The 46,538-nt window shown below is 70.6% G+C and carries 45 protein-coding genes (1 of these 45 running past the window's edge); 18 read left to right on the top strand and 27 right to left on the bottom strand.

From position 1 onward, the window contains the following. A protein-coding gene (locus ABD331_RS43060; RefSeq protein ID WP_344488466.1) for an AMP-binding protein crosses the window boundary here: on the bottom strand, positions 1 to 1,995 show its 5' portion. The gene continues 135 nt to the left of window position 1, outside the view; the window shows 1,995 of its 2,130 coding nt (coding positions 1–1,995); it begins with the start codon at positions 1,993 to 1,995; its stop codon lies beyond the left edge, outside the window. A 241-nt stretch (positions 1,996 to 2,236) separates the two neighbouring features. On the opposite strand from ABD331_RS43060, the gene ABD331_RS43065 reads away from it, so the two are divergent. Continuing rightward, entirely contained in the window at positions 2,237 to 2,833 is a 597-nt protein-coding gene (locus tag ABD331_RS43065; RefSeq protein ID WP_344488468.1) for a TetR family transcriptional regulator, read from the top strand. On the opposite strand, the gene ABD331_RS43070 is transcribed toward ABD331_RS43065, so the two are convergent. Genes ABD331_RS43070 through ABD331_RS43080 form a run of 3 tightly spaced genes read right to left on the bottom strand, consistent with a single transcriptional unit; the run spans position 2,830 to position 4,324 of the window. After that, positions 2,830 to 3,522, bottom strand: a complete 693-nt coding sequence (locus tag ABD331_RS43070; protein WP_344488470.1) for a dihydrofolate reductase family protein — start codon at positions 3,520 to 3,522, stop codon at positions 2,830 to 2,832. The genes ABD331_RS43065 and ABD331_RS43070 overlap by 4 nt on opposite strands. Beyond that, positions 3,519 to 3,989 carry an SRPBCC domain-containing protein gene (locus ABD331_RS43075; RefSeq protein ID WP_344488472.1) on the bottom strand — a complete coding sequence of 157 codons (471 nt, stop codon included), beginning with the start codon at positions 3,987 to 3,989 and terminating at the stop codon, positions 3,519 to 3,521. Before ABD331_RS43075 ends, ABD331_RS43070 begins: the two co-directional genes overlap by 4 nt. Beyond that, complete coding sequence (locus tag ABD331_RS43080; protein ID WP_344488474.1) at positions 3,986 to 4,324, bottom strand: ArsR/SmtB family transcription factor; 339 nt, start codon at positions 4,322 to 4,324, stop codon at positions 3,986 to 3,988. The genes ABD331_RS43075 and ABD331_RS43080 overlap by 4 nt, the downstream gene beginning before the upstream one ends. Positions 4,325 to 4,429: 105 nt before the next feature. On the opposite strand from ABD331_RS43080, the gene ABD331_RS43085 reads away from it, so the two are divergent. From ABD331_RS43085 to ABD331_RS43100, 4 genes are all read left to right on the top strand, one after another. Then, positions 4,430 to 5,419: a sigma-70 family RNA polymerase sigma factor gene (locus ABD331_RS43085; RefSeq protein WP_344488476.1), complete on the top strand. Its 990-nt coding sequence runs from the start codon at positions 4,430 to 4,432 to the stop codon at positions 5,417 to 5,419. 42 nt (positions 5,420 to 5,461) lie between these two features. Next, complete coding sequence (locus ABD331_RS43090) at positions 5,462 to 6,577, top strand: steroid 3-ketoacyl-CoA thiolase (protein ID WP_344488478.1); 1,116 nt, start codon at positions 5,462 to 5,464, stop codon at positions 6,575 to 6,577. Between the two features lie 65 nt (positions 6,578 to 6,642). After that, entirely contained in the window at positions 6,643 to 7,665 is a 1,023-nt protein-coding gene (locus tag ABD331_RS43095) for an MBL fold metallo-hydrolase (RefSeq protein WP_344488480.1), read from the top strand. A 25-nt stretch (positions 7,666 to 7,690) separates the two neighbouring features. Beyond that, complete coding sequence (locus ABD331_RS43100) at positions 7,691 to 8,371, top strand: FadR/GntR family transcriptional regulator (RefSeq protein ID WP_344488482.1); 681 nt, start codon at positions 7,691 to 7,693, stop codon at positions 8,369 to 8,371. A 4-nt stretch (positions 8,372 to 8,375) separates the two neighbouring features. Here the strand turns inward: ABD331_RS43100 and ABD331_RS43105 are convergent, their stop codons facing one another. Beyond that, positions 8,376 to 9,095 (bottom strand): SDR family oxidoreductase, encoded by a 720-nt coding sequence (locus ABD331_RS43105; protein ID WP_344488484.1) that lies wholly within the window; start codon positions 9,093 to 9,095, stop codon positions 8,376 to 8,378. Positions 9,096 to 9,213: 118 nt separating this feature from the next. Between ABD331_RS43105 and ABD331_RS43110 the strand changes: the two genes are divergently transcribed. The 3 genes from ABD331_RS43110 to ABD331_RS43120 all read left to right on the top strand — a co-directional run bounded on the left by ABD331_RS43110 (position 9,214) and on the right by ABD331_RS43120 (position 12,573). Next, entirely contained in the window at positions 9,214 to 10,062 is an 849-nt protein-coding gene (locus ABD331_RS43110) for a helix-turn-helix transcriptional regulator (protein ID WP_344488485.1), read from the top strand. Positions 10,063 to 10,139: 77 nt separating this feature from the next. Continuing rightward, positions 10,140 to 11,087 (top strand): DNA polymerase ligase N-terminal domain-containing protein, encoded by a 948-nt coding sequence (locus ABD331_RS43115; RefSeq protein WP_344488487.1) that lies wholly within the window; start codon positions 10,140 to 10,142, stop codon positions 11,085 to 11,087. 229 nt (positions 11,088 to 11,316) lie between these two features. Continuing rightward, complete coding sequence (locus ABD331_RS43120; protein ID WP_344488489.1) at positions 11,317 to 12,573, top strand: ATP-binding protein; 1,257 nt, start codon at positions 11,317 to 11,319, stop codon at positions 12,571 to 12,573. 215 nt (positions 12,574 to 12,788) lie between these two features. Here ABD331_RS43120 and ABD331_RS43125 read toward each other — a convergent pair whose 3' ends face one another. From ABD331_RS43125 to ABD331_RS43155, 7 genes are all read right to left on the bottom strand, one after another. Further along, on the bottom strand, positions 12,789 to 13,721 hold the full coding sequence (locus ABD331_RS43125) for an aldo/keto reductase (RefSeq protein WP_344488491.1): 933 nt from the start codon (positions 13,719 to 13,721) through the stop codon (positions 12,789 to 12,791). Positions 13,722 to 13,932: 211 nt separating this feature from the next. Then, complete coding sequence (locus ABD331_RS43130; RefSeq protein WP_148437004.1) at positions 13,933 to 14,913, bottom strand: ABC transporter permease; 981 nt, start codon at positions 14,911 to 14,913, stop codon at positions 13,933 to 13,935. 5 nt (positions 14,914 to 14,918) lie between these two features. Then, entirely contained in the window at positions 14,919 to 16,400 is a 1,482-nt protein-coding gene (locus ABD331_RS43135) for a sugar ABC transporter ATP-binding protein (RefSeq protein WP_344488494.1), read from the bottom strand. Next, entirely contained in the window at positions 16,401 to 17,423 is a 1,023-nt protein-coding gene (locus ABD331_RS43140; RefSeq protein ID WP_344488496.1) for a sugar ABC transporter substrate-binding protein, read from the bottom strand. 52 nt (positions 17,424 to 17,475) lie between these two features. After that, positions 17,476 to 18,210 carry an SDR family NAD(P)-dependent oxidoreductase gene (locus tag ABD331_RS43145; protein WP_344488498.1) on the bottom strand — a complete coding sequence of 245 codons (735 nt, stop codon included), beginning with the start codon at positions 18,208 to 18,210 and terminating at the stop codon, positions 17,476 to 17,478. Between the two features lie 29 nt (positions 18,211 to 18,239). Further along, entirely contained in the window at positions 18,240 to 19,844 is a 1,605-nt protein-coding gene (locus ABD331_RS43150) for an enolase C-terminal domain-like protein (RefSeq protein WP_344488500.1), read from the bottom strand. Further along, a complete protein-coding gene (locus ABD331_RS43155; protein ID WP_344488502.1) occupies positions 19,841 to 20,686 on the bottom strand; it encodes a fumarylacetoacetate hydrolase family protein in 846 nt (281 codons plus the stop codon). The genes ABD331_RS43150 and ABD331_RS43155 overlap by 4 nt, the downstream gene beginning before the upstream one ends. Positions 20,687 to 21,334: 648 nt before the next feature. Here ABD331_RS43155 and ABD331_RS43160 point away from each other — a divergent pair. After that, positions 21,335 to 22,519: a cytochrome P450 gene (locus tag ABD331_RS43160; protein WP_344488504.1), complete on the top strand. Its 1,185-nt coding sequence runs from the start codon at positions 21,335 to 21,337 to the stop codon at positions 22,517 to 22,519. A 39-nt stretch (positions 22,520 to 22,558) separates the two neighbouring features. Here the strand turns inward: ABD331_RS43160 and ABD331_RS43165 are convergent, their stop codons facing one another. After that, entirely contained in the window at positions 22,559 to 23,815 is a 1,257-nt protein-coding gene (locus ABD331_RS43165) for an endonuclease domain-containing protein (protein WP_344488506.1), read from the bottom strand. 26 nt (positions 23,816 to 23,841) lie between these two features. On the opposite strand from ABD331_RS43165, the gene ABD331_RS43170 reads away from it, so the two are divergent. Further along, positions 23,842 to 24,516: a hypothetical protein gene (locus ABD331_RS43170; protein WP_344488508.1), complete on the top strand. Its 675-nt coding sequence runs from the start codon at positions 23,842 to 23,844 to the stop codon at positions 24,514 to 24,516. On the opposite strand, the gene ABD331_RS43175 is transcribed toward ABD331_RS43170, so the two are convergent. From ABD331_RS43175 to ABD331_RS43185, 3 genes are all read right to left on the bottom strand, one after another. After that, the gene (locus ABD331_RS43175; RefSeq protein ID WP_344488510.1) at positions 24,506 to 25,345 is read right to left on the bottom strand and encodes an SRPBCC domain-containing protein; all 840 of its coding nucleotides are present in this window, start codon (positions 25,343 to 25,345) and stop codon (positions 24,506 to 24,508) included. The two genes, ABD331_RS43170 and ABD331_RS43175, sit on opposite strands and share 11 nt — an antisense overlap. Beyond that, complete coding sequence (locus ABD331_RS43180; RefSeq protein WP_344488512.1) at positions 25,342 to 25,923, bottom strand: helix-turn-helix domain-containing protein; 582 nt, start codon at positions 25,921 to 25,923, stop codon at positions 25,342 to 25,344. Before ABD331_RS43180 ends, ABD331_RS43175 begins: the two co-directional genes overlap by 4 nt. A gap of 774 nt (positions 25,924 to 26,697) precedes the next feature. Next, entirely contained in the window at positions 26,698 to 27,726 is a 1,029-nt protein-coding gene (locus ABD331_RS43185; protein ID WP_344488514.1) for a GDP-mannose 4,6-dehydratase, read from the bottom strand. A gap of 251 nt (positions 27,727 to 27,977) precedes the next feature. Here ABD331_RS43185 and ABD331_RS43190 point away from each other — a divergent pair, with 251 nt between their 5' ends. The 4 genes from ABD331_RS43190 to ABD331_RS43205 all read left to right on the top strand — a co-directional run bounded on the left by ABD331_RS43190 (position 27,978) and on the right by ABD331_RS43205 (position 32,108). After that, entirely contained in the window at positions 27,978 to 29,228 is a 1,251-nt protein-coding gene (locus tag ABD331_RS43190) for a glycosyltransferase family 4 protein (RefSeq protein ID WP_344488516.1), read from the top strand. Between the two features lie 3 nt (positions 29,229 to 29,231). Next, positions 29,232 to 29,942: a class I SAM-dependent methyltransferase gene (locus tag ABD331_RS43195; protein WP_344488517.1), complete on the top strand. Its 711-nt coding sequence runs from the start codon at positions 29,232 to 29,234 to the stop codon at positions 29,940 to 29,942. Further along, positions 29,939 to 30,982, top strand: a complete 1,044-nt coding sequence (locus ABD331_RS43200; protein WP_344488519.1) for a prenyltransferase — start codon at positions 29,939 to 29,941, stop codon at positions 30,980 to 30,982. The genes ABD331_RS43195 and ABD331_RS43200 overlap by 4 nt, the downstream gene beginning before the upstream one ends. A 118-nt stretch (positions 30,983 to 31,100) precedes the next feature. Next, positions 31,101 to 32,108, top strand: coding sequence for a DUF1702 family protein (locus tag ABD331_RS43205; RefSeq protein ID WP_344488521.1), 1,008 nt, complete (start codon positions 31,101 to 31,103; stop codon positions 32,106 to 32,108). A gap of 11 nt (positions 32,109 to 32,119) precedes the next feature. On the opposite strand, the gene ABD331_RS43210 is transcribed toward ABD331_RS43205, so the two are convergent. After that, positions 32,120 to 32,761, bottom strand: coding sequence for a class I SAM-dependent methyltransferase (locus tag ABD331_RS43210; RefSeq protein ID WP_344488523.1), 642 nt, complete (start codon positions 32,759 to 32,761; stop codon positions 32,120 to 32,122). Positions 32,762 to 32,835: 74 nt separating this feature from the next. On the opposite strand from ABD331_RS43210, the gene ABD331_RS43215 reads away from it, so the two are divergent. The 3 genes from ABD331_RS43215 to ABD331_RS43225 are packed head-to-tail and all read left to right on the top strand — an operon-like array spanning position 32,836 to position 34,588. Continuing rightward, the gene (locus ABD331_RS43215) at positions 32,836 to 33,288 is read left to right on the top strand and encodes a pyridoxamine 5'-phosphate oxidase family protein (protein WP_344488525.1); all 453 of its coding nucleotides are present in this window, start codon (positions 32,836 to 32,838) and stop codon (positions 33,286 to 33,288) included. Beyond that, a complete protein-coding gene (locus ABD331_RS43220; protein ID WP_225269183.1) occupies positions 33,285 to 33,476 on the top strand; it encodes a ferredoxin in 192 nt (63 codons plus the stop codon). Before ABD331_RS43215 ends, ABD331_RS43220 begins: the two co-directional genes overlap by 4 nt. Positions 33,477 to 33,502: 26 nt before the next feature. Next, positions 33,503 to 34,588: a zinc-binding dehydrogenase gene (locus ABD331_RS43225; RefSeq protein WP_344488531.1), complete on the top strand. Its 1,086-nt coding sequence runs from the start codon at positions 33,503 to 33,505 to the stop codon at positions 34,586 to 34,588. A 46-nt stretch (positions 34,589 to 34,634) separates the two neighbouring features. On the opposite strand, the gene ABD331_RS43230 is transcribed toward ABD331_RS43225, so the two are convergent. The 8 genes from ABD331_RS43230 to ABD331_RS43265 form a co-directional block, all read right to left on the bottom strand. Next, entirely contained in the window at positions 34,635 to 35,642 is a 1,008-nt protein-coding gene (locus ABD331_RS43230) for a sugar phosphate isomerase/epimerase family protein (protein ID WP_344488560.1), read from the bottom strand. Next, positions 35,639 to 36,790, bottom strand: coding sequence for a Gfo/Idh/MocA family protein (locus ABD331_RS43235; RefSeq protein ID WP_344488533.1), 1,152 nt, complete (start codon positions 36,788 to 36,790; stop codon positions 35,639 to 35,641). The genes ABD331_RS43230 and ABD331_RS43235 overlap by 4 nt, the downstream gene beginning before the upstream one ends. A gap of 17 nt (positions 36,791 to 36,807) precedes the next feature. Further along, positions 36,808 to 37,863, bottom strand: a complete 1,056-nt coding sequence (locus ABD331_RS43240; RefSeq protein WP_344488535.1) for an ABC transporter substrate-binding protein — start codon at positions 37,861 to 37,863, stop codon at positions 36,808 to 36,810. After that, a complete protein-coding gene (locus tag ABD331_RS43245) occupies positions 37,860 to 38,849 on the bottom strand; it encodes an ABC transporter permease (RefSeq protein WP_148442163.1) in 990 nt (329 codons plus the stop codon). Before ABD331_RS43245 ends, ABD331_RS43240 begins: the two co-directional genes overlap by 4 nt. Continuing rightward, entirely contained in the window at positions 38,849 to 40,333 is a 1,485-nt protein-coding gene (locus tag ABD331_RS43250) for a sugar ABC transporter ATP-binding protein (RefSeq protein ID WP_344488537.1), read from the bottom strand. Before ABD331_RS43250 ends, ABD331_RS43245 begins: the two co-directional genes overlap by 1 nt. Positions 40,334 to 40,346: 13 nt before the next feature. After that, a complete protein-coding gene (locus ABD331_RS43255; protein ID WP_344488540.1) occupies positions 40,347 to 41,504 on the bottom strand; it encodes an ROK family transcriptional regulator in 1,158 nt (385 codons plus the stop codon). A gap of 176 nt (positions 41,505 to 41,680) precedes the next feature. Continuing rightward, on the bottom strand, positions 41,681 to 42,553 hold the full coding sequence (locus ABD331_RS43260; protein WP_344488543.1) for an SDR family NAD(P)-dependent oxidoreductase: 873 nt from the start codon (positions 42,551 to 42,553) through the stop codon (positions 41,681 to 41,683). A 54-nt stretch (positions 42,554 to 42,607) separates the two neighbouring features. Continuing rightward, positions 42,608 to 43,666 carry an MBL fold metallo-hydrolase gene (locus ABD331_RS43265; RefSeq protein ID WP_344488546.1) on the bottom strand — a complete coding sequence of 353 codons (1,059 nt, stop codon included), beginning with the start codon at positions 43,664 to 43,666 and terminating at the stop codon, positions 42,608 to 42,610. Positions 43,667 to 43,711: 45 nt separating this feature from the next. Here ABD331_RS43265 and ABD331_RS43270 point away from each other — a divergent pair, with 45 nt between their 5' ends. After that, complete coding sequence (locus ABD331_RS43270; protein ID WP_344488549.1) at positions 43,712 to 44,557, top strand: glutathione S-transferase C-terminal domain-containing protein; 846 nt, start codon at positions 43,712 to 43,714, stop codon at positions 44,555 to 44,557. On the opposite strand, the gene ABD331_RS43275 is transcribed toward ABD331_RS43270, so the two are convergent. Then, the gene (locus ABD331_RS43275; RefSeq protein ID WP_344488552.1) at positions 44,505 to 45,788 is read right to left on the bottom strand and encodes an MFS transporter; all 1,284 of its coding nucleotides are present in this window, start codon (positions 45,786 to 45,788) and stop codon (positions 44,505 to 44,507) included. The genes ABD331_RS43270 and ABD331_RS43275 overlap by 53 nt on opposite strands. Then, a complete protein-coding gene (locus ABD331_RS43280) occupies positions 45,785 to 46,351 on the bottom strand; it encodes a helix-turn-helix domain-containing protein (protein WP_344488555.1) in 567 nt (188 codons plus the stop codon). Before ABD331_RS43280 ends, ABD331_RS43275 begins: the two co-directional genes overlap by 4 nt. Positions 46,352 to 46,538: the final 187 nt, after the last annotated feature.

Here is a 46,538-nt window from a genome sequence, read left to right on the forward strand (position 1 = left end):
GGCGAGGTGCCGCTTGATTACCTTGTGCGAGGCCGTCTGGGGTAACTCCCGGCAGATGCGGACGAAGCGGGGCAAGGACTTGACGCCGAGGTCACGCCGCCCGTCCAGAAACGCACCGAACGCCCCCGGATCGAACACGCCCGGACCGAACGCGCCCCGCTCAGAGCCGCCCCGATCGGACGCGTCCGGGCCAGAGCCACCTCGATCGGAGGCACCTGGATCGGATGTGCCCTGCTCTGAGGCGCCCCGGTCTGAGGCGCCCCGGTCTGAGGCGCCCTGGTCTGAGGCGCCCTGGTCTGTGGTGCCCTGGTCTGGGGTGCCCTGGTCTGGGGTGTCCTGGTCTGGGGTGTCCTGGTCTGGGGTGTCCTCCAACACCAGCGCCGCCATGACCTGGTCGCCGGCCGCCGGATCGGGCACCGGGTAGACCGCCGCCTCCACCACCCCGCCGAACTCCCGCAGCGCCGCCTCGATGGGCGCGACCGCCAGGTTCTCCCCGTCCACGCGCAGCCGCTCGGTCCCCCGTCCGGCGAAGAAGACGAAGCCGTCCGCGTCCATGTAGGCCAGGTCACCGGACCAGAACGCACCGTCCCTGATCCGCTCGGCGTCCGCGTCCGGGTCGTTGTAGTAGCCCTCGAACAGGCCCATCCCGGCCGTGTTGACCAGCTCGCCGATGGCCTCGTCCGGGTTGAGCAGGCGGCCGTCCTCGATGCGCGCGGTCGGGCAGGGCCGGGCGGTGAAGGGGTCGAGGATCCGCACGCCCTCGGGCAGGCGTCCGAGGCAGCCGGGCGGGCCGGACGGGTCGGGGGTGAGAGAGATGGCGGTCTCCGTGGAGCCGAACGCGTCGATGACCAGGCATCCGAACCGCTCGCCGAACCTCTTGACGGCCACCGCGCTGCCCTCGTTGCCGAACGCGATCTTGAGGGGGTTGGTGGCGTCGTCGGGGCTTTCCGGGGTGTTGAGCACGTAGGAGAGCGCCTTGCCGACGTAGTGAAGGTACGTACAGCCGTATCGCCTGATGTCGGGCAGCAGGCCCGAGGCCGAGAAGCGCCGCCGCAACACCAGCGCCGCACCTGACGCCACGGCGGGGGCGTAGGCGGCCATCAGGGCTCCGGAGTGGAACAGCGGCATCGAGCAGTAGACGGCGTCCTCGGGGGTGAGCAGCGCGGCCAGGCTCACCCCTGGGACGGCCAGCTTGCGCTGCGTGATCCGGACGGCGCGGGGGCGGCCGGACGTTCCCGAGGTGAAGATCAGCATGACGAGGTCGCCGGGACCCCGTTCGGCATCGCCCTCCGGCACGAGCGCCGCCTCCTGTGCCGGCGGCATCTCCTGCTGGAGCCACGCCTCCGGCGAAAGGCGACCCTCCGACGCGACCGGCGCCTCCGGTGACAGGTGAGCTTCTGACGCGGCCGACGCCTCCGGTGACAGGCGAGCTTCCGGCGCGGCCGACGCCCCTGATGAGAGGCGGCCATCCTGTGTGGCGGGCGCCCCCGGCGTTGCGGGCGTCCCCGGCGCGGGCGGCACCTCCAGCGTGGGCGGCGGCTCCGGTGAGAGGCGCACCTCCGGCGTGGGCGGCGGCTCCGGTGAGGGCCGCGTCTCGGGCGTGGGGCGCGTCTCGGGCGTGAGTGGCAGTGCCGGGACGTTCAGGGCCTCCGCCACCGCCCGCCCCGTCCCCTCGTAAGGGGCGTCGGCCAGCACCAGGTCCACGTCGGTGGCGCGGGCGTCGCGGATCAGCTCGTCCACCGACCGCGTCGGGTTGAGTGCCACGACCACGTGCCCGGCCAGCGCCGCGCCGCCGATGAGGAAGACCAGGTCGGGCACGTTCTCGCTGAGCACCCCGACGTGCGTCCCGGCGCCTCGGGCGGACAGCCGGGCGCCGGCGGCGAGGCAGGCGGCGACGTGCTCGCGCCACGACCACACCCCGCCCTCGAAGACGAGCCCCGGCCGGTCGTCGTCGGCCCGGGCGAGCAGCAGGGAGGCGAGCGTGTCCGCGGTCATCGCTCCTCCAGCAAGCGCTAGGTAAGCCGATTCGCAAACTAGAACAGATTCTAATAGCTGTCCAGTATCAATCTGTGGAGATAAACCCCGATATATCCGTGTAACGCCGGAGACATGGGCCGATACGCCTCGTTTGTAACTCGCGAGTAACAAGCCGCGTTATCGAGAAATCAGATAACGTGTTCTTATGCGTACGTCGCAGCCCGCAATCCCCGCACCCCCGAGCGAGACCGAGGGATCCTTGGACAGCCACCCCGCGCCGGGCGGCCACAGCGTCCGTACGCGCAGCCAGCACCAACGACGCAAGCGCATCGTCCAGGCCGCCGCCGCGCTCGCCTCGCGCGGGGGCGTCGAGGCCATGCAGATGCGCACGGTGGCCGAGCGCGCGGGCGTGGCGCTCGGCACGCTCTACCGCTACTTCCCCTCCAAGATGGACCTTGTCGTGGCCGTCGTCGGCGAGGAGATCGACCTGCTGGAGAGCAGCATCGAGCGCCGCCCGCCGGGGGCCGCCACCGCGGCGAGCCGTGCGGTCGACGTGCTGATGCGGGCCACCCGGGGGCTCATGCGCGAGCCTGAGCTGGCCGACGCGCTGATCCGGTCGCTCATCCTGGCGGAGGTGCAGACCCCGTTCGGCGACCGCATGACGGGGCTGCTGCTGCGCGTCTCGGCCAACGGGCTGACGCTGCAGGAGGCCAGCGAGGAGCAGATCGACCTGGCGGGGTCGCTGTCCAGCGTGTGGGTGCAGGAGCTGCTGGAGATGCTGCGCGGCCGCCGTACCTACGACCAGATCCAGCGCCGCATCGAGACGGCCGCCGCCAGGCTGCTGTCCGACATCTAGATCGTCTGTACAAAGGCGGCGACGCCCTCGTAGGCGCCCTGGGCGGCCTGCCCCGTGGGCTCGTACTCCAGGAGCAGCAGCCCCTTCGGCGTCGCCTCGTGACGAACCAGGCGCAGACCGGACGCGGGCGCCAGCCCGGACGCGGGCATCGGGCCGGGCTCAGAAACAGGGCCGGACGCGGGCGTCGTACCCGGCGAGAGGAGGCGGTGGCCGGTGCGGAGCACCGTCGGGGCGACCACGAGGCGCAGGACGTCGATCAGCCCCGCCGCCAGCAGCGCGTCCCCCACCCGCGCACTCCCGTGAATCTGGATCTCCCGCCCCGCCCGAGCCTTCAGCTCGTTGACCGCGAGGACGGGATCGCCGCCGAGCACGGTCGTGGGATGCCAGGCCCCCTCGGTGAGGGTGCTCGACACGACGTACTTCGGCAGCGTGTTCATCCGCTCGGCGTACGGATCGCCCGGGTCGGTGATCTTCGGCCAGTCGCGTGCGAACGCCTCGTAGGTGCGCCGCCCGAACAGCAGCCCGTCGGCGAGGCCGAGCCATTCGGAGGTGCGCCGGACGAACGTCTCGTCGAGGTGGGGCACCAGCCAGCCGCCCCGGGTGAAGCCGCCACTGGTGTCCTCGTCGGGCGAGCCCGGCCCCTGGCTGACCCCGTCGAGCGTGACGAACTCGGTGAGGGTGATCTTCACGCGGCGCCTTCCACGATGGCGGCGAGCTGGGCGGCGACCAGGCCCCAGCCCTCGGCGAAGCCGAGCTTCTCGTGGCGGGCGCGGGACTCGGGGTCGCCGTGCCGCACGATGATCCGGTAGTCGGTGCCGTCGGGGTGGTCGTTCAGGGTGACGGTGGCGGTCAGGGCGACGGGGGCGGGGTTCGCGGGCCGCCAGGCGCTGGTGACGGCGTTGGTGAAGACGAGGCGTTCGAGCTGGTCCACGACGAGGAAGCAGGCGTCCAGGTTCGGGACGAACACGGCACCGTCCTCGCTGATGTGCGTCACGAACGCGCCGCCAGGCTTCGGGTCGAGCCGGTCCACGCGGCAGCGGGACGGGGCGGGGACCCACCACCGCTCCAGCTTGGCCGGGTCGGTCCAGGCGTCCCAGACGGTGGCACGCGGGGCGCGGATGATCCGCTCCAGGACGAGGTCGAGATCGGGGTTCACGGGCTGCTCTCCTCCGGGCCGGTGACGAGTTGTTCGAGGCGGTCGGTGCGCCCCTCCCAGATCCGGCGCTGCTCCGAGAGCCAGTCGTCGACGAGGACGAGGCGCTCGCGGTTGAGCACGCAGGTGCGCACCCGGCCGGACTTGACGGTGCGGATGAGGCCGTTCGACTCGAGTGTCCGCACGTGCTTCATGAACGAGGGCAGCGTCATCGGGAACTCGCGGGCGAGGTCGCCGACGCTGGCGGGCCCGAGGCCGAGCCGCCGGACCACGGCGCGCCGGGTCGGGTCGGCCAGGGCGACGAACACGCCGTCCAGTTGGGCCGAATACTGTGCCATGCGGCTAAGTATTTCGGCGCGCGATGGTTAGCGCAAGGGCTAAGTGTTGGGCCCCTCGTCCGGGAGTCCGGCTTTCTGTCGGTGCCGCGAGCTATACAGGGGGGTATGACCGACAAGCCGACGAACGAGGATTTCCTCCGGCTGGCTGATCCGATGCGGCGCGAGCTGCTGGCGCACTGCTACCGCATGATGGGGTCGGTGCACGACGCCGAGGACCTCGTGCAGGAGACGTACCTACGCGCGTGGCGCGGCTACGAGAACTTCGAGGGGCGCTCGTCGCTGCGCACCTGGCTCTACCGCATCGCCACCACCACCTGCCTGACCGCGCTCGACAACCGCGCCAAGCGCCCGCTCCCGACCGGGCTCGGCGCGCCGAGCCTCGACGCGAGCGCGCCCCTGGTGCAGGACAACGAGGTGCCGTGGCTGGAGCCCGTGCCCGACGCGCTCGCGGGCGTGGGCGGCGACGACCCCGCCTCGATCGTGACCTCGCGCGAGAGCATCAGGCTCGCGCTGATCGCCGCGCTGCAGCATCTGCCGCCCCGCCAGCGGGCCGTGCTGATCCTGCGCGACGTGCTCAAGTGGCGGGCCGCCGAGGTGGCCGAGGCCGTCGGCACCTCCGTGGCGGCGGTCAACAGCATCCTGCAGCGGGCCAGGGCGCAGCTCAGCGAGGCGTCGCCGAGCCTCGACGACCCGGTGGAGCCGCTGACGCAGGAGCAGCGGGCCCTGCTCGACCGCTACGTGGCGGCGTTCGAGAGCTATGACGTCGACAGCCTGGTCGACCTGTTCACCAAGGACGCGGTCTGGGAGATGCCGCCGTTCGTCGGGTGGTACCAGGGGCCGGAGACGATCGCGGAGCTCACCAGGACGCAGTGCCCGGCCGAGAAGCCCGGCGACCTCAAGCTGGTGCCCATCGCGGCCAACGGCCAGCCGGCCTTCGCGCTCTACTTCCGGCGCGGCGACGTGTACGAGCAGTTCGCGATCGCGGTGCTGACGTTCTCGGGCGAGCGGATCGGCCACGTCGGCATGTTCTTCGAGGAGGGCCTGTTCGAGACGTTCGGGCTGCCGTCCAAGTGGGAGGGTTCCGAAACAAAGTAGAACGCGTTACAGTCGCGCCAGAGCGTCGTTCTGGAGGCGGCCATGAGCACACCGGTAATAGTGGAAGCCGTTCGCACGCCCATCGGCAAGCGGGCTGGATGGTTGTCGGAGCTCAAACCGCAACAGGTTCTGGCCGCGGCGATGAACGGGCTCGTCGAACGGTCAGGGCTTGATCCGTCGGCGGTGGAGCAGGTGTTCGCCGGCTGCGTGACCCAGGCCGGCGAGCAGGGCGGCCACGTCGGCCGGCACTCCTGGCTGTACGCCGGGCTGCCGTACCAGACGGGCGTCACCACAGTCGACGCCCAGTGCGGCTCCTCCCAGCAGGCGGTGCACCTGGCCGCGGCGATGATCGGCGCGGGCGTGATCGAGGTCGGCATCGGCTGCGGCGTCGAGGTCATGAGCCGCGCGCCGCTGGGCAGCAACGTGCGCCCCGCCCGGCCCAGGCCGGACGACTGGAGCATCGACCTGCCCGACCAGTTCACCGCCGCCGAGCGGATCGCGCGGCGGCGCGGGATCACCCGCGAGCGGCTCGACTGGTTCGGCGCGCGCTCGCAGCAGCGGGCCGGGAAGGCGTGGGCCGACGGGCGGTTCGAGCGCGAGATCGTGCCCATCGGCGACGTCCGCAGGGACCAGGGGTTACGCGAGACCACTGTTGAGAGCCTGACCGCGCTCAAGCCTGTGGTCGAGGGCGGGCTGCACACGGCGGGCACCTCGTCGCAGATCTCCGACGGCGCCGCCGCCGTGCTGGTGACCAGCGAGCAGGCCGCGCGGCGGCACGGGCTGCGGCCCAGGGCCAGGATCCTGGCGCAGGCGCTCGTCGGCGCGGAGCCGTACTACCACCTGGACGGGCCCGTGGACGCGACCGCGCGCGTGCTGGCCGCGTCCGGCATGACCATCGGCGACATCGACAGGTTCGAGGTGAACGAGGCGTTCGCCTCGGTGGTGCTGTCCTGGGCGAGCGTGCACGAGCCCGACCTCGACCGGGTGAACGTCAACGGCGGCGCCATCGCCCTCGGCCATCCCGTGGGCGCCACGGGAGCGCGGCTGATCACCACGGCGCTGCACGAGCTGGAGCGGTCGGACTCGGCGACCGCGCTGGTCACCATGTGCGCGGGCGGCGCGCTGGCCACGGCGACCATTCTCGAACGCATCGGCTGACCAGGTATCTGCGCGCCGTTCCAGGCGCTCGGAGAGCACATGCACTTTTCTCGATCGGGGGGCAGATGAAGTCCAGGCGCAGGCCGTACGCAGAGCAGCGCCCGCAGGAGCTCGGCGGCGGGGTGTGGAGCGTGCCGGTGCCGATACCGGGCAACCCGCTCGGGTACACGCTCGTCTACGCCATCGAGTCGCCGCGCGGCCCGGTGCTGGTCGACGCCGGCTGGAACCACCCCGACGCCTGGGCGGCGCTCAGCGGCGGGCTGGCCGCGCTCGGGCTGGACGTGAGCACGGTGAGCGGGGTGGTCGTCACCCATTTCCATCCCGACCACGCCGGGCTGGCCGGGCAGGTCAGGCAGGCGTCCGGCGCCTGGATCGCGATGCACGAGAACGACGCGGCGCTGGTCAGGCTGATGAACGAGTTCGCCGCCCGCGAGCACGCGGCGTTCCAGACCGACATGCTCAGACGTGCGGGGGCCGGCCCCGACGAGGCCGCGGAGGCCATGGGCGAGCGCCCGCCGCCGCCGGCGCTGCCCGACAGGGAGCTACGTGACGGCGACCTGGTGGACCTGCCGGGCCGCAAGCTGCGCGCCGTGCACACCCCAGGCCACACGCCGGGCCACATCTGCCTGCACCTGGAGGACGCCGACCGGCTGTTCACCGGCGACCACGTGCTCCCCGACATCACCCCCCATGTCGGCATCTACCCCTACGACCGGGAGGACGTCGATCCCCTCGGCGAATTCCTGGACTCCCTGGACCGCGTGCGCGACCTCGGCCCGCTCGACGCCCTCCCCGCTCATGAGTGGATATTTCCTGATGTGGCGGCGCGCGCCGCCGAGATCCGCCACCATCACGAGGAGAAGCTCGAACGGCTGCGCGCCCTCCTGGCCCAGCGGCCGCAACCGCTGACCATCTGGGAGGTCGCCGCGATGATGACGTGGAACAGGCCGTGGGACGAGCTGGCCCCCGCGCTGAGAGGCATGGCGGCCGGCGAGGCCGCGGCCCACCTGCGCGCCCTGGAGGCCAGGGGCCAGGTGCGCCGCGTCGCCGGGGTCGATGCCGTCCGCTTCCACGCTCTAGACTCCTAGACATCCGATGTCTAGGGAGCGAAGCGTGGCGGTCACCGATGCGGCCATCGACAAGATCAAGCAGATGATTCTCTCCGGCGAGCTGGCCCCCGGCGACCGGCTGCCGAAGGAGGCCGACCTCGCCGAACGGCTCGGCCTGTCACGCAACTCGCTGCGCGAGGCCGTGCGCGCGCTGTCGCTGATCAACGTGCTGGACGTGCGGCAGGGCGACGGCACGTACGTCACCAGCCTGGAGCCCGGGCTGCTGCTCGACACCATGTCGTTCGTGCTCGACCTGCACAGGGACGACACGGTGCTGCAGTTCTTCGAGGTGCGGCGCATCCTGGAGCCCGCGGCCACGGCGATGGCGACCGAGCAGATGACCGAGACCGACATCGCCGAGCTGCGGGTGATCCTGGAGTCGCTGCCCGCCCGGCCCACGGTGGAGGAGCTGGTGGCCAACGACCTGGAGTTCCACCTCCGGATCGCGCAGGGGTCGGGCAACAGCGTGCTGTGCTCGTTCATCGAGAGCCTGTCGGGGCCCACCACCAGGGCGCGGATCTGGCGCGGGCTCACCCAGGAGGGCGCGATGGAGAAGACCCGCGAGCAGCACACCGCGATCTACGAGGCCATCGCCGCCCGTCAGGCCGACGTCGCCCGCTCCTGGGCCACCGTGCACGTGGCGGGCGTGGAGTCGTGGCTGCGGCGGGCGCTGGAGATGGACTGAGCGCTCACCACGGGTAGGTGCCGCCCCGTTCGCTGAGGAAGGCGCCGGTCGGGAAGTCGGGCAGGGTGGCCAGGCGGGCGACGTGCGCGCCGCCCTCGTCCGCGGTCAGCACGCCGAGGTGCCCGTTCAGGTCGGTGGCGCAGAAGCCGGGCGACACGGCGCTCACCCTGATGGACGTGTCGCGCAGCTCCTCGGCGTACATGAGGGTGACGGCGTTCAGCGCGGCCTTGGAGGAGTTGTAGCCGAGCAGCGTGGCGTACCTGCGCAGCTCCGGATCCGGATCGGCGAGGAAGGCGGCGGTGCCGAGGCCGCTGGAGACGTTCGCGATGCGGCCGGCGGACGATCTGCGCAGCAGCGGCAGCATCGCGTTGGTGACGGTGACCACGCCGAGCACGTTGGTCTCGTAGACCTCGCGCAGCGCGGCGACGGGCAGCTCGCTGGGCTGATGGTGGTGGTCCAGGCTGATGGCGGCGTTGTTGATGAGCAGGTCGAGGTGACCGTGCTCGCGCTCGACCCGGGCGGCGGCGGCCTCGGCGGTGCCCGGGTCGGTGACGTCGAGGCGGACGTGGCGGGCGTCCAGGCCCTGCGCGGCCAGCTCGGCCGCCGCCTTCGTGCCCCGCTCCTCGTCGCGGGCGCCCAGGTAGACCGTGTGACCGGCCCTGCCCAGCACGCGCGCGGTGGCGTACCCGATGCCCTTGTTCGCTCCTGTGATGACTACGATCATGCGCCCAGCTTCGGCGGGGCGGAGCGGGAGCGGGAGAGACGTGCCGGTGCCCGGAGCGCGCAGCCTCGGACCAGCAGTCCCTGGATAGCACCGCCGCAGGTCAGGCATGCTGAAGAGCATGGACAGGAGGAGCAGGACAGAGCTGGCCGGCTTCCTGCGCAGCCGTCGCGAGCTGGTGCAGCCGTCCGACGTGGGCTTGGAACGCGGCGAGCGCCGGCGCACCCCGGGGCTGCGCCGCGAGGAGGTCGCCCGCCTGGCCGGGATGTCCGTTGACTACTACGCCCGCCTGGAGCAGGCGCGCGGCCCGCGCCCCTCGCGCCAGGTGCTCGGCGCGCTGTGCAGGGCGCTGCGCCTGTCCGACGACGAGCGCGCCTACCTGCACTACCTCACCGGCGAGCCGCCCGGGCCGCCGCCCGGCCCCTCACGCGAGGTCCGCCCCGGGGTGCTGCACCTGCTCGACCGCCTCGACGACACCCCCGCGTTCGTGATGGACGCCACCTACAACGTGCTCGCCTGGAACCCCCTCGCCGCCGCCCTCATCGCCGACTTCTCCGCGCTGCCGCCCGGCGAGCGCAACTTCATCTGGCGCTACTTCACCGACCCGGCCGCCAGGGAGCGCCACGACCCGGAGGGGGCGCGGCGCTTCGCCAGGGAATCGGTGGCCGACCTGCGGGCCGCCGCCGCCCGCTACCCCGACGACCCCGCCCTGCGGCGGCTGGTCGGACGGCTGCTGGAACGCAGCGCCGAGTTCGCCGAGCTGTGGGCCGGGCACGACGTGACCGTCGCGCGGTCGATGCGCAAGCGGCTGCGCCATCCCGCCGTGGGGTGGCTGGAGCTCGACTGCGAGACGCTGCACGTGGCCGATGGTGACCAGTTCGTGGTGCTCTACACGGCGGCGCCAGGTTCGCCGTCGTACGAGGCGTTGCGGCTGCTCAAGGTCATCGGCACCCAGGACCTGCGTGCTTGACGTACACATCGGAGGACTTTCGCGCGGCCGGGGAGGTGTCGGTGATCAGGGGACCACGAACGGGTAGTACCGGTCCTGTGTCCGACAAACTCTCGAAATACCGGAGCAAACGCGACCCGAAACGCACCCCGGAGCCCGTCCCCGACGCCCCTTCCCCATCCCCTGAAGGCAACGCCTTCGTCATCCAGGAACACCACGCCCGTGCCCTGCACTGGGACCTGCGCCTCGAACGCGACGGCGTGCTCGTCTCCTGGGCCGTCCCCAAGGGCCTGCCCGCCGACCCCGGCACCAACCACCTGGCCGTGCACACCGAGGACCACCCGATGGAGTACCTCACCTTCCACGGCGAGATCCCCCAGGGCGAGTACGGCGGCGGCACCATGACCGTCTGGGACACCGGCACGTACGAGACGGAAAAGTGGTCGGACCGCGAGGTCAAGTTCGTCCTGCGCGGCGAGCGGGCCTCCGGCCGGTTCGTGCTGTTCCAGACACGGGGCAAGAACTGGATGATCCACCGGATGGGCGCCGCCGTCCGCGACCCGTTCCCGTCCGTGGAGCCCATGCTGCCGACGCCGCGCGCCAGGCTCCCCAAGGACGCCTCCGCCTACGCCTTCGAGTTCGCCTGGGGCGGGCGGCGGCTCCTCGTGCCCATCGACGGCGGGCGCACCGACGCGGCCCGCGAGCACCCGTGGCTGCGCGGGCTCGCCGAGTCCTTCGGCAGCCGGACCGCCGTGCTGGACGGGGAGGTGGCCACGCTCGGCGGGGCGGAGATCCTGCTCTTCTACGACCTGCTGTACGACGACGGGCGGTCGTTGCTCGACTCGCCTTACACCGTGCGGCGGGCCGCCCTGGAGGCGCTGGAGCTGACCGGCCCGCACTGGCAGACCGCGCCGTCCTGGCCGGGAGAGGCGGGGGCGGTGCGGCAGGCTGCTCGGGAGCAGGGGTTGCCTGGGGTGGTGGCCAAACGGCTGGACTCGCCGTACGAGGCGGGGCCGTCGAAGGCTTGGCTGTTCATCGAGTCGTGAGCGGTGGCGACCGTCGCGGCACGTTCATGAGCGACCATTGCGTCACACGACTGGCCACCAACGCGTCACGATGCCGACGGCCAGCACGTCACACAACTGGCGGCCAACGCGTCGCAAGGCCAGCGGCCAATCCGTCAGGATAATCGCGGCCAACGCGTCACAGATCCAGCGGCCAACGCGTCACGCCACTGGCGGCCAGCGCGTCACCGACGTGTGTCATGCTGGCCGAGTGGCCAAGTCACCCATGGGTGAGCTGCTGCCCCATCACACGAGCCGAGCTGTGGCGGAAGCGCTCGATGACACCCGAGTCGTCCTGATCAACGGTGCCCGGCAATCCGGCAAGAGCACGCTCGTGCGCCTCCTGGCCAAGGGCCGGACCGCCGAGTGGCGCGATCTCGACGCGACCGCGACGAGGCAGGCGGCCCTCGCCGACCCGGACGGCTTCGTAGCCTTCCCCGAGCTCATGGTGATCGATAAGATCCAGCGGGCTCCCGAGCTGCTGCTCGCGATCAAAGCGCAGGTGGACCACGACCCCAGGCCCGGCCGCTTCCTGCTCACCGGGTCGTCGAGGCTGCTCGGGCTCAAGGACCTTCCCGACACCCTGCCAGGAAGGATGGAGACGATCGAGCTGTGGCCGTTCTCGCAGGGCGAGATCGACGGCACGGCCGACCGCTTCGTCGACGCGATCTTCTCGGAGGGATCCCGGCTGCGGCACAACTCCGACGTCACCCGCACCGGCTACGCCGAGCGGCTGGTCCGCGGCGGCTTCCCGGAGGCGGTCGCCCGCGACACCGCCCGCCGCAGGGGGCGGTTCTTCGACTCCTACGTCGGCGACCTCATCGCGCGGGACGTGCGGCAGCTCACCGACATCGAGCGCGGCCCCGAGATGCGGGCGCTGATCCGCCTCCTGGCCGCCCGTTCCGGTCAGCTTCTGGTCGCCAACGCGCTGAGCAACGAGCTCGGCGTGTCCGCGAGCACGGTCAACCGCTACCTCGTGCTGCTCGAAGAGGTCTTCCTGATCAAACGCGTCCCGGCCTGGTCCAGGAACCTCAGCAACCGTGCGGTCGCCACGCCGAAGATGGCGTTCACGGACTCCGGCGTGGCGGCGAACGCTCTCGGAGCCGACGCCCGCGGGCTCATCCGCCCGGGCGGCGCTTTCGGGCCGCTGCTGGAAGGGTTCGTGCTCATGGAGCTCGCCCGCCAGCTCACCTGGTCGGAAGAGCTGGTGGACCTCTACCACTACAGGACCAAGGACGGCACCGAAGTGGACGCGGTGCTGGAGAACCGGCAGGGCCGCGTGGTGGGCATCGAGGTCAAGGCCGCCTCCACCGTGCGCGCCGAGGACTTCAGAGGCCTCAAGCACCTCGCCGACCGGCTCGGGGACGACTTCGTCGCGGGCGTGGTCCTCTACACCGGCACGCAGACTCTCCCCTTCGGGGACCGGATGAGAGCCATGCCGGTCGGCGCACTGTGGGAGGTCGGGTAGGCCCGCCGAGGCGACGGGCCCGCGCGACCGTCCTCTGGCCGAGGGGCTCGCGCGACCGTCCTCTGGCCGTCACCAACGCGACCCCCCAGGCAGCCACCGCCGACATGACCACCGGGCGGCCACCGCCAACACGACCGCCAGGCGGCCACCGCCAACACGACCATCAGGCGGCCACCGCCAACACGACCATCAGGCGGCCACCGCCAACGCGACCATCAGGTGGCCGCCAGCAGCCCCTCCCTCTCCAGGTCCGCCCACAACTCCTCAGGCACCGGCCGTGACCAAAGCTCGGCGTTCCGCCGGACCTCCTCCGGCGTGCGCGCCCCCAGCACGATCGTGGCGATCGCCGGATGGCGGAGCGGGAACGCCAGGGCCGCGTGCGGCAGCGTGACGTCGTGCCGCTCGCAGACCCGGGCGATCCTGGTGGCCCGCTCCAGCAGCTCCGGCGGCGCCGGCGCGTAGTTGTAGGTGCCCGCGGGCTCATGGGTGGCCAGGATGCCGCTGTTGAACACCCCCGCCGCCAGCACCTGCACGCCCCGTTCGGCGCATTCGTCCAGGAGGGGCAGGCCCGACTGGTCGAGGAGCGTGTAGCGGCCGGCGAGCATGACGACGTCGATGTCGGTCTCCTGGGCGAAGCGCAGCGGCGCCTCCCACTGGTTCATGCCGACGCCGACGGCCCGCACCCGCCCCTCGGCGCGCAGTTCGGCCAGGGCCGGGTACGCCTCGGCGATCGCCTGGTCCACGTGGTCGTCCGGGTCGTGGATGAGAGCGATGTCGACGGCCGGGAGCCCGAGGCGTACCAGGGAGTCGTCCAAGGAGGTGCGGACGCCCGCGGCGGAGAAGTCCCACACCCGCTCCAGGTCGCCGGCGACGTCGAAGACGTCGTCGTCGCGGCCGTCGCCGGACGCCTTGGGCCGCAGCAGGCGGCCGACCTTGGTGGACAGCAGGTAGCCGGAGCGGCCGGCGAGCGCCGCGCCGACGCGGCGTTCCGACAGGCCGAGGCCGTAGTGGGGCGCGGTGTCGTACAGGCGCACCCCGCTCTCCCACGCCGCGTCCACCGTGGCGCGGGCCTGCTCCTCGGCGACCTCGTCGTAGAGGTTGCCGATGGGTGCGCCGCCGAAGCCGTGGCGGGGCAGGTCGATTGCCATCAGTCTTGCGCCTTTCCGCCCGCGAGCCCGCAGGTCACGCCCGCGATTGCCATCAGTCCTGTGCCCTTCCACCCGCGACCCCGCAGGTCACGCCCGCGATTGCCATCAGTCTTGCGCCCTTCCACCCGCGACCCCGCAGGTCACGCCCGCGATTGCCATCAGTCTTGCGCCCTTCCACCCGCGACCCCGCAGGTCACGCCCGCGAGCGCCATCAGTCCTGTGCCTTTCCGCCCGCGATCCGGCTGATCATGAGGGCGATGAGGATGATCGAGCCGTAGATCACCGGCTGCCAGAACCCGGAGACCCCGATGAGGGTGAGGATGTTCTGGACGAGGCCGATGACCAGCACGCCGGTGAGCGCGCCGAGGATGGTGCCCTTGCCGCCGTCCATGCTGACGCCGCCGATGACGGCCGCGGCGAACACCATGAAGATCCAGCCGACGCCCTGGTTGTTGCCGATCGCCCCGAGACGTCCGGTCTCCAGGATGCCGGCGAGTGCCGCCAGCGTCCCGCCCAGGATGAAGACGCCGTACAGGACCCGGTCCACGCGGATGCCGGCGGCGCGGGCCGCGTCGATGTTGCCGCCGATCGCGTACAGCGCGCGGCCGATCCTGAGGTAGCCGAGGCCGAAGATGCCGGCCGCGAACAGCAGGCCGGCGATCCAGATGGCGGCCGGCAGGCCGAGCCACATGGCGCTGCCCAGGTAGAGGATCGAGTCGGGGAGCTGGAACAGCGTCTTGCCCTCGGTCGGGCCCTGCAGGAACCCGTGCACGATGATCAGCATCGCCAGCGTGACGATGAACGCCGAGAGCTGGAACCTGATGATCAGGAAGCCGTTGAACGCGCCGATCGCCGCCCCGATGAGCAGCGCCAGCGGGATCACCAGCGCCCCCGGCAGCCCGATGCCGAAGCCGCCGGCCGCCACCGGGACCACCAGCATCACCGCGATGGCCGGCGCCGTGCCGACCGTGGACTCCAGCGAGAGGTCGAACTTGCCGGCGATCAGGATCATCGCCTCGGCCAGCACCAGCAGCGAGATGGCGGCCTGCTGCTGGAGCACGTTCGTCAGGTTGCCCGCGGTCAGGAAGGTCGGGTCCAGGAACGCGCCCACGATCAGCAGGAGCACGATCACCGGCACGAGCGTCAGGTCGCGGAACCTGGCCAGCTTCAGTCGGGGGGCCGGTGCGGTCAAAGTCGTCACTCTTCCATGCCTTCCATCACGGCCACGAGCTCGTGGTCGGTCCAGCCACGCGGCACGTCCTTGACCACCCTGCCGTGGAACATCACCAGCACCCTGTCGCAGATGCGCAGGTCGTCCAGCTCGTCGGAGACCACCACGGCCCCCGCCCCGCGCCCGACCGCGTCCTCGACGGCGCCGAGCAGAGCCTGCTTGGCCTTGACGTCCACGCCGGCGGTCGGGTTGATCACCACCAGCACGGTCGGGTCGTCCACCAGCGCCCTGGCGAAGACGACCTTCTGCGCGTTGCCTCCGGACAGGTCGCCGACCGGCTGGTCGGGGCCCTCCGTCTTGATGTCCAGCGCCCCGATCATCTGCTCGGCCCTGGCCCGGCGTCTGGCCGGGGAGACCAGGCCGTAGCGGCCGAGCTTGCGGGCGATCGGGAACGTGGCGTTCTCCCCCACCGACAGCAGCGGGACGAACCCCTCGTGGTGGCGGTCTTCGGGCACGAACCCGAGCCCGGCCCGCATCGCGGCGGGCACGTCGCCGGGCCTGACCTGGGTGCCGTTCACCGTGACCGTGCCGGTGTCGGGCCTGCGCAGCCCGACCAGCGTCTCGGCGAGGCCGACCTTGCCGCTGCTCGCGGAGCCCGCCAGGCCGACGACCTCGCCTTCTCTGACGGAGATGTCGATGTTCGCGTAGCGGCCCGTCAGGCTGAGGCCCGCGCCCGCCAGCACCACCCGCTCGCCGGGCGTGTGCTCGCGCGCCTCGTACGCCGCCGTCGCCTCCCCCGTCATCGCGGCCACCAGCTCGTCGTGCGGCAGGTCGGCGACCGGCCTGGTGGTGACGTGCCTGGCGTCGCGGAAGACGGTGACGCTCTGGCAGATCTCGTAGACCTCGTCGAGGTGGTGGGAGATGTACATCATCGTGACGCCCTGCTCGCGCAGCGAGCGCATGCGGGTGAACAGCCGCTCGATGGCCGGGCCGTCCAGCCGCGCCGTCGGCTCGTCGAGGATGATGAACCGCGCGCCGAACGACAGCGCGCGGGCGATCTCCACGAGCTGGCGCTGCTCCACGCTCAGGTCGCCGGCCAGCGCCTGCGCGTCCACGTCCACCTCGTAGGTGTCCAGCAGCTCGCGCGCCCTGCCCCGCAGCCTCCGCCAGTTGATGGTGGCGCGCTGGTCCGACTGGCGGTTGAGGAACAGGTTCTCGGCGACGGTGAGCGCCGGGATGATCGTGGACTTCTGGTAGACGCACGCCACGCGCTGCCGCCAGGCGTCCCGGTCGGCCAGGGCGGGCGCGGCCTCTCCCGAGAACCGCACCTCACCCTCGTCCGGACGCTGCAGCCCGGTCAGGATCGACACGAGCGTGGACTTGCCCGCGCCGTTCCTGCCCACCAGCGCGTGCGTCTCGCCCTCCGCGATCGCGATCTCCGCGCCGTTCAGCGCGGTCGTCGGACCGAAGCGCTTGACCACGTTCCTGGCTTCGACGTGAATGCTCATCTACTTGACCTGGTTGCCCCAGAGGGCCTTGTCGTCCACGTTCTCCTTGGTCACCAGCGGCGCCGGGAGCTGGTCCTCCAGGCCGTTCGGGAGCTGGATGATCGTGCTGTCGTGGTCGGTCGGGCCAGGCTTGTACGTCTTGCCCTCCGCCGCGGCCTTGGCGTAGAAGAGGGCGTACTTGGCGTAGAGGTCGGCCGGCTGCGACACCGTCGCGTCGATGTCGCCCTTGCGGATCGCCTCGAACTCCTGCGGGATGCCGTCGTTGGAGATCACGAAAATGTGCTTGGGGTCGTCCGGCGCGACCAGCAGGCCCTTCTGCTTGAGCACCTGCAGCGTGGGCGCCAGGTGCACGCCGCCCGCATGCATATAGATGCCCTTGATGTCCGGGTTCTGCTCCAGGCGGGTCTGCAGCATGGACGCCGCCTTGCTGCCCTCCCACTCCGTCGGCTCACTGAACACCGTGATGCCGGGGAACTTCGCCTTCATGCACTCCAGGAACGCCTCCGACCTGTCACGGCCGTTGATCGAGCTGAGCGCGCCCTGGAGTTGCACCACCTTGCCCTTGCCGCCGAGCTTCTCGCCGAGGAACTCGCACGCCTTGGTGCCGTACGCGCGGTTGTCCGCACGTACGACCATGTAGACCTTGCCCTTGTCCGGACGGGTGTCCACGGTCACGACCGGGATCTTCTTGTTCTCCAGTTGCTGGAGCGTGTTGGCGATGGCGCCGGTGTCCTGCGGGGCCATGACGATGACCTTGGCGCCCTGGCCGACCAGCGCCTGCACGTTGTTGACCAGCTTGGCCACGTCGTTCTGCGAGTTCGTGGCGGGCATGAGGTCCACCTTGAGCTCGCCGGCCATCTGCGGGACGTACTTGATGTAGGAGTTCCAGAAGTCGGAGTCGGCGCGCGGGTGGTCGATGCCGACCTTCCCGCCGCCGCCTCCTCCTTCTGCCGTGGTGCCTGAGCCACACGCGGTCACGACCGCCAAGAGGGCCGCTGCCGCGACCGCCCGTCCGAACTTCATGGGGGGTACCTTCCTTGAGTTGCCTGGCCCTGGGCCGGAGCCCTCGCACGTTCTAGCTCGTGGGCCGGAGCCGCAGCCCTTGCATGCCGCCGTCCACCGCGAGCGCGGTGCCGGTGGTCGAGGCGGACTCGGGGCTCGCCAGGTAGGCGATCGCCGCCGCCACCTCCTCCGCGCTGACCAGGCGACCCATCGGCTGCCTGGCGTTGAGCGCCGCCCGCTCCGCCTCGGGGTCGTCGGCCGCGTCCAGCAGCCTGCCCACCCACGGAGTGTCGGCGGTGCCCGGATTGACGCAGTTGACCCGGATGCCCTCGCGAATGTGATCCGCCGCCATGGCCAGCGTCAGCGACAGCACCGCACCCTTGGTCGCGCTGTACAGCGCCCGCTGCGGCAGCCCGGCGGTGGCCGCGATCGAGCAGGTGTTCACGATCGCGGCGTGCTCCGACCTCCTCAGGTACGGCAGCGCCGCGCGCGCCACCCGCACCATGCCGAGCACGTTCACGTCGAACACCCGGTGCCACTCGCTGTCCGGGTTGTCCTCGATGGTGCCCTGCGCGCCGATGCCCGCGTTGTTCACCAGCACGTCGATGCCGCCCAGCCGCTCGGCCGCCTCCGCCACCGCCGCGCGTACCTGCGCGTCGTCGGTGACGTCCGCCTTGATGCCGGCGAACGGCTCGCCGGGCGGGTTCAGGTCCAGGCAGGCGACCGTCATCCCGCGCCCGGCCAGCGCCTGTGCCGCCGCCAGCCCGATGCCGGACCCGCCGCCCGTCACGACCGCTCTCAGACTCACGCCGCTCTCCTTCGTGCCTCGTCCTCCGCTCATGCTGTGCCGCCGTCCCTCCAGACCTCGCCGCCGGGGAAGGTGTGGGCGGCGATCGACTCCGCGTGCATCTGCGCGCTGAACCCCGGCAGGGACGGCGCCACGTACCGGCCGTCGCGGATCACCACCGGGTCCACGAAGTGCTCGTGCAGGTGGTCGACGTACTCGATCACGCGGCCGTCCATGGTGCCGGTGACCGCCACGTAGTCGAACATCGACAGGTGCTGCACCAGCTCGCACAGCCCGACCCCGCCCGCGTGCGGGCACACCGGCACGCCGAACTTGGCCGCCAGCAGCAGGATCGCCAGGTTCTCGTTGACGCCGCCGACGCGGGCGGAGTCGATCTGCACGTACGAGACGGCCTCGGCCTGCAGGAGCTGCTTGAACACGATCCGGTTCTGCACGTGCTCCCCGGTCGCCACCGCGACGGGGGCGATGCCCCGGGCGATGGCGGCGTGCCCGAGCACGTCGTCGGGGCTGGTCGGCTCCTCCACCCAGTGCGGCCTGAACTCGCTCAGCGCGGTGACCCACTCGATGGCCGAGCCGACGTCCCAGCGCTGGTTCGCGTCGATCGCGATGGGGAAGCCGGGCCCGCACACCTCGCGCGCCACCCTGAACCGCCGCCTGTCGTCCTCCAGGTCGGCGCCGACCTTGAGCTTGATCTGCCCGAACCCCTGCTCCAGCGCCTCCTTGCAGAGCCGCCGCAACTTCTCGTCGTCGTACCCGAGCCAGCCTGGAGACGTGGTGTAGGCGGGATACCCCTCCTGGATCAGCCGCTCGATCCGCTCGCTCTTGCCCGCCTCGTTCCTCTTCAGGATCTCGAGGGCCTCGTCCTTGGTCAGCGCGTCGCTCAGATATCGGAAGTCGATCAGCTCGACGATCTCCTCCGGCGGCATCTCGGCCAGCAACCGCCACAACGGCCTGCCCGCCCGCTTCGCCTTCAGGTCCCACAGCGCGTTGACCACGGCGGAGATCGCCATGTGCATGACGCCCTTCTCCGGGCCCAGCCAGCGCAGCTGCGAGTCGCCGACCATGTCGCGGTAGAGCGCGCCGAGGTCCTCCACGTCCTTGCCGATGACGTACGGCGCCAGGGCGCTGATGGCCGTGGTCTGGATGTCGTTGCCACGGCCGATCGTGAACGCGAAACCGTGGCCCTCGTAGCCGTCGTCCGTCTTGAGCACCACGTAGGCGGCGGAGTAGTCGGGGTCGGGGTTCATGGCGTCGGAGCCGTCGAGCTCGCGGGAGGTGGGGAACCGCACGTCGTGCGTCTCCATCCCCACAATCCTGTACGCGCCACCCGCTACCTCGTACGCGCCACCCGCGACCTCGTACGCCCCACCCGCGACGTCGTACGCCTCACCGGCGACCTCATCCGCCCCGCCCGCGACCTCATCCGCCCCGCCCGCGACCTTGTGCGTCCCGCCCGCGACCTCATGCGCCCCGCCCGCGACCGCCCCACCGTCGGCTGTGGCGGCGGCCACTCCTGCCCCACCACCAGCGGCGGCGGCGGTCAGATCCGCCCCACCAGCCGCAGCAGTGGCATCGGCGGCGTCCACCCCTGCGCCACCGCCGGGCTCGCTGGGATCCATGGCGGCGGCGGTCATGCCTGCCCCACCGTCTGCCGCTGCCGCCCGAGCCCCTCGATCTCGAGCTCCATCACATCCCCGGCCCGCAGGTACGGCTGGCCAGGCATCCCCATGGCCACCCCGGCCGGCGTCCCGGTGTTGATCACGTCCCCCGGCTCCAGCACCATGAACTGGCTCAGATACCGCACGACCTCGGCCACATCGAAGATCATGTTCTTGGAGTCGCCGTCCTGCCGCAGCTCCCCGTTCACCCAGAGCCGCATCGCCAGGTTCTGCGGGTCGCCCACCTCATCGGCCGTCACCAGCCACGGGCCCAGCGGGTTGAACGTCTCACACGACTTCCCCTTGTCCCACTGTCCGCCCCGCTCCAGCTGGAACTCGCGCTCAGAGACGTCGTTGGAGATCGCGTACCCGGCGATCACCCCCAGCGCCTCCTCCCGGCTGCCGAGGTAACGAGCCTGCTGCCCGATGACGACGGCCAGCTCCACCTCCCAGTCGGTCTTCACGCTGTCCCGGGGCACGAGCACCTCGTCGTACGGACCGACCATGGTGTTGCTGGCCTTCATGAACACGACAGGCTCGGCCGGCACCGCGGCACCTGACTCGGCGGCGTGATCGCTGAAGTTCAGCCCGATGCAGACGATCTTCCCTGGCCGCGCGATCGGCGCCCCGACCCGCACCCCCTCGCTCTCGACGACGGGCAGATCACCACGCTGGAGCGCCTCGCGGACACGCGCCACTCCCCCGGAAGCGAGGAAAGCACCGTCGATCTCGGGCTCTCCGATGTCACGCAGGTTACCGGCGTCGTCCATGACCACCGGCCGCTCCTGACCGACGGGTCCTACTCGCAGCAGCTTCACACCGCATCCTTCTTATCGATACATCGGATGTCTCGTCTCATGATGCTCGTGCTGGGGATGGGAGCATGTCAAGGCCCACAAGACGGATACATCGGATCCGCGACCACGACATCCACCCCCAAACCACCCTCCCTCACCTGTGAACCCACTTCACCGCCCCACCCAACCCTGCCCAAAACCGCCTCTTCGTCCCCTCATACATCGGACCACAAACCCTCCGACCGCCCCCTCCCGCCACCCATCAGCCAGAACCCCGCACCGACGTCACCAACCAGGCCGTGAGGCACCAGAAACACGAGATGCCGCGCCATGACACGCACCACCCGAGGCGCCAATCCGCAACACCCAACACGAGATGGATGAGACGGCAACCAGCACGGGACGGCGGCCCGCACTGGACGGCGACGACAGCCGGGAGAGAACACCACCACCCGCACCGCACCAGCCGCACCAGCCGCACCAGCCGCACCAGCCGCACCAGCCGCACCAGCCGCACCAGCCGCAGGATCCCGATCACGAGGCCCGGAAGCAAGCCAAACAGACGACGAATCAGGAACGATGCATACCCATCCTTGACGCCCGTACAGCTCCGTAATAGAACACGTTTCAGATACGCATAACCAAGCGCTTGATCAAGAGGTGACCCGCGTGCACATCGACCTCGTCGACAGGGACATTTACGCGAACGCAGGACCACCCCACGACCAGCTCGCCTGGCTACGCACGAACTCCCCCATCCACTGGCACGAGGGCGAGCCCGGTTTCTGGGCCGTGACCCGCTACGAAGACGTCGTGCACGTGTCACGGCACTCCGACCTCTTCTCCTCCCACCGCAAACTCGCGCTCTTCGACGACCTCCCCGAGGACCAGATCGCACTCCAGCGCCTCATGATGCTCAACCAGGACCCTCCCGAGCACACGAGACGGCGTTCCCTGGTCAACCGCGGCTTCACCCCGCGCACGATCGGAGCACTCGAACAGCACATCCGCGACATCTGCGACGACCTCCTCGACAAACTGACCGGCGAGATCGACTTCGTCACCGAGGTCGCCGCCCCCCTCCCCCTCTACGTGATCTGCGAACTGCTCGGCGCCCCGGCATCCGACCGGGACAAGCTGTTCAACTGGTCCAACCGGATGATCGGCTCCCAGGACCCCGACTACGCCGCCAGCCCCGAGGAGGGCTCCGGCGCCGCCATGGAGGTCTACGCCTACGCCAACCAGCTCGCCGCCCAGCGCAAGGCGAACCCCAAGAACGACATCGTCACCAAACTCCTCCAACCGGACGAGAACGGCGAAACCCTCGGCGAGGACGAGTTCGACCTCTTCGTCCTCCTCCTGGTGGTCGCCGGCAACGAGACCACCCGCAACGCGGCCTCCGGCGGCATGCTCGCGCTCTCCGAGCACCCCGACCAGTGGGCACGCCTCGTCGCCGACCCGACCCTGGCCAAGACCGCCGCGGACGAGATCGTCCGCTGGGTCTCCCCCGTCAACCTCTTCCGGCGCACCTCCACCACCGACCAGGTGCTGGGCGGGCAGGAGATCAAGGAGAACGACAAGGTCGTGGTCTTCTACTCCTCCGCCAACCGCGACACCTCCGTCTTCCCGAACGCCGGCACCTTCGACATCACCCGCGACCCGAACCCCCACATCGGCTTCGGCGGCGGCGGCGCGCACTTCTGCCTCGGCAACCACCTCGCCAAGCTGGAACTCCGCGTCCTCTTCGAACAACTGGCCCGCCGTCACCCCCGCCTGCACCAGACGGGCGAGGCCCGGCGACTGCGGTCCAACTTCATCAACGGCATCAAGGAACTACCGGTAACCATCGGCTGACCGCCCCACCTCAACGCCAAGGCGGCACGGGCACGACCATCAACACCGACGCCAGCGCCAGCCGTAGCCGGGGGTGCCGGACGTAGCCGAGGTGCCAGCGCGAAGTTCCAGGGTGCCGACGTTTGCGCCAGTACCACGTGCCGGTGCCGGTGCCGGTGCCAAAGGCTGGCGCTGAGTGTCAGTGCCGGGTGCCAAGGCCAGTGCCGAGTGCCAAGTGCCGGTCGGAGCGCCAGCGTCGGATGACAGGGTGCCGACGTCAGCGCCAGTACCGCGCGCCGGTGCAGGGGTGCCGGGTGCCACGCCGATGTCGGCACGGGTGCGGCGCCAAGGGGCAGCGCTGAGCGGCGCCGGATGCGGAGGTTTGGTGCCGTACCCGTACCGGTGTCGCGCCCGTACCGGTGTCGCGCCCGTACCGGTGTCGCGCCCGTACCGGTGTCGCGCCCGTACCGGTGTCGCGCCCGTAACCGTGCCGTGCCCGTGCCCGTACGGGTGTGGCGCCCGTGCCGGTGGCCGGGGTAAGCGGTAGCGGCGGCTGCGGCGGGCGGCGCGGATGCGGCTGAGGATGCGGACCGTGCCTTGGGGGCCTGGGCTCCAGCCGCGTTCGATCAAGGCGCTGGCCACGTGGTGGAGGAGGTCGGCGATCTGGCCCGGGATGACGTCCCGGCGGACGGCGATCACACGCCAGCCACGTCGGCGGAGCTCCTCGCGGCGGTCCGCGTCGTGCTGCTGGTCGGCGGGTGAGGTGTGGTGGGCCTGGCCGTCGTACTCCACGGCGACCTTGAACTCTTCCCAGCCCAGGTCGAGGTAGGCGAAGCGGTCTTCGTCCAGCTCCACCCTGATTTGGGTGGTGGGTCTGGGGAGGCCGCCGTCCACCAGGATGACTCTGAGCCAGCTCTCCCGGGGGGAGGCGGCGCCGCGGTCGGCGAGGCTGAGGGTCTCGCGGAGGGCCCAGGTGTTGAGCGGGCGGTACCAGAGGGCTTCCAGGTCGACGCCTCTGCGAGCGAACTGGTCGAGGACGGCCACGGCTTCCATGCGGGGCAGCCAGCGGGCGCAGTCGAGGGCCGTGCGTTCCATGGTGGTGAGGCGGATGCCTCTGTGCTCCGTGATGTCTTCGGCGGGGAGAGGCACCACGTAGGTGACGCAGCCGGGGATCGCGAGGTGGGTGGGGGCGGTCAGCTCCACCGGCCAGTCGTCCTCTGAGGTGGGGACAGTCTTGATGCCCCAGATGTGGGCGGCGGTTTGACGGCTGATGGTGGCTTGGGGGGCGGCTCGGGTGATGGTGCGGGCGCGCTCCACGAGGGAGGACGTGGGAGACGTATCCGATGAAGGCGGCGTGGAGAGCGCTTGGGAGGGCGAAGGCGAAGTGGAGTGCGCGTGCGAGGGCGAGGGGTGCGGCGGTGGTGAGGGCGAGGGCGAGGGGTGCGGCGGTGGTGAGGGTGAGGGTGAGGGCGAGGGCGAGGGGTGCGGCGGAAGTGATGGTGACAGCGGCGGCTCGGGTGAAAGCGATGGGTCTGGTGAAAGCAGTCGCGGGACCGAAAGCGGTCGCGGGGCTGAGAGGGGTGGGGGCGGTGGCGGCGGCGGGAGCAGTGGCGGGGCTGAGAGGCGTGGCCGGGGTGGGAGCGGTGGCGGGGGTGGGAGCAGTGGCGGGGCTGAGAGGCATGGCCGGGGTGGGAGCAGTGGCGGGGCTGAGAGGGGTGGCCCGGGTGGGAGCGTTGGCGGCGGTGGGAGCGTTGGCGGTGGGGTTGAGGGCGAGGGTTGCGTTGGCGAAAGGCGGGGCGTTGACGGTGTCGCGGGGGTCGGTGGAGGGGTGGGAGAAGTGGGCGGCTTCGATGGTGGGGGCGGGGGTGGAGTCATGGCCTAAGGGTGCCGCTGAGGGGGCTGGGCGGGAGGGGCCGAACGGGGTTCTGTGGATAACGGCGCAGGCGCTGTCGAACGCAGAGGCCGGCGTACGGCTGCGCCGCGAACCCCGTGTCAGGCCAGCCCGGTCTACGCCATGATGACCGGCTTCCAGTCCGGCATCTCCAGGTAGCGCCGCAGCTCTGCCACCCCCGAGAGGAAGCCGCCCCACCCCGCGTACGGGGGATTCGCCTGGTCGAAGCCGCTCTGCACCAGCGTGAGCCGAGTCTTCCCGCCGGACCCCGCCAGCTCCCACGTCCCGACCCCGACATCACCCCAGTCCACGGCGAGCTTCTGGTCGGGCACGACCTCCAGCACCTTGGCCGGGGCGGGGTTGTTGTCGAAGCCGCCCATGGCGAAGCGTCCGCCCTCGTACGGCTCGATCTCGATCTTGTAGCCGAACCACCGCGTCACCGCCTCCGAGTCGGTGATCGCGTGGAACACCTTGGACGCCGGCGCGTCGATCTCGACCTCGACCCGCATGTCCGCGGAGGTGTAGTCCTGCATGGGTGTGAGCGTGCGGCCCTCCAGGTGCTCGGCCAGGTTGGTAAGGACCTGACTCCAGTACGTCTCGAGCACCCCCCGAATGCTCTTGCCCGTGATGACGTCCTGGAAGTCGAAGTGGGTCTGCGACAGGGTGAGGATCGTCCGGTCGTCCCCGTCGGCCTCCACCGACAGCTCGGAGGTGGTCTCCTCACCGTCGAGCAGCCAGGCGAAGCGCACCGTGCGCTCGTCCGCGTGCAGCAACCGCTGGTGCGGCGCGTCGCCCTCCGGCGTCGTACGCCCCCAGAACGCGAAGCGTTCCGGCAGCGCCACCTCGACGTGCTCCGCCAGCCAGACGCGCAGGTCGTCCGGGTCCGTCAGGGCGCGGCTCACGCGTTCGACCGGAGCCGGGATGCTCGCGCGGATGGTCAGAGGCTCAGTGGTCATGTGTCTCGTTCTCCTTCTGGGGCTTGGGCGGCGGCGGTCTGGGGGTAGCAGGCGAGGGCCAGCTTGAAGGCGTCGCCCTCCGCCCCGCCGTAGCGGGTGAACAGGTCTTGGAGCAGGTTCTGCAAGTCGTTCAGGAACTCCTGGCGGTTTTCCGGACGTACGCGGATCTCCCCGGACAGGCCGATGGACGGCAGCTCCGGGGCCGCCTTGTCGAGTGCCGCGATGTCGGCCTGGACCTCCTCCATGAGATCGAGCAGGTAGCCGAGGCTGAGGTGGTCGCGGGTCTTGCGCAGGCCGAGCCGTCCCACCAGGCGGGGCGACAGCCAGTACGCGCGGGCGCCCGCCTGGTAGATGCCCTCGTGGATGCCGCGCACCTTGCGTTCGGAGACCTGGTCGACCAGGCCTGCCTCGACCAGGCGTTTGACGTGGTAGTAGACGCGTTGCGGGGTTTGGCCCAGGCGGTCGGCGATCTCTGAGCAGGTTCGGGGCTCGGCTAGTTGCCGCAGGACTTCTATGCGCTGCGGCTTGAGCAGGGCCTCGGCTTGCTCGATCTCTTCGAGGTACAGGACGTCTCTCATCGCAAAAGCAATTTTTTACGTAAAAATTCTGCTTGTCAATGGGGCCGCGCGAGGCGATGTGTTGTTGGGCGCGAGGGAAGGGCTGAGCTCCACCGGGGCGAGGGGGGGTTGGCGCTGGCCACGAGCGCGCGGAGGCGCGGATGCGGAGGGGAGTGGGCGCGAGGTGTGGGGTGGGGTGGGCGGCGAGGCAACGGGCGCAGAGGCAACGGCGCCAGGGCGAAGGGGCGCGGGCCTGGGTGAAAGGCGGGCGCGGGCGCAGGCCTGAGTGAGGGCGGGGCGTTGGGGGCGCGGGGCATGCGGGGCGCGGACGTGCGAGGCGCGGGAGTGGGGCGCGGCACGAGTGCGGGACGGCGCGCGACGTGCCGGCGAGGGGCTGCAGGCGGACGTGGGCGAGCGGCCGAAGGGCGGGACATGGGCCGAGCGGCGGGAGGCGGGCCGCGGTGGAGAGGGGGCGGGGACGGGGGCGAGGGGGCGGGGCGCAGGCGAGGGCACGGGAGCGGGGGCCGCGGGCGCAGGCACGAGTGAGGGGCGGGGCGCGGGCGCGGGACGTGGCACGAGTACGGGGCGGAACGCGGGGCGCGCAGGCGAGGGGTCGATGCGGGACGTGGGCGAGCGGCGGGGCGGGGCGGGGCGGGGAGAGGGGACGAAGCGGGCGAGGGTGGAGGACAGGAGGGGGCGGAGCACCATGGGCAAGGGACGTGGAGGGCGTTTAACGTCCGCGCCTCAGAGGCCAGCCACCCCAGAAGTGACAGGAATCACAAGCAGGCCGCCCCCTCACGGCCAAGAGCTGTCATCATGCGGATCCCCACCATCCGTGAGCAACCGCAGATCAGCCTCCACCATCATCGCCACCAGCTCATCGAACGAGACCCGAGGCTCCCACCCCAACTGCACCCGAGCCTTCTTGGGATCCGCACAGAGCAGGTCCACCTCCGCCGGCCGATGCAACGTCTGGTCCGTGACGACGTACCGCTCCCACTCCAGCCCAGCAGCGCTGAAGGCCGCCTCGACGAGCTCTCTGACCGACTTCATCCGCCCGGTCCCGATCACGTAGTCCTCGGGCTTGCCGGCCTGCAGCATCAGGTGCATCGCCTTGACGTAGTCGCCGGCGAACCCCCAGTCGCGCCGCGCCTCCAGGTTCCCCAGCCGCAGCTCGGTGGCGAGTCCGAGCTTGATGCGGGCCGCCCCGAGCGCGACCTTGCGGGTGACGAACTCGGCGCCGCGCCGCGGCGACTCGTGGTTGAACAGGATGCCGGACACCGCGTACATGCCGTAGGACTCGCGGTAGTTCTGGGTGAGGAAGTGCCCGTAGGCCTTGGCGACGCCGTACGGGGAGCGGGGGTGGAAGGCGGTGCGCTCGTTCTGGGGGGTCTCGCTGACCTGCCCGAACATCTCGGAGGATGAAGCCTGATAAAAGCGGATCTGTCCGCCGGCGCTCGATGCAGCCCCCCGCGACACGCCCGAGCACACCCGGATCGCCTCCAGCATGCGCAGCACGCCCATCCCGGTCACCTCGGCCGTGAGCTCCGCCTGCTCCCACGACATGGGCACGAACGAGATCGCCCCCAGGTTGTACACCTCGTCCGGCTGCACCCGTTCGACGGCGGAGATCAGCGACCCCTGGTCCAGCAGATCCCCCCGCACCACGCGGACGTCCGTGAGGAGTTTCCGCATCCGGGACACGCGCGGGTTCGCCTGCCCGCGAGCCAGCCCCCAGACCTCGTACCCCTGCTCCAGCAGGTGCTCCGCGAGATAGGAACCGTCCTGGCCGGTGATGCCGGTAATCAGAGCGCGCCTGGCCAAGGGGTCCTCCAACTATCGCCTGCCCTGTCCCTTTGAGACGGGAATGTACAGTCAAGCACCCCGCAAGGACATCAGGCCACATAGAACACGTTCCACCGAACCACGCTCGGTTACAGCAATGTCGCAGTTCGCACGCCCTGCAACGGCCATTGTGAACAATTCCAGCCGACCTACCGAATGGTAGCCTTCTCGGACTAAGGTCATCTTTCACGGTACACGCCCGGATCCGGGCCCTACCGGCGGAGAAAGGGGTGTCCGTGCGGGATCGAAGGCTGCGGATCGCGCTTCTGTCCTACCGCAGCAAGCCCACCTGTGGCGGTCAGGGGGTCTACCTCCGCCACCTGAGCCGGGAGCTGATCGCGCTCGGGCACCACGTCGAGGTGTTCTCCGGCCAGCCCTACCCCGAGCTGGACGAGGGCGTGATCCTCCGGAAGGTGCCCAGCCTCGACCTCTACCGCGACGAAGACCCGTTCAGAACGCCCAAGCTGCACGAATACCGCGACTGGATCGACTGGCTGGAAGTCGGCACCATGTGGACCGCCGGGTTCCCCGAGCCGCTGACGTTCACGCTGCGGGCCCACCGCGAGCTCAAGAAGCGCGTCGGCGACTTCGACGTCGTGCAGGACAACCAGACCCTCGGGTACGGCCTGCTCGGCATCCAGAAGCTGTTCCCCGTGGTCGGCACCATCCACCACCCGATCAGCGTGGATCGCCGCATCGAGCTGGAGGCCGCCAAGGGCGTCAAGAAGCTCACGATGCGCCGCTGGTACGGCTTCGTGAAGATGCAGTCGCGCGTCGCCCCGAAGCTGAGCCCGATCCTGACCGTCAGCGAGTCGTCGCTGGCCGACATCCACCGCGACTTCAACGTCCCGCAGGCCAACATGCGCCTGATCCCGCTCGGCGTGGACACCCGCTACTTCCACCCGCGGCCCGACAAGCCGCGGCGCAGGGGCTCGATCGTGGCCGTGGCCAGCGCCGACTCCCCCATGAAGGGCGTCGCCACGCTGCTGCGCGCGGTCGCGAAGCTGGCCACCGAGCGCGACGTGAACCTGACCGTCGTCAGCAAGCCCACCCCTGGCGGCCCCACCGAGCAGCTCGTGCAGGAGCTGTCGCTGCAGGACCGGGTGCGTTTCGTGCACGGCATCTCCGACGACGAGCTGGGCGAGCTGATCGCCACCTCGGAGATCTCGGTCGTGCCGTCCCTGTACGAGGGCTTCTCGCTGCCGGCCGTCGAGCACATGGCCTGCGCCACGCCGCTGGTCGCCAGCCGTACGGGCGCGCTGCCCGAGGTCGTCGGAGACGCGGCCGTCCAGGTGCCGCCCGGCGACGCCGAGGAGCTGGCCGCGGCGCTGCGCCGCCTGCACGACTCACCGGAGGAGCGCGAGCGGGTCGGCAAGGCCGGCTACGACCGCGTCATGGAGCGCTACACCTGGCACGTCGTGGCCAAGCGCACCGTCGAGGCGTACCACGAGGCCATCGAGAACCACAAGAGGAGAGGCTGACCAGTGCTGACCGTGGACTTCGCCCGGCTTCCCGTCGGCCCGGGCGTGCGCGTGCTCGACCTGGGCTGCGGCGGCGGCAGGCACGCCTTCGAGGTGCTGCGCCGGGGGGCGGACGTGATCGCGTTCGACATGGACCAGTCCGAGCTGGACGGCGTGGCGAACATGTTCGCGGCCATGGACAAGGCGGGCGAGGTGCCGGAAGGGGCCACCGGCGAGACCGTCCAGGGCACCGCGCTGGACATGCCGTTCGAGGACGACAGCTTCGACCGGGTGATCGCGGCGGAGGTGCTGGAGCACATCCCGGACGACATGGCGGCCATGCGCGAGATCTTCCGCGTGCTCAAGCCGGGCGGCACCGCGGCCGTGACCGTGCCGAGCTTCCTGCCCGAGCGCATCTGCTGGGCGCTGGACGAGGACTACCACACCGCTCCCGGCGGCCATGTCCGCATCTACACGCTCGCCGAGCTGTCGGCCAAGCTGAAGTCCATCGGCTTCGTGATCGGCCCCCACCACCACGCGCACGGCCTGCACGCGCCGTACTGGTGGATCAAGTGCGCGGTCGGCGTCAACAACGACGACCACCCGCTCGCCAAGGCGTACCACGAGCTGCTGGTCTGGGACATCATGAAGCGCCCCGCCGCCACCAGGATCGCCGAGGCCGTGCTCAACCCGATCATCGGCAAGAGCGTGGTCCTGTACGTGCGGAAGCCATGATCTCCCGCGAGGAGGTCGTACGGACGGCCGAGAGCATCGCGGCGATCCAGCAGGACGACGGCGGCGTGCCGTGGCCGGAGGGCCACGTGGACGCCTGGAACCACATCGAGTGCCTCATGGCGATGTCCGTGGCGGGCCTGGCCGAGCCGGTCCGCCGCGGCTACGGCTGGCTGGCCCGCCACCAGCGGGCCGACGGCGCCTGGCCGATGAAGCTCGTGGACGGCGTGGCGACGGAGCCGAACGGCGAGACCAACCACGCCGCCTACATCGCGGTCGGCGTGTGGCACCACCACCTCGTCACCGGCGACCGGCGCTTCACCGAGGAGAGCTGGCCGATGGTCAAGGCCGCGCTCGACTTCGTGGCGGGGCTGCAGACCGAGCGGGGCGAGATCGTCTGGGAGCGCGACGCGCACGGCAGGCCGGGTGCGTACGCGCTGCTGACCGGCTGCTCCTCCATCCACCAGGGGCTGCGCTGCGGCGTGCTGCTGGCCGACCACCTGGGCGACCCGCAGCCGCACTGGGAGCTGGCCGCCGACCGGCTGGCCCACGTGCTGTCGGCGCATCCCGAGGCGTTCGCGGACAAGAGCCGCTTCTCCATGGACTGGTACTACCCGGTGCTGGGCGGCGCGGTGCGCGGGGCGCAGGCGTTCGAGCTGCTGGAACGCGAGTGGCCGACGTTCGTGGTGCCGGGTCTCGGCATCCGGTGCGTGTCCGACCAGCCGTGGGTGACGGGGGCGGAGACGTGCGAGCTGGTGCTGGCGCTCGACGCGCTCGGCGACGGCGAGCGGGCGCGCGCGCTCTTCGCCGACATGCAGCACCTGCGGCACGAGGACGGCTCCTACTGGACGGGCTGGCAGTTCGCCAACCGCAAGCACTATCCGCACGAGCGTTCCGGCTACACCGCCGCCGCGGTCGTCCTGGCGGCCGACGCGCTGCTCGGGCTCTCGCCGGGTGGCGGGCTGTTTCGTGACATCGACGGAACCGCGGTGTTCGACCCGGAGGTGTGCGGGTGCGCGGCCGTGCACACTGAGGGCCTCTGAGACGCCCGTACAACCGCTTTTGCGGGTTCTTTGCCCGTACGGGCCGGTGCGCCGCCGTTGTGTCGCTCAGCGGGCTTACTAGCTTCTGAGTGACGTACGAGGCGTCTTCGGGGGAAGCGTGGGCGACACGGGCACACCATCGTTCTTGGACCAGGTCAGGACCGACCCGACACCGGAGCCTGCACTGTCCGGGGCCAGGGGGCTGCGGCGGTTCCTGACCAAGGATCCGCTGGAGTCCGATCTGGGCCGGCGCCGATTCCGGCACAGGGGCGGAGCCTCGCGGACGGTCTTCATGAAGTCCGAGCGATCGTACGTCTTCGGTTACAACGCGGTGATGTCACGAGAAGTCGAGAAGGTCGAGGCGATCCCGGACGACCAGCGTCCCTTCGCCTACGAGGGGGCCGCGGCCGCCTGCACCACGCTCGACCTGCTCACCCTGACCCGGGGCCGGCGCCTTCACGAGCTACTGGCCGGCCCCGCCCAACATCACCGCCACGCCGCCTACCTGGGCGCGGGCCGCGCGTACGCGCTGCTGCGGCTGCGCCCGGTGTGGGGCGCGCGGCGGGCGCACCCGCTGCTGCGGTGGCTGGCCGTGGACGGGTTCGGCTTCCAGTGGAGCCTGTCCAGGGCCGACCGCATGGTGGGCGAGCGCACCATGCCCGACCTGCTTACCAGGGCGCACTGCGCGGTGTTCGACCAGGGGCTGGGGCGGCTGCTCTGGTACCACGAGGGTGGCGCGCCCGACGACGTCTCGGCCCGGATCGGCGGCTTTCCCATCCCGCGGCGGGCCGACCTGTGGAGCGGGGTGGGGTTCGCGGCGGCGTACACGGGCGGCGCGGAGGCGGACGAGCTGTGGTGGCTGACCGAGCGGGCCGGGGCCGACGGCTTCCGCGCGTACCTGGCGCAGGGGTGCGCCTTCGCGCTGGCGGCGCGGCTGCGCTCGGGCGAGCTGCCCGCCCACGCGGCGCAGGCTGCGCCGATCCTGGCGGGCGCCGACGCGGAGGAGGCGGCCTCGTGGACCGACCGGGCGCTGATCGCGCTCGGCCACGAGGCGCACACGCACGAGGACTTCCAGAGCTGGCAGTCACAGACCCGCCGCTCCTGGACCCGCCGACACCGCGACTGACCCAGCAGGGCTCAGATGCCCGGCCCGACCCGTTCCAGGACGCGCAGCGAGCCGGTGACCGCCACCTCCTCGAACGCGCCGGACTCCAGCGCCCGCCGGTAGACCCGGTACGGCGCCTGCCCCCCGTGCGCCGGGTCGGGGTAGACGTCGTGGAAGACCAGCGCCCCGCCCGTCGTCACGTGCGGCGCCCAGCCCTCGTAGTCGCGGGTCACGGGCTCCTCGGAATGGCCGCCGTCGATGAAGAGCATGCCCAGCGGCGAGTTCCACAGCCCGGCGACCCGTTCCGACCTGCCGACGATGGCGATCACCTCCTCCTCCAGCCCGGCGGAGGCGATCGTGGCCCGGAAGGTCGGCAGCGAGTCCATCTTGCCGAACCGGGGATCGACCAGGGTCGGGTCGTGGTGCGCCCAGCCGGGCTGGATCTCCTCCGAGCCCCTGTGGTGGTCGACCGTGACGACCACCGACCCGCTCTGGCGGGCGGCGGCGCCGAGGTAGATGGCCGACTTGCCGCAGTAGGTGCCGATCTCGCAGATGGGACCGAGCTTGCCGTACCGGCAGGCCGTCTCGTACAGGGCCAGCCCCTCTTCTGGAGGCATGAACCCCTTGGCGTGTCTCGCCGCGTGAAGCAGCGCTGACGGCATCGTCATAGGCATGCACCCTAGCCGAACCGAATAACATTCCAACCGCCTCTTGCAGGGCCGTTCTGGAACCTGTTCTACTTGGCAGCGTGAATCAGCGCGCTCGCATCGCCATGTCGGACGACGAGGTCACCGCCTTCCTGGAGGGCTCGCGCAAGCTGCAGCTCGCGACCATCAACGCGGACGGCACCCCCCACCTGGTGACCATGTTCTACGGCCTCGACGAGGGCCGGATCGCCTTCTGGACCTACGCCAAGGCGCAGAAGACCCGCAACTTGGGCCGCGACCCCCGGGTGAGCTGTCTCGTGGAGGCCGGCGAAGACTACGGCGAGCTGCGCGGCGTCCTGGTGTACGGCAAGGCCGTGCGGGTGGACGACCGCGACCGGGTCATCTCCATCGGCCTGGCGATCGCCCGCCGGATGACCCCGGGCGTCTCCGACGACCTGCTGCTCCCGTATGTGGAGAAAACCGGCCGCAAGCGGGTTGCGTACGTCGTCGAGCGCACCAAAGTGGTCTCATGGGACCACAGGAGGCTCACATGAAGGTCAAGGTGGACGAGCTGGTCTGCGAGGCCAACGCCGTGTGCATGGGGCTCGCGCCGGAAGTGTTCGAGGTGGACGACGACGACCAGCTCCACATCCTGCTGCCGGAACCACCCCCAGAGATGCAGGACCGTGTCCGCCACGCGGTCAGGTCCTGTCCGAAAGCCGCTCTGTCCCTCGAGGAATAGCCCGCAGGCAACGAGGAGGAACCCCCATGCGCGCCGCGATCCTGCACGCCGTAGGCAACGACAAGCTCGACATCCGCGACGACGTCACCCTGGCCCCCGTCGGCCCGGCCGACGTTCGCGTCCGGATCAGGGCGACGGGCGTCTGCCACTCCGACCTGTCGGCCATGACCGGCGTGCTGCCCCAGCCCGTGCCGCTCATCCTGGGCCACGAGGGCGCGGGTGAGGTGGTCGAGGTGGGCGAGCACGTCACGTCCGTGAAACCGGGCGACCACGTCGTGATCAGCTGGCGCCCGGCCTGCCAGGAGTGCGAGCTGTGCGTGGGCGGCCAGCCGTTCCTGTGCATGAAGTACGTCATCGAGTCCTTCACCAAGGGCAACTTCCGGCTCGGCGACGGCACGACGGTGTTCGGGATGGCCGGGTGCGGCACCTGGGCCGAGGAGATCGTCGTGCCGTGGCAGGGCGCGATCAAGATCGACGAGGACGTGTCGTGGGAGGCGGCGGCCCTGATCGGCTGCGGCATCACGACCGGCGTCGGCGCCGCGCTCAACACGGCGAAGGTGCGCCCCGGCTCCACCGTCGCGGTGGTCGGCTGCGGCGGCGTCGGCCTGGCCGTCATCCAGGGCGCGCGCGTCTCCGGCGCCAGGACCATCCTCGCGGTGGACCCGCTGGCGTCCAAGCACGAGCTGGCCAGGAAGGTCGGGGCGACCCACGCGGTCACCCCCGAGCAGGTCCCCGACGCGCTGAACGAGCTGACGGGCGGCGGCGGCTTCGACTACGCCTTCGAGGTGGTCGGCAAGTCGGCCACGATCCAGAACACCTGGCAGCTCGCCCGCCAGGGCGGCGACGTGATCGTCGTCGGCGCGGGCGCGATGGACGACATGGTCTCCATCTCCGCCTTCAGCCTGCTGTTCGAGGGCAAGAACCTGCTGTCCAGCCTGTACGGCGAGGCGGACGTCCGGCACGACTTCCCCTACTTCGCCAAGCTGCACAAGTCCGGCCTGCTCGACCTGGAGTCGATGATCAGCGCCCGCATCCGCCTGACCGACCTGAACGACGCCGTGGCGGCGCTCAAGGGCGGCGAGGTGCTGCGCCAGATCGTCCTCATGGACTGACGCGCGAAATTGGGGCCGCCCCCGTTGAGGGACGGCCCCACACTTCTTACTCGGTGGAGAAGGCGGCGTCGAAGGACGTCGCCGGCGGGGTGATGGAGTTGAGCCGGCGGATGTAGCCCAGCGCCTCCTTCGCCCCGTCGAGCCGGTCCATCCCGGCGTCCTCCCACTCGATCGAGATCGGCCCCTCGTACCCGATGGAGTTGAGCGCGCGGAAGCAGTCCTCCCACGGCACGTCGCCGCGGCCGGTGGAGACGAAGTCCCAGCCCCTGCGCATGTCGGCCCACGGCAGGTGCGACGACAGGCGGCCCTTGCGCCCGTCGCCGACCCGCATCCGCGTGTCCTTGCAGTCCACGTGGTAGATGCGGTCCTTGAAGTCGAGGATGAAGCCGACCGGGTCGAGGTCCTGCCACACCATGTGGGACGGGTCCCAGTTCAGGCCGAACGCGGACCGGTGGCCGATGGCCTCCAGGGTGCGCACGGTGGTGTGGTAGTCGTAGGCGATCTCGCTCGGGTGCACCTCGTGGGCGAAGCGCACGCCCACCTCGTCGAAGACGTCGAGGATGGGGTTCCAGCGGTCGGCGAAGTCCTGGTAGCCGGCCTCCACCATGCTGGCGGGCACCGGCGGGAACATCGCGACCGCGTGCCAGATGGACGAGCCCGTGAAGCCGACCACCGTGTCCACGCCGAGCAGCGCGGCGGCGCGGGCGGTGTTCTTCATGTCCTCGGCCGCGGCCTGGCGCACCGACTCGGGGTCGCCGTTGCCCCAGACGCGGGCCGGGAGGATGGCCTTGTGGCGCTCGTCGATGGGGTGGTCGCAGATCGCCTGGCCGACGAGGTGGTTGGAGATCGTCCACACCTTCAGGCCGTGCTTGTCGAGCTGGGCGCGCTTCTGCTCCACGTACGAGGGGTCCGCCACGGCCTGGGCCACGTCGAAGTGGTCGCCCGAGCAGGCGATCTCCAGGCCGTCGTAGCCCCATTCCGAGGCCAGCCTGCACACCTCCTCGAACGGCAGATCGGCCCACTGTCCGGTGAACAGCGTGACTGGTCGCATCAGTCCTCCACGTTCGTGTAGCGGCTGCCCTCAGCCGCGCTGCGCTCGACCGCCTCCAGCACCCGCTGCACCCGCAGCCCGTCGGCGAACGACGGCGACGGGTCGGCGCCGGTGGCGACCGCCTCCAGGAAGTCCTTGATCTCGTGGGTGAAGGTGTGCTCGTAGCCGAGGCCGTGGCCGGGCGGCCACCAGGCGCCGACGTACGGGTGGTCGGGCTCGGTGACCAGGATGCGCTCGAAGCCGCCGCCGTCGGCGCTGAGCCACAGCTCGTTCATGGCCTCGAAGTCGAAGGCGAGGCTGCCGAGCGAGCCGTTGATCTCGATGCGCATCGCGTTCTTGCGCCCGTTGGCGAAGCGGGTGGCCTCGAACGAGGCCAGCGCGCCGCCCGACATCCGGCCGATGAACAGGGCCGCGTCGTCCACCGTCACCTCGCCCCTGGCGGTGGAGCCGGTCGCGCCGAGGCCGGCCGACTCGGTCGCCAGCGGGCGTTCCTTGATGAACGTCTCGGTCAGCGCCGACACGCCCACCACGTTCTGCCCGGTGACGAACTGGGCGGCGTCGACGATGTGCGCGCCGATGTCGCCGAGGGCCCCTGAGCCCGCCTTGTCCTTCTGCAGCCGCCAGACCAGCGGGAACTCGGGGTCGACGATCCAGTCCTGCAGGTACTGTGCCCGCACGTGCCTGATCTCGCCGATCCGGCCCTCCTCGACGTACCGGCGGGCGAGCGCGATCGCGGGCACCCGCCGGTAGTTGAAGGCCACCATGCTCCTGCCCTGCGCGGCGGCGGCGGCCGCCACCATGGCCTCGGCCTCGGCGACGGTGTTGGCCAGCGGTTTCTCGCAGATCACGTGCTTGCCGGCCTGCAACGCGGCGATGGCGATCTCCGCGTGGGAGTCACCGGGCGTGCAGATGTCGACGATCTGCACGTCGTCGCGCTTGACCAGCTCTCTCCAGTCCGTCTCGATGTCGGCCCAGCCGAGTTGCGCCGCGGCGGCCTCGGTGCGCTCCTTGGACCGGCCCGCCAGCACCGCCATGCGCGGCGCCAGCGGCAGGTCGAAGAACGCCCCGACGCTGCGCCAGGCCTGGGAGTGGACGCGGCCCATGAAGGCGTAGCCGATCATGCCCACGCCGATGGTGGTTCTGTCTGACATGCAACCCCCGATCAGGATCAGGATTCGAAGCCGAGTGACAGGTATTGCTCGACGTTATCCTTGGTGATGGTCTCGGACGCGAGCGTGATGGACTGCGGAACCTGCCGTTCCACCAAATCACTCATGCCCTTCGACTGTGCTACCAGACGCGCCAGCTTGATCGCTGAGGAGGCCATGGTCGGCGAGTAGGTGACGGTGGCCTTGAGCACCGAGGTCCCCGACTGGATCTCCTTCATCGCGTTCAGCGACCCGGCGCCGCCGACCATGATGAACTCGTTGCGGTTGGCCTCTTTGATCGCGGCCAGCACGCCGACACCCTGGTCGTCGTCGTGGTTCCACAGCGCGTCGATCTTCTTGTGCGCCTGGAGCAGCGAGGTGGCGACCTCGTTGCCCGTCTCCACGGTGAACTGGGCGTCCTGCTGCGCCGTGACCTTGAACCCGTAGACCTTGAGCGCGTCGGCGAAGCCCTTGCTGCGGTCCTGCGTCAGCGGCAGCGTGGCGATGCCCTGGATCTCCACGATCACCGGGTTGGCCACGCCCTTGGCCTTGAGGTCCTTGCCGATGTAGTGACCGGCCGCGACGCCCATGCCGTAGTTGTCGCCGCCCACCCAGGTCCGGTAGGCGAGCTTGTCGGGGAAGATCCGGTCCAGGTTGATGACCGGGATGCCCGCCTCGGTGGCCTGCAACGCGACCTGGTTGAGCTGCTGGCCGTCGTTGGGCAGGATGACCAGCGCGTTCACCTTGGCCGCGATCAGCGACTCGACGGCGGAGATCTGCTGGTTGATGTCGTTGGTCGGCTCGACCGGCTTGAACTCGATGTCGGAGTACTGCTTCGCGGTGGCCTCGGCGTTCTTGGCGATGGCCGCGATCCAGCCGTGGTCGGCCGCCGGCGCCGAGAAGCCGATCACCACCTTCGTGCCGGGCTGGTCGTTGCCGCTGGCCGCCGGAGCGGGCGCGGGCGCGGCACTGGTGGGGCTCGCCGCGGGCTCGTTGCTGGTGCAGCCCGCCGCTAACAGCGCGGCTCCGCCGAGTCCGCCGATGAGGAATCCCCGGCGCGCGACGTTGTCACTCATGGTGCTCTCTCCTTCAGATTCCGCCGCTGGAGAAGGACGGCGACGACGATGATCAGGCCCTTGGCGATCAGCTGGTCGCTGGTGTTGAGCCCGTTGAGAATGAACAGGTTGGTGATGAGGGTGAAGATCAGCAGGCCCAGGATGGAGCCCACGATCGTGCCCCGGCCCCCGGTGAGCAGCGTGCCGCCGATGATCACGGCGGCGATGGCGTCGAGCTCGTACAGGTCGCCGTGGGTGGAGGAGCCCGTGGTGGTGCGAGCCATGATCAGGATGGCCGCGATGCCGCAGCACAGGCCCGACAGCGCGTACAGCAGCATCGTGTGCCTGCGTACGTCGATGCCTGCCAGGCGGGCCGCCTCGGGGTTGCCGCCCACCGCGTACGTGCGCCGCCCGAACGTGGTGCGGTTGAGCACGATCCAGCCCAGCACGACGACCAGCGCGAAGATGTAGACCAGCAGCGGGATGCCGAGCCACCGGGTGGTCGACAACTCCACGATCGCGGAGTTCTCCGCCTGGATGAGCTGGGTCTTGCGGTCCGACATGCGCTGCGCGAGCCCTCGGGCGGCCACCAGCATGGCCAGCGTGGCGATGAACGGCACCATCCGCCCGTAGGCGATCAGTAACCCGTTGACCAGCCCCGCTCCGGTGCCGACGAGGAGCGCGCAGACGGCCATCACGACCGGCCCGTACGACTGCGTGGCCAGGGTGGTGGCCCACACGCTGGCCAGCGCCATGATCGCGCCCACCGACAGGTCGATGCCGCCCCCGATGATGACGAACGTCATGCCGACCGTGATGACGCCGATCGTGGCCGCCAGCGACAGGATGCTCACCAGGTTGGACGCCGTGAGGAAGTTGTCCGGCCTGGTCACCAGGCCGACGACGACCAGCAGTGCCAGCGCGCCGACCAGGCCGAGGTGCCGCATCTCGCTGACGCCCCGGATCGACGGCAGCGCCGGTGCGGCCTTCGTCGTGGGTCCCCCCATCACGCCGCCCTCCCATTCATGATCATGTCCAGTACGCGGTGCTCGTCCAGCTCGGCCGCCTCTCCCTCGTGAATGACGGTCCCCTCGCGCAGCACCAGCACCCGATCGGCCAGGCCGAGCACCTCGGGCACCTCGCTGGAGACCAGCAGCACGCCGATGCCCTGCTCGGCCAGGTCGTGGATGACCGCGTACAGCTCGGCCCTGGCGCCCACGTCCACGCCGCGGGTGGGCTCGTCGAGCAGCAGCAGCTTGCGCCCGCCGAGCAGCCAGCGGGCGAGCACGGCCTTCTGCTGGTTGCCGCCCGACAGGGTCCTGATCGGGCGTTCGGGGTCGGGCGGGCGGATGTCCAGCATCTCCGACAGCCGTTTGGCCTCGGCCCGCTCCCGCTTGCGGTCGAGCCAGCCGAATGTGGCGAAGCCCGGCAGGCTGCCCAGCGTGATGTTGGCGGTGACGCTCTGGTCGAGGAGCAGGGCCTGGGCCTTGCGTTCCTCGGGGGCCAGGCCCATGCCGTTCCTGACGGTGCCGACCACGCCGCGGCGCACCTGGCGGCCGTCGAGCAGCACCTTGCCGCTGGCGGAGCGGGCGCCGTACACGGCCTCCAGGATCTCCGAGCGGCCCGAGCCGACGAGCCCGGCCAGGCCGACGATCTCGCCCGCCCGCACGGAGAACGAGACGTCCTTGAAGACGCCCGGCGAGGTCAGGGCCTCGACGCGGAGCACCTCCTCGCCGAGCTTGCGCCCGCCCCTGGGCGGGAAGACGTACTCGACGTTGCGGCCCGTCATGAGCGAAACGATTTGCGTCGTCGGCGTGTCACGGGCGGGCAGGCCGACCGCGACCGTGCGGCCGTCCTTGAGCACCGTGACGCGGTCGCCGATCTCGCGGATCTCCTCCAGACGGTGGGAGATGTAGACGACGGCCACACCCTGGGCGGTCAGCTCGCGGATGATGCGGAAGAGGTTGGCCACCTCGTCGTGGGCGAGCGCGGCCGAGGGCTCGTCCATGATGATCAGGCGCGCCTCGTGGGAGAGCGCGCGGGCCATCGAGACGACCTGCTTGGCCGCCGGGGACAGCCGCCCCACCTCAGTGGAGGGGCGGATCTCCGGGTGGCCCAGGCGCTCCAGCACCTCGCGGGTGGCGCGCCGGCCCGCCGCCCTGTTCACGAAGCCGAGGCGGGCGTGCTCGTGGCCGAGAAAGATGTTCTCGGCCACGCTGAGCCCGTCGACCAGGTCGAGTTCCTGGTAGATGGTGGCGAAGCCGAGCTTGATGGCGTCGATGGGGCTGCCGGGGCGCACCTCCGTACCGTTGAACGAGATCGTGCCCTCGTCCGGCTGGTGCACTCCGGCCAGCACTTTGATCAAGGTGGATTTGCCGGCGCCGTTCTGGCCGAGCAGGCAGTGCACCTCGCCCGCCTTGACGTCCAGATCGACCCCGTCCAGCGCGCGCACGCCGGGGAACTGTTTGACGATGCCCTTCATGACCAGCATCGGGCGGTCCCTTTCAGGCGTTGACGATGCGGTTGATGTTGTCGGGTGACAGGTAGTGCTCGATGGCGAGGATCCCCGCGCCGAGCGCGGCGGCGTTGATCCCCGTACGGCTGGGGGTGATCGACAGGTGGTGCGTGGCCAGCGGGAGCGACCTGCGGTAGACCGTCTCCCTGATGCCGGCCAGCAGGTGCTCGTGCACCCGCGACAGCGCGCCGCCGATCACGATGACCTCGGGGTTGAAGAAGTTGACCAGGCTCGCCAGCACCTCGCCGATGAGCCGGCCCGCCTCCCTGACCAGGCGCAGCGCCTGGGTGTTGCCCGACTGGACGAGCGCCACCACGTCGGCGCCGGTCTCGGCCGCCAGGCCCAGCTCGGTCAGCCGCCGCGCGATGGCGGCGCCGCCGGCCACGGCCTCCAGGCAGGCGCTGTTGCCGCACCGGCAGCCGGCGTCCTCGTGGCCGCTGACCCGGATGTGGCCGATGTCGCCGGCCGAGCCCTGCGCGCCCCTGTGCAGCTTGCCCTCGGCCATGATGCCGCAGCCGATGCCGGTGCCGACCTTGACGAACAGCAGGTGCCTGGTGTCGGCGAAGGCGCCCCGGTGCTCGCCCAGCGCCATCACGTTGACGTCGTTGTCCACCAGGACCTCGACGCCCTCGAAGTACTCGGGGACGGGGTAGTCGTTCCAGCCGGGCATGATCGGCGGGTTGTTCGGCCGTCCGGTGGCGAACTCCACCGGCCCAGGCACGCCGATCCCGATGGCCCGCAGGGCGCCGCGAGGCCGCCCCGCCTGGCCGAGGAGCCGGTCGAGCCGCTGGTCCACGTGGGCGAGCACCTTCTCGGGGCCCTCGCCGATCAGCAGCCCGTCCTCGCACTCGGCCAGCACGTTGCCCGAGATGTCCATGAGGACGACCCGGCAGTGGGTGGCGCCCAGGTCCACGCCCGCGAAGGCGTGGTCCTCGGTGTGCAGGCGGAGCTGGCGCGGCGGGCGCCCGCCGGTGGACTCGCCGCTCTCGGTCTCCTCGACGAGGCCGCGCTCGATCAGCGCGTCCACGCGCTGGGAGATCGTGGATCTGGCCAGGCCGGTGAGCCTCGCCAAATCGGAACGGGTCGTCGCGGAGCCCGCGCTGATCAGCGTCAGCACGTCGCCGGCGGAGCCCGGCTGGGGGGTCATGCCGCGACAATAAGATCACCGAAGAGGCAAATCAAGAGTGAGGATCGACCAAACTCCCCCAACTTCCGCCGAAGATCGAACAAAGACCGCTTATTACCCGATTTGTCCTAGAACGCGAAAGCGCCGGCCCCCGTTCACCCGGGGACCGGCGCGTCACCTTCCGCCGATCAGGCCGACTAGAGCATGGCCTTCATGGAGTCGGCCGCCGTCAGCACGTACGGCTGCTCGGTCATCACCGACCCCCAGTTCTCCGCGATCGCCTCGGGCGTCAGGTCGTCGCTCTTCCAGCCCGGCCCCTCGGCCACGAACACCCGCGCCACCTTGCCGCCCCCGACCGTGAACACCTCGCCGCTGGCCTCGCACGACTCGTGCACGAGGAAGGCGACCAGCGCGCTGACCCGCTCCGGCGTGAACTTGGCCTCGAACTCGGCGGGCAGCAGCGCCTCGGTCATCCTGGTCCAGGCGACGGGCGCGATGGCGTTGGCCTTGATGCCGTTGCGCGCGCCCTCGATGCCGAGCGTCTTGGTCAGGCCGACCAGGCCCATCTTGGCGGTGGAGTAGTTGGCCTGGCCGAAGTTGCCGAACAGGCCGGCGGGGCTGGAGGTGTTGACGATCCGGCCGTAGCCGGCCGCCTTCATCAGCGGGTAGGCGGCCTGGCTGACGAGGTAGGAGCCGCGTACGTGCACGGCCAGCACCGCGTCGAACTCCTCGACCGTCATCTTGCCGAACGACTTGTCGCGCAGGATGCCGGCGTTGTTGACGACGATGTCGACCCTGCCGAACGCGTCCGCGGCGGCCTGCACGACGGCCTTGGCGCCCTCGGGGGTGGCGATGTTGTCGGCGCTGGCCACGGCCTGGCCGCCGTTCTTGACGATGAGGTCGGCCACCTCGGCCGCCGGGCCCGCCGAGGCGCCGGTGCCGTCGAGCGCGCCGCCGAGGTCGTTGACGACGACCTTGGCGCCCCGTTCGGCCAGCAGGAGCGCGTGCGATCTGCCGAGGCCGTGCCCGGCCCCCGTGATGATCGCGACCCTGTCATCGAACCGAAGCATCGAACCTCCCAGGCGAGGAGAACAACATTCTAGTCCTCGCTACGATAACCGCCCTCAGGGCAGATGCCACAGGTCCGGCTCGCCCGCCTCCTTGACCACCCGCCCCTTGGCCTCCAGCCACACCAGGTGGGCCAGCGTCTCGTTGTTGGCCGAGCGCCGCATGAACGACGGGATCGTCTCCCACGGCCGCGACCACGTCAGCCGGGTCGCCACGTCCCAGCAGGTCACCCCGCCGGCCGCGGCCACCACCTGCTCGATCTCGGCCAGCCGCTCGTCGTGGTGCGCCATCACGGAGTCCACCCGCTCGGTCAGCTCAAGGAACCGGTACTCGTGCGCGGGCAGCACCTCCTCCACCTCCAGCTTGCGCACCGCGTCGAGCGAGTCGAGGTAGTCGGCCAGCGGGTTCGGCGGCGACTGGGGGTGCACGGCCACCATGGGCGTGATCTTCGCCAGGACGTGGTCGCCGGAGAACAGCACCTTGCGCTCCGGCGAGACGAAGCACAGGTGACCGGGCGAGTGGCCGGGCGTCCAGATGGCCCGCAGGTCCCAGCCCGGCAGGTCCAGGTCGTCGCCGTCCTCGACCAGGCGGTCCGGCTTGGCCATCGAGACCATGTGCCTGATCCGCATGGAGGCGCCCGCCAGCTCGTCCAGCGACAGGTCGGGCACGCCGCAGCGGCGCAGCAAATCCCGCTCGCGCTGGACGAGGGAGTCGATGACCTCGTCGTCGTAGCGCTCGCGGACCAGGCGGGCGTCCGCCGGGTGCAGCGCGATCCAGGCGCCCGAGCTCTCCCTGATGCGGCCCGCCAGGCCGTAGTGGTCGGGGTGGATGTGCGTGACCAGGACGCCCTTGACGTCGGTGATCGCGTACCCGGCCACGCCCAGGCCGGCCACCAGGGCGTCGTAGGCCTCGTCGGTGTTCCAGCCTGCGTCGATGATGACCACCCCGCCGGGCAGCTCAAGGACGTAGACGAGCACGTACCGGAGGGGGTTGATGGGGATCGGCACGGGGACGGACCACAGGCCGGGGCGCACCCGTTCGACGTCGGGGTACGCTCCGCCGACCCACGCCTCCCGCTGCGCCGGGTTGGCCGGGGTCACCACAAATTTCGCCACATGCCCGAATATAGTTCTGCGTCCGAATCATGTTCTACTTGGGTCATGAAGCTGAGCCGCGAGATCTCCGACGATGGCCGCTTCGTCCGGCAGCCGAACCGTTTCACGGATCGGCTCGGCCCTCCCGAGCCCGGCCGCTACCGGGTCTACGCGTCCTACGCCTGTCCGTGGGCGCAGCGCGTACTGATCGTCCGAAAGCTGCTGGGCCTGGACGACCTGCTGGACGTCACGATCGTCGACCCCATCCGCGACGAGAAGGGCTGGCGCGTCCCCGGCGGCGATCCGGAGTACCTGTCGGAGCTGTACCACGCCACCGATCCCGGCTACGCGGGCCGCTACACCGTGCCGTGCGTCTGGGACACCCAGGACAAGCGGATCGTCACCAACGACTTCCCCCAGATCACCCTCGATCTGGAGACGTCATGGGGCACTTCGCCCAACCTCTATCCGGAACGCCTGCGCCCCGACATCGACATCATGAACGACCGCCTCTACCACGGGCTCAACAACGCGGTCTACGAGGCGGGCTTCTCCCGTGACCAGCAGGTCTACGAGGAGGCGGTGGCCCGGGTGTTCACCACTCTCGACTTCCTGGAGGTGCGGCTGGCCGAGTCGGAGTTCCTCTTCGACTCGCTCACCGACAGCGACGTGCGTCTCTACACGACGCTGGCCAGGTTCGACTCCGTCTACTACGCGCACTTCAAGTGCTCGGTGCGGCGGCTGACGGACTATCCGGCGCTGTGGGCGTACGCGCGCCGCCTGTACGCCATCCCGGCCTTCCACGAGACCACCGACTTCGACCAGATCAAGCGCCACTACTACGTCACCCAGACCAACATCAACCCGAGCCGGATCGTGCCGGTAGGGCCTGAGCTGGACTGGAGCCTGTAGGCGCCGGCATCCGCACGAACAGCAGGGCAGAGGCCAGCATCACCACGGCGGCGACACTCCAGGCGGCGGCGAGGCCCGCCTGGGCGGCCAGCGAGCCGAGTGTGAGATTGGCCACGATGCCCCCGGACTGCAGGGACAGCGAGCTCGTCGAGGTGACCGTGGTCCGCTCGGCCGCGGTCACCGCGTTGTGCGTGATCTCCAGTGACAGCACGGCCGTGACCGCGCCGCCGACGAAGAGGCAGACGTAGGCGAGCCCGGCGCCGGCCACGCCGGGCAGCCCGTCCAGGCCGGCCGTCGCGGCCAGCGCGCCGATGGACAGCGCGGTCAGCGTCGTGCCCGCGATCGCGCCCCTGGCCGACCCGCCCGCCAGCCGCGCGGCGCGGGGCGCGAGGGCGCTGCCCAGCGCGCTGCCCGCGAACCCGAGCGCCGCCACCACCGCATAGACCAGGCTGCCCTCCTCGGCCGTGCCGGCCAGCTCGGCCAGGCGGCCCGGCGTGAGCAGCTCGATGCTCATCAGCACCAGGCCGGACGCGGCGGAGGCGGCCATGAGCCTGCGCAGCACCGCACCGCCCAGCGACAGCCGGACGCCGCCGGCCACGGTGGCGGGCACCTCGCGCAGCACGCCCGCCAGCGAGCGGCGCCCGTGGTCCGGCTCGGGCAGCGCGAACAGCACCACGACCAGCAGCACCAGCGCCGCCACAGCGCCCACCAGGGGCGGCGCGGCCAGCGGGAGGATCAGCGACGGGGGCACCAGGAGCGGCAGCGCGCCGCCCGCCAGCACGCCGAGGCACAGCGCCACGGACTCCGTCGCGCCGCCCCTGGCCAGGCCGGGCCGCAGGTCGGCGTCACGGCCCTCGATGCCGTGCAGCGTGTCGACGTACCAGGAGGTGGCCGGGCCGCTGGACAGCGCCCGCGCGACGCCCTTGAGCACGCCGCTCAGCATGAACATCCAGAACGTGGTGGACACGCTCATCAGCGCCAGCCCCGCCACGGTGAACGCGGCGGAGGCGGCCAGCACCATGCGCCTGCCGATCACGTCGGCCAGCCCGCCCGTCGGCAGCTCCAGGGTCACGGTCACCACCGAGAACACGGTCACCGCCAGGCCGATCTGGGCCAGGCCGAGGCCCCGCTCCGTCATCAGCAGGACCATGGTCGCCATCATGAGCCCCGGCGGCAGCCAGGTCAGGAAGGCGACGAGCAGGTAGCGCCGTAAGGCCGATCGCGCGGTCACGGCTCCTCCCTCCGTTTGCGGGGAAAGCCCCCGGCCCAGACGTGCACGAGCTGGGTGTCGGCGGCGCCCTCGTGCCGGGCTGCCAGCTCGGCCAGGATGTCCGCGGCGCGCGCGGTGAACTCCTCCAGCGCGGCGGGCGGCAGCTCGAAGATGTGGTCGCTCATGCCCGCGGCCGCCATCCACTGCGGCGACCAGTCGCCCTCGTCGAACTCCTCGATGACCCGGCCGAGCAGCTCGGCCTGGAGCAGCCGCATGACCTTGACCGTCTCGCGGCCCTCAGGGGTGACGGACATCTCCCGGCTGTTCCACGAGGTGTAGCGGTGCCGGGCCCGCCAGCGGCGCTCGCGGCCGTCGCGCTGCTCGGGGTCCTCCTCGATGAAGCCGTACTTGAACAGCTCGCGCAGGTGGTAGCTGGTCGAGCCGGAGCTCTCGCCGACGGCGCGGCCCAGCTCGCTGGCGGTGGCCGGGCCGTCTGAGCGCAGCAGCCCGAGCAGCCGGGCCCGCAGGGGATGGGTGACGGCCCGCAGCACCTGCGGGTCGCTGATCTTGTAGTGGTCCTCCACGCCTCCACCGTAGACCGCAAAGACAATTTTGCAAAATGAATTTTGCGGTTTCCGTTCTCCCTAGATGGATGAGTCCAAGGGGTCCCGGCGAAATCAGTGGTCATAGGCGGTCAGCGATCGGTTGACGGGTTGATGAGTCTGGCCGTTGTGCCAGATGGCCGCGGTCAGGGCCAGGATCTTGATGAAC

Source organism: Nonomuraea monospora (assembly GCF_039531895.1).
Lineage (GTDB): Bacteria > Actinomycetota > Actinomycetes > Streptosporangiales > Streptosporangiaceae > Nonomuraea > Nonomuraea monospora.

What these genes read in the sequence shown, in the direction of transcription:
- ABD331_RS43200 (WP_344488519.1), top strand. Translation starts at nt 29,939, where the DNA reads ATGATCTCCCGCGAGGAGGTCGTACGGACGGCCGAGAGCATCGCGGCG.
- ABD331_RS43250 (WP_344488537.1), bottom strand. Translation starts at nt 40,333, where the DNA reads ATGCTGGTCATGAAGGGCATCGTCAAACAGTTCCCCGGCGTGCGCGCG.
- ABD331_RS43245 (WP_148442163.1), bottom strand. Translation starts at nt 38,849, where the DNA reads ATGGGGGGACCCACGACGAAGGCCGCACCGGCGCTGCCGTCGATCCGG.
- ABD331_RS43210 (WP_344488523.1), bottom strand. Translation starts at nt 32,761, where the DNA reads ATGCCTATGACGATGCCGTCAGCGCTGCTTCACGCGGCGAGACACGCC.
- ABD331_RS43105 (WP_344488484.1), bottom strand. Translation starts at nt 9,095, where the DNA reads ATGATCGTAGTCATCACAGGAGCGAACAAGGGCATCGGGTACGCCACC.
- ABD331_RS43270 (WP_344488549.1), top strand. Translation starts at nt 43,712, where the DNA reads ATGAAGCTGAGCCGCGAGATCTCCGACGATGGCCGCTTCGTCCGGCAG.
- ABD331_RS43110 (WP_344488485.1), top strand. Translation starts at nt 9,214, where the DNA reads ATGGACAGGAGGAGCAGGACAGAGCTGGCCGGCTTCCTGCGCAGCCGT.
- ABD331_RS43175 (WP_344488510.1), bottom strand. Translation starts at nt 25,345, where the DNA reads ATGACCACTGAGCCTCTGACCATCCGCGCGAGCATCCCGGCTCCGGTC.
- ABD331_RS43085 (WP_344488476.1), top strand. Translation starts at nt 4,430, where the DNA reads ATGACCGACAAGCCGACGAACGAGGATTTCCTCCGGCTGGCTGATCCG.
- ABD331_RS43180 (WP_344488512.1), bottom strand. Translation starts at nt 25,923, where the DNA reads ATGAGAGACGTCCTGTACCTCGAAGAGATCGAGCAAGCCGAGGCCCTG.
- ABD331_RS43150 (WP_344488500.1), bottom strand. Translation starts at nt 19,844, where the DNA reads ATGACCGCCGCCGCCATGGATCCCAGCGAGCCCGGCGGTGGCGCAGGG.
- ABD331_RS43135 (WP_344488494.1), bottom strand. Translation starts at nt 16,400, where the DNA reads ATGAGCATTCACGTCGAAGCCAGGAACGTGGTCAAGCGCTTCGGTCCG.
- ABD331_RS43225 (WP_344488531.1), top strand. Translation starts at nt 33,503, where the DNA reads ATGCGCGCCGCGATCCTGCACGCCGTAGGCAACGACAAGCTCGACATC.
- ABD331_RS43090 (WP_344488478.1), top strand. Translation starts at nt 5,462, where the DNA reads ATGAGCACACCGGTAATAGTGGAAGCCGTTCGCACGCCCATCGGCAAG.
- ABD331_RS43170 (WP_344488508.1), top strand. Translation starts at nt 23,842, where the DNA reads ATGAAGGCGGCGTGGAGAGCGCTTGGGAGGGCGAAGGCGAAGTGGAGT.
- ABD331_RS43080 (WP_344488474.1), bottom strand. Translation starts at nt 4,324, where the DNA reads ATGGCACAGTATTCGGCCCAACTGGACGGCGTGTTCGTCGCCCTGGCC.
- ABD331_RS43220 (WP_225269183.1), top strand. Translation starts at nt 33,285, where the DNA reads ATGAAGGTCAAGGTGGACGAGCTGGTCTGCGAGGCCAACGCCGTGTGC.
- ABD331_RS43095 (WP_344488480.1), top strand. Translation starts at nt 6,643, where the DNA reads ATGAAGTCCAGGCGCAGGCCGTACGCAGAGCAGCGCCCGCAGGAGCTC.
- ABD331_RS43240 (WP_344488535.1), bottom strand. Translation starts at nt 37,863, where the DNA reads ATGAGTGACAACGTCGCGCGCCGGGGATTCCTCATCGGCGGACTCGGC.
- ABD331_RS43255 (WP_344488540.1), bottom strand. Translation starts at nt 41,504, where the DNA reads ATGACCCCCCAGCCGGGCTCCGCCGGCGACGTGCTGACGCTGATCAGC.
- ABD331_RS43260 (WP_344488543.1), bottom strand. Translation starts at nt 42,553, where the DNA reads ATGCTTCGGTTCGATGACAGGGTCGCGATCATCACGGGGGCCGGGCAC.
- ABD331_RS43140 (WP_344488496.1), bottom strand. Translation starts at nt 17,423, where the DNA reads ATGAAGTTCGGACGGGCGGTCGCGGCAGCGGCCCTCTTGGCGGTCGTG.
- ABD331_RS43125 (WP_344488491.1), bottom strand. Translation starts at nt 13,721, where the DNA reads ATGGCAATCGACCTGCCCCGCCACGGCTTCGGCGGCGCACCCATCGGC.
- ABD331_RS43235 (WP_344488533.1), bottom strand. Translation starts at nt 36,790, where the DNA reads ATGTCAGACAGAACCACCATCGGCGTGGGCATGATCGGCTACGCCTTC.